The organism is Parafrankia sp. BMG5.11 (genome assembly GCF_004337455.1).
Map to the genome: position 1 here is coordinate 1 of NZ_SJXI01000002.1, position 57671 is coordinate 57671.

Annotated in this window: 53 protein-coding genes and 1 pseudogene (1 of these 54 running past the window's edge); 26 read left to right on the forward strand and 28 right to left on the reverse strand. The window is 63.1% G+C overall.

Annotated elements, in window-relative coordinates:
* Positions 1-221: 221 nt before the first annotated feature.
* Together E0504_RS02530 and E0504_RS02535 are read right to left on the reverse strand one after the other, a co-directional pair.
* Positions 222-908: a DsbA family protein gene (locus tag E0504_RS02530; RefSeq protein ID WP_207912126.1), complete on the reverse strand. Its 687-nt coding sequence runs from the start codon at positions 906-908 to the stop codon at positions 222-224.
* Positions 909-987: 79 nt separating this feature from the next.
* Positions 988-1290 carry a DUF1153 domain-containing protein gene (locus E0504_RS02535; RefSeq protein ID WP_131621665.1) on the reverse strand — a complete coding sequence of 101 codons (303 nt, stop codon included), beginning with the start codon at positions 1288-1290 and terminating at the stop codon, positions 988-990.
* 460 nt (positions 1291-1750) lie between these two features.
* Between E0504_RS02535 and E0504_RS02540 the strand changes: the two genes are divergently transcribed.
* Positions 1751-2035: a hypothetical protein gene (locus tag E0504_RS02540; RefSeq protein WP_131621667.1), complete on the forward strand. Its 285-nt coding sequence runs from the start codon at positions 1751-1753 to the stop codon at positions 2033-2035.
* A 1766-nt stretch (positions 2036-3801) separates the two neighbouring features.
* Positions 3802-5007 (forward strand): site-specific integrase, encoded by a 1206-nt coding sequence (locus E0504_RS02545; protein WP_131621669.1) that lies wholly within the window; start codon positions 3802-3804, stop codon positions 5005-5007.
* Here the strand turns inward: E0504_RS02545 and E0504_RS54015 are convergent.
* Together E0504_RS54015 and E0504_RS02555 are read right to left on the reverse strand one after the other, a co-directional pair.
* On the reverse strand, positions 4957-5154 hold the full coding sequence (locus E0504_RS54015; RefSeq protein ID WP_235510491.1) for a DUF5818 domain-containing protein: 198 nt from the start codon (positions 5152-5154) through the stop codon (positions 4957-4959). The two genes, E0504_RS02545 and E0504_RS54015, sit on opposite strands and share 51 nt — an antisense overlap.
* 5 nt (positions 5155-5159) lie before the next feature.
* The gene (locus tag E0504_RS02555; RefSeq protein ID WP_057883267.1) at positions 5160-5744 is read right to left on the reverse strand and encodes a lytic transglycosylase domain-containing protein; all 585 of its coding nucleotides are present in this window, start codon (positions 5742-5744) and stop codon (positions 5160-5162) included.
* Positions 5745-5875: 131 nt separating this feature from the next.
* Between E0504_RS02555 and E0504_RS02560 the strand changes: the two genes are divergently transcribed.
* From E0504_RS02560 to E0504_RS02570, 3 genes are all read left to right on the forward strand, one after another.
* Positions 5876-6787 (forward strand): toprim domain-containing protein, encoded by a 912-nt coding sequence (locus E0504_RS02560; protein WP_083495282.1) that lies wholly within the window; start codon positions 5876-5878, stop codon positions 6785-6787.
* A gap of 71 nt (positions 6788-6858) precedes the next feature.
* Complete coding sequence (locus tag E0504_RS02565) at positions 6859-11091, forward strand: strawberry notch family protein (protein WP_131621671.1); 4233 nt, start codon at positions 6859-6861, stop codon at positions 11089-11091.
* A 104-nt stretch (positions 11092-11195) separates the two neighbouring features.
* Entirely contained in the window at positions 11196-13169 is a 1974-nt protein-coding gene (locus tag E0504_RS02570; protein ID WP_131621673.1) for a ParB/RepB/Spo0J family partition protein, read from the forward strand.
* 250 nt (positions 13170-13419) lie between these two features.
* On the opposite strand, the gene E0504_RS02575 is transcribed toward E0504_RS02570, so the two are convergent.
* Both E0504_RS02575 and E0504_RS02580 read right to left on the reverse strand, forming a co-directional pair.
* On the reverse strand, positions 13420-14181 hold the full coding sequence (locus tag E0504_RS02575) for an MBL fold metallo-hydrolase (protein ID WP_131621675.1): 762 nt from the start codon (positions 14179-14181) through the stop codon (positions 13420-13422).
* On the reverse strand, positions 14178-14621 hold the full coding sequence (locus tag E0504_RS02580) for a beta-lactamase hydrolase domain-containing protein (protein WP_131621677.1): 444 nt from the start codon (positions 14619-14621) through the stop codon (positions 14178-14180). Before E0504_RS02580 ends, E0504_RS02575 begins: the two co-directional genes overlap by 4 nt.
* Before the next feature lie 501 nt (positions 14622-15122).
* On the opposite strand from E0504_RS02580, the gene E0504_RS02585 reads away from it, so the two are divergent.
* A complete protein-coding gene (locus E0504_RS02585) occupies positions 15123-17627 on the forward strand; it encodes a heavy metal translocating P-type ATPase (protein WP_131621679.1) in 2505 nt (834 codons plus the stop codon).
* On the opposite strand, the gene E0504_RS02590 is transcribed toward E0504_RS02585, so the two are convergent.
* Positions 17619-18161, reverse strand: a complete 543-nt coding sequence (locus E0504_RS02590; RefSeq protein WP_131621681.1) for an MAPEG family protein — start codon at positions 18159-18161, stop codon at positions 17619-17621. The genes E0504_RS02585 and E0504_RS02590 overlap by 9 nt on opposite strands.
* A gap of 77 nt (positions 18162-18238) precedes the next feature.
* On the opposite strand from E0504_RS02590, the gene E0504_RS02595 reads away from it, so the two are divergent.
* From E0504_RS02595 to E0504_RS02605, 3 genes are all read left to right on the forward strand, one after another.
* Positions 18239-19060: a universal stress protein gene (locus E0504_RS02595; RefSeq protein ID WP_131621683.1), complete on the forward strand. Its 822-nt coding sequence runs from the start codon at positions 18239-18241 to the stop codon at positions 19058-19060.
* A gap of 940 nt (positions 19061-20000) precedes the next feature.
* On the forward strand, positions 20001-20357 hold the full coding sequence (locus E0504_RS51165; protein ID WP_057883271.1) for a bleomycin resistance protein: 357 nt from the start codon (positions 20001-20003) through the stop codon (positions 20355-20357).
* A 142-nt stretch (positions 20358-20499) separates the two neighbouring features.
* The gene (locus E0504_RS02605) at positions 20500-21840 is read left to right on the forward strand and encodes an NAD(P)/FAD-dependent oxidoreductase (RefSeq protein WP_131621685.1); all 1341 of its coding nucleotides are present in this window, start codon (positions 20500-20502) and stop codon (positions 21838-21840) included.
* Here E0504_RS02605 and E0504_RS02610 read toward each other — a convergent pair.
* Complete coding sequence (locus E0504_RS02610; RefSeq protein WP_131621687.1) at positions 21837-22241, reverse strand: helix-turn-helix domain-containing protein; 405 nt, start codon at positions 22239-22241, stop codon at positions 21837-21839. The two genes, E0504_RS02605 and E0504_RS02610, sit on opposite strands and share 4 nt — an antisense overlap.
* 149 nt (positions 22242-22390) lie before the next feature.
* Between E0504_RS02610 and E0504_RS02615 the strand changes: the two genes are divergently transcribed.
* From E0504_RS02615 to E0504_RS54020, 10 genes and pseudogenes are all read left to right on the forward strand, one after another.
* Positions 22391-22708: a hypothetical protein gene (locus E0504_RS02615; protein ID WP_131621689.1), complete on the forward strand. Its 318-nt coding sequence runs from the start codon at positions 22391-22393 to the stop codon at positions 22706-22708.
* Positions 22708-22935: a GDCCVxC domain-containing (seleno)protein gene (locus E0504_RS53370; protein ID WP_131621933.1), complete on the forward strand. Its 228-nt coding sequence runs from the start codon at positions 22708-22710 to the stop codon at positions 22933-22935. Before E0504_RS02615 ends, E0504_RS53370 begins: the two co-directional genes overlap by 1 nt.
* Positions 22936-23128: 193 nt before the next feature.
* The gene (locus tag E0504_RS02625) at positions 23129-24064 is read left to right on the forward strand and encodes an ArdC family protein (RefSeq protein ID WP_131621691.1); all 936 of its coding nucleotides are present in this window, start codon (positions 23129-23131) and stop codon (positions 24062-24064) included.
* Between the two features lie 12 nt (positions 24065-24076).
* Positions 24077-24487: pseudogene (locus E0504_RS02630) on the forward strand (hypothetical protein); the annotation flags it as partial.
* 56 nt (positions 24488-24543) lie between these two features.
* Positions 24544-24921 (forward strand): antitoxin Xre/MbcA/ParS toxin-binding domain-containing protein, encoded by a 378-nt coding sequence (locus E0504_RS02635; RefSeq protein WP_131621693.1) that lies wholly within the window; start codon positions 24544-24546, stop codon positions 24919-24921.
* Positions 24893-25621, forward strand: a complete 729-nt coding sequence (locus tag E0504_RS02640) for an RES family NAD+ phosphorylase (RefSeq protein WP_057883277.1) — start codon at positions 24893-24895, stop codon at positions 25619-25621. Before E0504_RS02635 ends, E0504_RS02640 begins: the two co-directional genes overlap by 29 nt.
* A 271-nt stretch (positions 25622-25892) precedes the next feature.
* Positions 25893-26831 carry a DUF2493 domain-containing protein gene (locus E0504_RS02645; protein WP_131621695.1) on the forward strand — a complete coding sequence of 313 codons (939 nt, stop codon included), beginning with the start codon at positions 25893-25895 and terminating at the stop codon, positions 26829-26831.
* A gap of 227 nt (positions 26832-27058) precedes the next feature.
* Positions 27059-27655, forward strand: coding sequence for a hypothetical protein (locus E0504_RS02650; protein WP_131621697.1), 597 nt, complete (start codon positions 27059-27061; stop codon positions 27653-27655).
* A 137-nt stretch (positions 27656-27792) separates the two neighbouring features.
* On the forward strand, positions 27793-28065 hold the full coding sequence (locus tag E0504_RS02655) for a hypothetical protein (protein WP_131621699.1): 273 nt from the start codon (positions 27793-27795) through the stop codon (positions 28063-28065).
* A 269-nt stretch (positions 28066-28334) separates the two neighbouring features.
* Positions 28335-28733, forward strand: a complete 399-nt coding sequence (locus E0504_RS54020; RefSeq protein ID WP_057883283.1) for a single-stranded DNA-binding protein — start codon at positions 28335-28337, stop codon at positions 28731-28733.
* Positions 28734-28802: 69 nt separating this feature from the next.
* On the opposite strand, the gene E0504_RS02665 is transcribed toward E0504_RS54020, so the two are convergent.
* Entirely contained in the window at positions 28803-29069 is a 267-nt protein-coding gene (locus E0504_RS02665; RefSeq protein ID WP_131621701.1) for a DUF6437 family protein, read from the reverse strand.
* Positions 29070-29337: 268 nt separating this feature from the next.
* Here E0504_RS02665 and E0504_RS02670 point away from each other — a divergent pair, with 268 nt between their 5' ends.
* The 6 genes from E0504_RS02670 to lpdA are packed head-to-tail and all read left to right on the forward strand — an operon-like array spanning position 29338 to position 35447.
* Positions 29338-29526 carry a hypothetical protein gene (locus tag E0504_RS02670; protein ID WP_131621703.1) on the forward strand — a complete coding sequence of 63 codons (189 nt, stop codon included), beginning with the start codon at positions 29338-29340 and terminating at the stop codon, positions 29524-29526.
* Between the two features lie 60 nt (positions 29527-29586).
* Positions 29587-30222, forward strand: coding sequence for a cation transporter (locus tag E0504_RS02675; protein ID WP_131621705.1), 636 nt, complete (start codon positions 29587-29589; stop codon positions 30220-30222).
* Entirely contained in the window at positions 30219-32174 is a 1956-nt protein-coding gene (locus E0504_RS02680) for a cytochrome c/FTR1 family iron permease (RefSeq protein ID WP_131621707.1), read from the forward strand. Before E0504_RS02675 ends, E0504_RS02680 begins: the two co-directional genes overlap by 4 nt.
* Before the next feature lie 46 nt (positions 32175-32220).
* A complete protein-coding gene (lspA, locus tag E0504_RS02685) occupies positions 32221-32787 on the forward strand; it encodes a signal peptidase II (RefSeq protein WP_131621708.1) in 567 nt (188 codons plus the stop codon).
* The gene (locus E0504_RS02690; protein ID WP_131621710.1) at positions 32784-34028 is read left to right on the forward strand and encodes a cytochrome P450; all 1245 of its coding nucleotides are present in this window, start codon (positions 32784-32786) and stop codon (positions 34026-34028) included. Before lspA ends, E0504_RS02690 begins: the two co-directional genes overlap by 4 nt.
* Positions 34029-34037: 9 nt before the next feature.
* Positions 34038-35447, forward strand: a complete 1410-nt coding sequence (lpdA, locus tag E0504_RS02695; RefSeq protein ID WP_131621712.1) for a dihydrolipoyl dehydrogenase — start codon at positions 34038-34040, stop codon at positions 35445-35447.
* A gap of 117 nt (positions 35448-35564) precedes the next feature.
* Here lpdA and E0504_RS02700 read toward each other — a convergent pair whose 3' ends face one another.
* From E0504_RS02700 to E0504_RS02735, 8 genes are all read right to left on the reverse strand, one after another.
* Entirely contained in the window at positions 35565-36158 is a 594-nt protein-coding gene (locus E0504_RS02700) for a cation diffusion facilitator family transporter (RefSeq protein WP_131621714.1), read from the reverse strand.
* Positions 36155-38725 (reverse strand): heavy metal translocating P-type ATPase, encoded by a 2571-nt coding sequence (locus tag E0504_RS02705; RefSeq protein WP_131621716.1) that lies wholly within the window; start codon positions 38723-38725, stop codon positions 36155-36157. Before E0504_RS02705 ends, E0504_RS02700 begins: the two co-directional genes overlap by 4 nt.
* 34 nt (positions 38726-38759) lie before the next feature.
* Positions 38760-42011, reverse strand: coding sequence for an efflux RND transporter permease subunit (locus E0504_RS02710; protein WP_131621718.1), 3252 nt, complete (start codon positions 42009-42011; stop codon positions 38760-38762).
* 106 nt (positions 42012-42117) lie between these two features.
* A complete protein-coding gene (locus tag E0504_RS02715; protein WP_131621720.1) occupies positions 42118-43314 on the reverse strand; it encodes an efflux RND transporter periplasmic adaptor subunit in 1197 nt (398 codons plus the stop codon).
* A 10-nt stretch (positions 43315-43324) separates the two neighbouring features.
* Positions 43325-44503: a TolC family protein gene (locus E0504_RS02720; protein ID WP_165938386.1), complete on the reverse strand. Its 1179-nt coding sequence runs from the start codon at positions 44501-44503 to the stop codon at positions 43325-43327.
* Positions 44504-44787: 284 nt separating this feature from the next.
* Positions 44788-45177, reverse strand: a complete 390-nt coding sequence (locus tag E0504_RS02725) for a hypothetical protein (protein WP_207912129.1) — start codon at positions 45175-45177, stop codon at positions 44788-44790.
* Positions 45178-45342: 165 nt separating this feature from the next.
* The gene (locus tag E0504_RS02730) at positions 45343-46752 is read right to left on the reverse strand and encodes an aldehyde dehydrogenase family protein (RefSeq protein ID WP_373693859.1); all 1410 of its coding nucleotides are present in this window, start codon (positions 46750-46752) and stop codon (positions 45343-45345) included.
* A complete protein-coding gene (locus E0504_RS02735) occupies positions 46740-48380 on the reverse strand; it encodes an acetolactate synthase large subunit (protein WP_131621728.1) in 1641 nt (546 codons plus the stop codon). The genes E0504_RS02730 and E0504_RS02735 overlap by 13 nt, the downstream gene beginning before the upstream one ends.
* A 486-nt stretch (positions 48381-48866) precedes the next feature.
* On the opposite strand from E0504_RS02735, the gene E0504_RS02740 reads away from it, so the two are divergent.
* Positions 48867-49286 carry a CBS domain-containing protein gene (locus tag E0504_RS02740; RefSeq protein ID WP_131621730.1) on the forward strand — a complete coding sequence of 140 codons (420 nt, stop codon included), beginning with the start codon at positions 48867-48869 and terminating at the stop codon, positions 49284-49286.
* Between the two features lie 175 nt (positions 49287-49461).
* Here the strand turns inward: E0504_RS02740 and E0504_RS02745 are convergent, their stop codons facing one another.
* The 11 genes from E0504_RS02745 to cueR all read right to left on the reverse strand — a co-directional run.
* Complete coding sequence (locus tag E0504_RS02745) at positions 49462-50187, reverse strand: PepSY domain-containing protein (protein WP_131621732.1); 726 nt, start codon at positions 50185-50187, stop codon at positions 49462-49464.
* Positions 50184-50888, reverse strand: a complete 705-nt coding sequence (locus E0504_RS02750; protein WP_131621733.1) for a PepSY domain-containing protein — start codon at positions 50886-50888, stop codon at positions 50184-50186. The genes E0504_RS02745 and E0504_RS02750 overlap by 4 nt, the downstream gene beginning before the upstream one ends.
* 72 nt (positions 50889-50960) lie before the next feature.
* A complete protein-coding gene (locus E0504_RS02755) occupies positions 50961-51761 on the reverse strand; it encodes a DUF305 domain-containing protein (protein WP_131621735.1) in 801 nt (266 codons plus the stop codon).
* Positions 51762-51793: 32 nt separating this feature from the next.
* The gene (locus tag E0504_RS02760) at positions 51794-52273 is read right to left on the reverse strand and encodes a DUF305 domain-containing protein (RefSeq protein WP_131621737.1); all 480 of its coding nucleotides are present in this window, start codon (positions 52271-52273) and stop codon (positions 51794-51796) included.
* Positions 52274-52285: 12 nt separating this feature from the next.
* Entirely contained in the window at positions 52286-52975 is a 690-nt protein-coding gene (locus tag E0504_RS02765; RefSeq protein ID WP_131621739.1) for a DUF2231 domain-containing protein, read from the reverse strand.
* Positions 52976-53470 (reverse strand): nuclear transport factor 2 family protein, encoded by a 495-nt coding sequence (locus E0504_RS02770; RefSeq protein WP_207912130.1) that lies wholly within the window; start codon positions 53468-53470, stop codon positions 52976-52978.
* 13 nt (positions 53471-53483) lie between these two features.
* Positions 53484-54200 (reverse strand): copper resistance protein B, encoded by a 717-nt coding sequence (locus E0504_RS51170; protein ID WP_207912131.1) that lies wholly within the window; start codon positions 54198-54200, stop codon positions 53484-53486.
* A 568-nt stretch (positions 54201-54768) separates the two neighbouring features.
* The gene (locus E0504_RS02780) at positions 54769-56751 is read right to left on the reverse strand and encodes a copper resistance system multicopper oxidase (protein ID WP_131621743.1); all 1983 of its coding nucleotides are present in this window, start codon (positions 56749-56751) and stop codon (positions 54769-54771) included.
* 77 nt (positions 56752-56828) lie between these two features.
* Positions 56829-57068, reverse strand: coding sequence for a hypothetical protein (locus E0504_RS02785; RefSeq protein WP_131621745.1), 240 nt, complete (start codon positions 57066-57068; stop codon positions 56829-56831).
* A 34-nt stretch (positions 57069-57102) separates the two neighbouring features.
* Positions 57103-57432: a hypothetical protein gene (locus tag E0504_RS02790; RefSeq protein WP_131621747.1), complete on the reverse strand. Its 330-nt coding sequence runs from the start codon at positions 57430-57432 to the stop codon at positions 57103-57105.
* 97 nt (positions 57433-57529) lie between these two features.
* Positions 57530-57671, reverse strand: the end of a protein-coding gene (gene cueR, locus E0504_RS02795) for a Cu(I)-responsive transcriptional regulator (protein ID WP_131621749.1). Its footprint extends 251 nt past the window's final position; 142 of the gene's 393 nt are visible here — the last part of the coding sequence; the start codon falls outside the window, past its right edge; its stop codon occupies positions 57530-57532.

Genomic DNA, 57671 nt, shown 5'->3' on the forward strand with positions numbered 1-57671 from the left:
AGCGTCTCGTGCTGCCTAGCGGCTGATCGTTTTCCCAAGGTGAACGGCGACAAGAAATCTTCCCCCGAAGCGGGAGAAGTAGGTCAATCGGAACAGGCGGTGCTCAAGGAGTCAGATTGGGAATAAAACGGCATCGCTCTTATGAAGCCATTTATAGCCCCCGGGAAATGATCGCTGGTTAACCTCGCGGGTTCTGGTGGCGAGCAGCCGCTAGCGCTTCTCTAAAGACGATTGGCGCGCGCCTGAGCGAAGGCCCGAAGAAACTCGCGCTTTGTAAGCGCTCCCTCGATGAGGAAAGGGCCAATGAGATAACCGGGGGTGCCCTGCAAGCCGAGGCTGAAAGCCTCCTGCCGGTTCTGAGCTAACCGGGTAGCGATCGAGTGTTTGTGGCGAGCTAGGTCCACCTGGAGCTGCCGCCAACTGCCGCCTTCACGTTCGACCACCTGACGCAGGGCAGCCTCATCGAAGCTGCGCGAGCTCATCAATGAATGATGGACGGAAGCGTAAATACCTTGGTGCTGCGATGCCAAAGCGACTTCCGCGGCCCGCTCCGAGCGCGCGCCAAAGATCGGCCAGTCCTTGTAGACGATCCGAACATTGCCGTCCTGAGCGACTGCGGCCTGCATGGCTGGGTTCGACTTACGACAGGCAGGACACTGGTAATCCGTGAACACCACCAGCGTCACATCGGCAGCGCCTTTGAGAGCATGAAGTGACCCCTTTCCGCGCAAGATCTGACCTGCGGCAGCGGTATCGCTGACGTCATGGCCAATCGGACGGGCGCTCTGAAGCAAATGTGACGCCGCCGCCCCCGCAACGACGAGCACTAACAAACTAAGCAGCTGCTTCCAGGTCATTGGAACACTCTGCAGGCGCAGAAGTGATGAGCCAAGCTGGATGTCCTTCACGTCTGTCTGCTGACCGTCAGCTTCGGGACGCGCTCACGACGATCTTGAGGGACAGGAAGGGCTCACTCCGGAGAACATATCAACCATACCTGAGTCGTCGCTCGTAGAGGTCGCGATAGTGTTGGGTTCGGGTGACCCGGAGCCCTTGCATGCCCGAGCGGTCAACAGCGCGCTGCCATGAGTTGAACTCCTCAAGGCTGAGGTGGTAGCGTTCAATCACGTCATCGATCGTCAGCAGACCGCCGTTCACCGCCGCCACGACCTCGGCCTTGCGTCGTATGACCCATCGCTTGGTGTCGCGGGGAGGCAGATCATCCATGCCCAAAGGCTCGCCCAGCGGGCCAATCACCTGAGCTGCACGAATTTTCTGATTCTCGATCATGGGTCCTCGCTGCCTCCTGGCGCCGAGTTCTTCCCTTAGAAGCCGCTACTTTGCTCATGCTGAAACACTGAGGTTAATCCCGAGTGTCCAGTCGAACAGGCAAGATGGTCGCGGACTGAATATCTCTAGCGCGGCCAAAGTAAGAACGAAGCCGGCCGTTAAAGCGATCGCTCCACCAGAATGCAGACGCGCTCCCTAGAGCGGCCGCTTTGAGCTCGTTTGCAGACCATCCGCTGACGGCGGCGCACGCACAAGCTGCCCGATAAGCAACCATTTGATACGGTCTCGGCTCGTCGGTGTGCAGCGGTTTCTACCGACCCAGTTGAGGCGAAATTGGCTGTCGTGTTGAAGCAGCTGACCCGGCCGCAGGTTTAGGGGGCACCCTTCGGTAGAATCATTTGTACCAATAAGGACTCAGTTAGTCTCGTTAGTCATCATGAGCTAACCCGTTACTGGAACAATGCTTGTACTTTTGCAGTTTATGTACAATCATCCGCACAAAGAGCAGGAGAAAACAATGAGCGTTCGTGAATTGGTTTTGCTTGGAGCCGCAGCATCCTTGGCAGCTACTCCGGTCGCGGCTCAATCCATCAATAGTCCTGTCGAGCGTGCAAGCGCCCAAGCGAGCGACGAGAGCGAGCTTGCAGGCCGCATCGGCCCGGCCCTGATCATCGTCGCTCTCGCGGCTGCCGGCATGCTCTTTCTACTCCTCACCGATGATGATGACGATGCAGTCAGCGCTTGAGGTTCATTAGGTTTCGTCCGGGGGAGGAGGGCCTCGCTTCGGCGAGGCCCTTTTCGTTTTGATCTAATGGCTCTCAGCGAACGCCGCAAATATCTTCGGTCGCCCGCGGTTAGATCACTGGTGCCTCACTCGTCGAGGTAAATGCGACCAAAGAAATCCCCCGCCGAAGCGGGGGCTAGTTGATCGGGTCTTGGCGCACCGGACGGGAGGGGGGGTGTGGGGTGCGCCCTTGTGCAACCCTAATGCGCGGGCCGCTCCAACAGTTCCCGACTATCACAAGCGATTGATCGGGATCCGGCGAGGTATCCGAAAGCTCGCCGCAACTTGGGTCCGCGGATCCTACAACTGGTGAAGAAGCGGGATCGGCGCGTCCGTCGTCTGCAATGGGTCGCTTGCTGCCGGTCCGCTCTCAGGCACCAGCAGCAAAGGCGTCAACGTCGGGCAGTGGGTGGAGAGCGGTAGCAAACTCTGCTGTCGCTTCTCGAAGAGCTCTTCTGACTGCTGTCAAACTAGCTTGTCCGGCGGGAGAATTTCCGAAGAACTTGCGAAGCCATGTCGAGCGTCTGCAGTTTCGTCCCGAACCGCGCTACAGTCGCGGGATCATCTGCGAGTGCGTCTGCAAGAGCATCCACCGCTTGGGCTAGCCGCTCCAAGTCTGACGAGCCTAGTCCTTGTGAGATGGAGCGCTCATCTGCGCCTAAGGGCACAGCACCAGCCTTGACCTGCTGCACTACCCGATCGACGCGTTGCTGCCCAGTGTTCCCGCCGGGCGTCCAGTCGCCTACCTCAACGCGGCCGTCGAACCGCACTCCTGCCTTGCCAGCGAAGCACCACGCTATTTGTCCTCGGACCGAAGACGCACCACGCGAGAGGTGCAACTGCTCTCCGACTGCTGGCAGCACGGGACCTTCGATCAGTGCGCCGCTAGGAGACATGTTGCGGATCTTTACCTGGCCGGAGGCGCTCGCCGAGGAGAGCACCGCCAACACAAACATGTTGGTGCGCTGCTCAACCCGGCTATTCTCGTCTCTTTGATCCATAACTTCCGCTGAAAGCATGGCCTACCTTGCCGAAGTATGGTTTTCATTCCGTGTTCTCGATGTGCGTATATTCCCGTAGTAGCGGCGTTCAGAACACGCGTGAGGTCGCCTGATGCTCTCCGCTTCTAATAGCGCTGCCTGAAGGCGGATGTGGCATAGAATGGGGCCCCAGAGAATGTCCGCTATGGTTCGTTTGCGGAATCGCAGCTTACGGCGCTGCGTTACCAATAGCGTCCAGTCCGCTGTCGGCCCAGTAGCGGACAAGCCCCTCAACGTCGTTGGCGTTCACACCGACCAGCGTTCGATCATCACAATCGGAGCTACTGACGAGAATGAGTTTGAAATTTTCTCGGGCCGGTAATTGACGGTAAAACTGAAGGCCGGGGGTATACCGTACAAGGTACCGTGCAGTGAACGGCATGCTCAGCCGCTCTCAGTGAGTTATTCGTCTGACACACTAGCCCTAACGTGCGCTTCCTTAGGGGCAGTCTTAGCGTTCCCATCAATAGTAAGGCTTAATCCTCTCGAATTTAATGAGATTACGCGCAGGTTCGAATCCCACCCTCTCCGCCAATTACCAATTCCCTATACTTCCCGGATTGTCTCTAAAAGCGGCGGATTTCCGCCATTTTCTGGCTTGCTGTCATCTCAGTTGTTCTCTATATGTTTCACGACATCTCCCGCATGGTGTGGGGAAGAATGTGGGGAAAGGAGTGTGGCGGACGCATGGGAGGCCTAACCGCAATCAAGGTTAGAAACCTCAAGGATGCCGGACGCTATTCCGACGGCAGCGGGTTGATCCTTGTCCTCAACCAGTCGGGCAAGGCTAGCTGGATCGTGCGTGTGCAGAATGCCGGACGCCGAAGGGATATAGGAATCGGCTCCTATCCTGAAATTTCATTGGGCGAGGCGCGCGAGACCGCTGCGGATGTGCGCCGACAGGCCAAGGCCGGGATCGACGTGATCGCCGAGCGCAAGAAGGAAAAGAACGTCATTCCCACCTTCCGCGGCGCCGCCGTGAGAGTCCACGAAGAGCACAAGGCCAGTTGGAAGAACGGCAAGCATCAGGCCCAATGGTTGGCGACGTTGCAGACCTATGTATTTCCTCACATTGGCGAGCGGCTCGTCTCGGAGATCGAAGGCCCGGCAATTCGTGATGCCCTAGCACCAATCTGGCTCGCTAAGCCGGAAACCGCCCGCCGGGTTCGGCAGCGAATAGGCACGATCCTCGACTGGTCCTATGCGAAGGGTTATCGGACTACCGAAGCACCAATGCGCTCAATCGCGAAGGGATTGCCAAGGCAGCCCAGGAAGTCGGGCCATTTTGCGGCGATGCCTTTTGAAGAGGTCCCTGCGTTTCTCGCGAAGTTGCGTAGCCGCACCTCAATCGGCCGCTTGGCCTTGGAGTACCTGATCCTCAACGCTTCGCGCTCGGGCGAGGTGCGGGGGGCATGTTGGTCGGAGATCGATCTCAAGGCAGCGGTTTGGACGATTCCTGCCGAGCGCATGAAAATTAACCGCGAGCATCATGTTCCACTTACGCCCCAAGCCCTGGATGTCCTTGAAAGAGCCCAGGTATTCCGCTGTGAGGCGAGCGACCTTGTCTTCCCTGGGCAACGACCGAAGCTTCCGATGTCCGACATGACATTGCTGAAGATCGTGCGTGACATGGATCTCGATTGCACCGTCCACGGCTTTCGCTCCTCGTTTCGCGATTGGGTCGCCGAGGAAACTGATTATCAGGGAGAAGTGGCAGAGGCGGCTCTCGCCCACACAATTTCGAACAAGGTTGAAGCCGCGTATCGGCGAACCGATTTCTTCGCGAAGCGCAAGAACCTGATGCGGGATTGGGCGGATTTCTGTTTAAGCAGGGAGCAAAGGTCAATGGGCCGGAGAACCGATCCAGGCGGCCCGCAGCCGATCGAGTCCTGAAACTACGCCTTCGGCAATGATGTCGTTACCCACAAGAGCGCTATCGGGTGCGCAATCTTCGAGGATCCAACGTTCACCTGCATCGGTAATGACCGCGAATCCGCGGGGAGTGTGTTCAAGGCGTCCGGTGATGCGTTTGCGATTCATGTCGATTAATTTGTGTATGCCATCCAACGACCGAGAACGTTGCGCACATAACCCGGCGTCTCGCGATTCCTTGGAATCCCGCCTGCCTTCCTCACGGCGCCGGGTCCAGCGTTGTATGCGGCAAGGGCGAGATGTACCGATCCGAACCGATCTAGCATCTGCCTGAGGTAGCGCGCACCACCCTCGATATTCTCCCTCGGATCATGCCGGTTTGCGACGCCGAGTTCGCGGGCGGTGGCCGGCATCAGTTGGGCCAGACCTGCCGCCCCTGCGGGACTGACCGCAAGCGGGTTGAACCGGGACTCCGCCCAGATCAGAGCCTGAAGAAGCCGCGGCGGTAGCCGATACCTTAACTCGGCGTCGCGGATGAGCGGCAGGTAGATCGCTTCCCGATAGCCGGAAACGACTGCGCGAAACGCAAGTGTACTTTCCGTCGAGCGCGGACTGCTTTCGCTGCCCAAGCTTTCCGCACTGGGCCCAACCGACGCTCCATAGTCGTGATCGAAAATTCGAAATTCCTGAGCGATTGCTCCTTCGGCAGCCGTCAGGCTCGCTGCACAGATCAAGCCTGCAATGAACCGGCTTACCATTTCGCGTTCTCCTCGATTACTCCGAATCACAAGAGAACATAAAAAGAACATCAACCTGTAGGAAAGCGATTAAACACCGCAAAGAGGAGAGGCAGCGCTGGGGACGCGAGCAGACGATACGGAGTCTTCCGATGCAGGTCCGAAGTGAAGGTCAGAACACACAATCCCTCGAAGCAACTGCTCGCCAGCTCTGCAAAAGCCGCGGCGGGCGCTGGTCCGGTTCCAAGGGCATGGCCCGGTGCCCGGCTCACGATGATCGCACTCCCTCGCTCGGCGTCACGCTGGGCCGACGTGCTATCCTGTTCCATTGCTTTGCCGGGTGCGACCAAGCGAGCGTGATTGACGCTTTCAGAAGGGAGGGGCTTTCGCCCGCGCAGCTGTTCGGCGGCCTTCCGCCGAATGCCGGAGAATCGACGGTTGAGCGGTTGCCCTCGCGGGGTGCGCTCCGGACATGGCATGGCGCCTCGCCCCTGAACGACAGCCCGGCCAAAGCTTATCTCGAAGCGCGGGGTATCACGGCTGTCTCGCCCGCGCTGCGCTTCAACTCCCGAACGCCTCTAGGGCCCAAAGGCCGCGCGCAATTCATTCCAGCAATGATTGCAGCCGTCAGCCTCGACGAAGGGCCAATCGCTATTCACCGAACATTTCTCGATGCGGAGGCGCCCAGCCTCGCTGCATTCGACGGCCCGAAGCGTGCACTCGGTGCGCTCCGATCAGCCGCCGTGCGACTGTTCCCTGCGATCGATGGAGTGCTGGGCATCGCCGAAGGTGTTGAAAGCGCGCTCTCAGCTCGCGCACTCACCGGCGTCCCGTGCTGGGCAACGCTTGGTAATGAGCGCTTTGCGCTCGTCTCGATCCCCGAGAGTGTCACCGAGCTCCATCTCTTTGTCGATTACGATGCAGGCGGCCAAGTGGCGGTGGAACGCGCGCTCCAGAGCCATGCGCTCGAAGGCCGGACCATCCATGTCCGGCGTCCTTCAAGGCGCGACACCGACTGGAACGACGAACTGGTGAACTGGCTCGCCCGCAAGCGGGCTTCGTAGAGAAGAGAAAGCTTTGGCCTCGTGATCGGCAGAAGGCTTCGTGCCCGATGCCTCCATCAGGAGGACCAACAATGCTTCAGTTCGAACTTTTAGAACCCGATGCTGAACCTCGTGCCCAGCCCTTGGCGGTGACGATCGGCGAACGGATAGCCTCTCGTCTGGCCGACGGCTGCCATCTTACGCGTAGCTCCATTTCTGCGCTCTTTGCCGAAGAGACCGGGATCCAGACCTGGGGGACGGGTTGGTCCATCGACGACTACAACGATGCGATCGAGATCGGCGCGCTCGTGTGGCTGAAGTCTCACGGCTGGATTACGCTCGGTACCGCGATTCATGAAGCGGACGCGCGCTTTGAATGGCTCGAAACCGCCTTGCCTCCCCGCCATGTGCGTAGCGAAGGTCAGATCGAGCTGCAGCAGTTCTCGACCCCGCCCATGCTGTCCTGGCTCATGGCGCGAGCGGCTCAGCTTCGCTCATCCGATCATGCCCTCGAGCCTTCGGCCGGCAACGGCGCACTTGCCCTATGGCCGGCCATTCAAGGCTCCGACCTCACGCTCAACGAGATCGATCCTGCTCGCCGACAGTCACTTGCCCATCTGTTTTCCGACGCAGCAGTGACCGCTCACGACGGTGAGGTCATCGAACATCTCCTGACCCACAGGCCGCCAACCGTCGTCCTCATGAATCCGCCGTTTGCGCGCAGTCGCGAACGCGGGGCCAGTGCGGCAACGGCGTTGCGCCATCTTCGCAGCGCGCTCCGACTCTCGAAGAGAGGCGCACGGCTCGTCGCGATCATGCCGGAAGGATTCGATGCTTCTCGCTTCGCCAGCTCGTTGAGCGATGCCAGCCTGCGGCTCGATGTGCGCATCACCGGCGCGTTTCGCAGGAACGGCACAGGCATTCCCGTGCGCATGGTGGTGTTCGACAAAACCGTCGTCGACCAGCCGGTGGTCACTGCGGAAGCGGACGATTTGTCCGATCTGGCAACGCTGATCGGCCAACTCCCGCCGCGCACTCGCGATACTCCGGAAATTCCCGTGCTGACCGCGCGGCCCGCGACCGGCACTTTGAGAAAGCCAGCGAACGCCCGGCCCGCGGCTCCGTTTGGAACTCGCCCTGCACCTGGCGAGCCGTTCGAAGAGCTCGGCTATGTGACGCTCGATGAGCCCGCGCCCGTCCCGGAGCAGACAGGGATCTATCTTCCCTATCGCCCGAGCCGGGTTCAGATCGGAGGCGCGCCCGTCCATCCGACGCCGCTTGTGGAATCCATCGCGATGGGGTCGGTCGCGGCTCCGAAACCCACCGTGCGCCCAAAGATGCCCGCCGACTGGCGAACACGCGAACTGCTTTCCGAAGCCCAACTCGAAACGCTCGTCTATGCCTGCGAGGCGTTTTCGCACGATCTGCCAGGGCGCTTCCGAGCCACTCAGGAAGGAACCACGCTCGAGCAGGCGGATGATGGAGCCCGTTATCGCCAGGGCTTTTTTCTCGGCGACGGCACCGGAGCGGGAAAGGGGCGGCAGATTGCGTCGGTGATCATGGATCGCTGGCTTGACGGCGAACGCCGACACATCTGGATTACCAAGAATGAGGCGCTGCTCGAGGATGCCCGCCGCGACTGGGAAGCACTCGGCGGCATGCGCCTCGACATTCAGCCACTCTCCAGTTGGAAGCTGGGAGTACCGGTTTGTTGGTCCCAGGGCATCCTCTTCATTACCTATCCGACGCTTCGCTCGGGTCGCGCAGACGATACGCGGCTTGACCAGATCCTCGCTTGGACTGGCGATGATTTCGACGGCGTGATCGCGTTCGATGAGGCCCACGCGATGGCCAACGCCATAGGCAGCCGTAATGCGCGCGGCGCTTCCAAAGGCTCCGAACAGGGCATGGCTGGACTAAGACTGCAGAACCGGCTTCCTCGCGCCCGGATCCTCTACGCCTCGGCTACCGGCGCTTCGGACATTTCCAACCTCGGATATGCGACCCGCCTCGGCTTGTGGGGGGCCGAAACCGCTTTCCCGACACATGAGGCGTTCACGACCGAAATCCGGGCAGGCGGTGTCGCGGCGATGGAGCTCGTCGCCAGGGATCTAAAGGCTCAGGGCCTCTACCTTTCCCGCGCTTTGTCATTCGCGGGAGTCGAGTACGAAATCCTCGAGCACCGTCTGACCGATGCGCAGATCGCCATCTACGATGCTTATGCCGAAGCCTGGGCAATCATTCATCGCAATCTCGACGAGGCGCTTCAGGCGACGCGGATAGTCGATGAGGACAGCGGCGACACACTCAACCGCAACGCTAAGGCTGCTGCGCTGTCCATTTTCGAAGGCACCAAGCAGCGGTTCTTTGCGCAGCTCCTGCTCTCAATGAAACTCCCGAGCCTAGTTCCCGCGATGGAGGAGTCGCTCGCGACCGGCCACTCGGTCGTCGTGCAGCTGGTCTCGACCGCCGAGGCGATGCTCGACCGCCGCTTGGCCGATCTCACTCCCGAGGAACGCGAAGCGCTCGATATCGACCTCTCGCCGCGCGAGTATGTCATCGACTATCTCGCAAAGAGCTTCCCCACTCGCCTGATGCAGATCTTCACCGACGAAGACGGCAATCTGCGCTCCGAACCGATGAGCAACGACGATGGCAATCCGGTCATGTGTCCACGCGCCGTCGCCGCGCGCGATGCGCTGATCGAACAGCTCTGCGCCCTGCCGCCGATCGCAACCGCGCTCGATGCGATCATCGAACACTTCGGAACCAGCATCGTCGCCGAAGTTACGGGCAGGACGAGACGGCTGGTCCTGGGGCGGGACGGACAGCAGCGGCTCGAACGCCGCGGCGGGTCTGCCAATGTTGCCGAGGCTCAGGCCTTCATGGATGGCGCCAAGCGCATCCTTGTCTTTTCCGACGCCGGCGGGACGGGCCGGTCCTATCACGCCGACCTCAATTGCCAGAACCGGCAGCGGCGCGTGCATTTCCTGCTTGAGCCGGGGTGGCGCGCCGACAATGCGATCCAGGGCCTGGGGCGGACCAACCGCACCAACCAGGCTTCGGCGCCGCTGTTTCGTCCCGTGACCACCGATGTGAAGGGTGAGCGGAGGTTCATCTCGACGATCGCGCGGCGGCTCGACAGCCTCGGCGCGCTCACCCGCGGACAGCGGCAAACGGGTGGACAGAACCTGTTCGATCCGGCCGATAATCTGGAAAGCGATTACGCCAGAGACGCGCTGACCCGCTGGTTCCACCTGCTATACGACGGCAAGCTCGAGGCGACGAGTTTCGCCCATTTCGTGCGCCAGACCGGCCTACGGCTCGAAGGTCCCGAGGGCGGTCTTACAGACGACCTGCCCTCGATCCAGCGCTGGCTCAACCGCGTGCTCGCGCTGCCGATCGGGATGCAGAATGCGATCTTTGACGAGTACCTTGCCCTCATCGAAGCGCGCATCGAAGCTGCGCGAGAAGCGGGAACACTCGATCTCGGGCTCGAAACGGTCAAGGTCGACAGCTGTCGAGTTATCTCGGATCAGATCCTTCGGACCGACCCGTTGACCGGCGCCGAAACCCGCCTCCTCTCGCTGGAGATCGAGCGGCACTTGCGGCCACTGCGCTTCGGGCGGCTCGCGCGGCTGCATGACATTGACTCGCCTGGTGCCATACCACTCCACAACGCCCGTTCGGGCCGGGTGGCTCTCAGCGTTCCCGCGCGCCGTTTGATTGCCGACGACGGCAGTGTGATCGAGCGGCGGCGTCTGCTGCGACCGCTCAAATCCGACAACTGGACCCGCGAGGCGCTCGCCGAAAGCGCCTGGGAGGCCATCGATTCGGCTTCGTTCGAACGTCTCTGGCGCGCCGAAGAGATCGAAGCCGCCAAGGAGCCGGTCCGCGAACGCGTGCACCTTGCAACCGGGCTGCTACTCCCGGTCTGGAAGCGCCTGCCCGACGATCACGTGCGCGTGACCCGTATCGTCTCGGCCGACGGAACCTCCATCATCGGCCGCGAGGTGGCGGCCGCGGATATCGCCAAGGTGTCGCAGACCTTCGGCCTCGGCAACCCGGTCTTGCCTACTCCCGGCGAACTGGCCGCTCTCGTCCTCTCGAGCGGCACCGCACAGTCCTTGCAGAGCCATGATCCGCTGACGGTCAAGCGCAGTCTCGTCGGCGGCGAGCAGCGCATCGAGCTGACTGGCTTCGCGCCCGACCGGCTCGACTGGTACAAGGCCAAGGGCTGCTTCTCCGAGATCATCCGCTACCGGACGCGCCTGTTCGTGCCTGTGGCCAATGGGCCGGCCATTCTCGAAGCGCTTGTTCCCTGATCAGTGGCAGTACGTCCCACAGCAGAGAGAAGAGAGTGCCTTGGGCTGGCGAACCTTGTGGGATGCACCCGCACCGGTTCGTTCAATCCATCAGGAGACGATCGATGATCCAGTCTATTCCCTTGAAGAAGCTCGTCCCGAGCCCCCGCAACGTCCGGAAAGTAAGCGATGCTACCGCCGATGCCCAGCTCAAGGCCGATATCGCCGCTCGCGGCCTTCTCCAGAATCTGGTCGTGCGCAAGGCGACGCGCGGCAAGTTCGAAGTCGAGGCCGGCGGCCGGCGGCTTGCCGCATTGCATTCGCTTGCCGAGGACGCCGCAATTCCCACAACCCACGAAGTGACCTGCCTCGTCATCGAAGGCGACGAATGCGAAGTGCGCGAAGCAAGCCTGGCCGAGAACTTCCAGCGCCTGGCCATGAATCCCGCTGACGAAGCGCAGGCCTTCGCCGCAATCATCGAAGCGGGCGCCACCACGGAGGACGTCGCCCGGCGCTTCGGCCTGACCGTCCGCTTCGTCGAGGGCCGACTGCGGCTCGCTTCGCTTGCGCCGTGCGTCTTCGAAGCGCTGGTGGAAGGCGCGATCACCCTCGACATGGCCAAGGCCTATGGCGCGGTCTCGGATACCGAGCGGCAAGCTCATGTCTTCGCCGAGCTGCAGGACGCCTGGTATCAGGTCACGCCCGACACGATCCGGCGAATGGTGCTGGACGCGACCGTGCGCGGCAGCGACCCGCGCGCGATCCTGGTTGGCCGCGAGGCCTATCTTCAAGCCGGCGGGCGGATCGAGCGCGAGCTTTTCGACGACGATGCCAGCGAGAGCTGGGTCGATATCGCGCTGCTCGAGGGTCTCGCTCAAAAGAAAATGGAGGAGGCAGCGAGCGTCAAAGCGCGGGAACTCGGCCTAGCGTGGGTCCGTCCGACACTCGGGGCCTATGTCTGCCACGATCTGATCGAGGGGCTCAGCCGCCTTTCCGCCGAGCCGGCCCCGCTGAATGAAGCGGAAGCCGAGGAACTTTCGATACTCGAGGCAGACTACGACCGTGAAGCGGCAGTCCTCGAGGACGAGGACAGCAGCGAGGAGGAGGTCGCCAGAGCCGAGGAGCAACTGGCACGCATCGATCGGGCCATGCGAGCGCTCAACGATCGCCCGCCGGTGCTTGCCGAAGATCTGAAGGAAGAAGCGGGGGCGTTCCTGGTCCTGTCGCGCGGTGGCGAGCCGACCCTTGTTCCGCAGTACTACACCGCAAGCGAGGTAGCACAGTCCGATGAGGGCATCATCGAGGCCGTCGAAGATGGCGGTGATGCGTCGAGTAAGCCTGCAACTTATTCGCAGCGACTGCTCGACGAACTTGCGATGCAGCGCCGTGATGTGCTTGCCGTCCATCTTGCCAACGACCCCGGCCTGGCTCTCGACGTCATGATCTTCACGCTGGCTGATGCCGATGGTCACGACTGGCGCGCCAAAAAGGCGCTCACGATCTCTGGGCCGGCGGCGAGCGGCCCGGTCTCGGGATTTGAAGCCAAGGATGCTCCGGCGAGTGCGGCGCTGGCAGAGTTCACTGGTTCGCTCGACGAAAGCTGGCGCGCCGGCGCCTCGGAAGTTGAGCGCTTCGTAGCGTTCCGAGGACTTCCCGACGAAGCACGGAGCCTCTGGCTCGGCTTCGTGGTCGCGCGTACGCTCATTGCCAGCCTCAATACCGACGGTGAGCGCGGACGCCCGCTCCACGACGCGTTGGGCAGTTTGCTCGAGATCGAGATGGCGCACTGGTGGAGGCCGACAGCTGCAAACTTCTTCGATCGCGTGCCGAAAGCGCGCATCCTCGAAGCCTTCGATGCCGTGGGCGGACCTGAGCTTGTCAGCCGCTACGCTGGTTCGAAGAAAGCCGATCTCGCCTCCGCTGCCGAACGCATCTTTTCGGGCGAGTTCATCGGCGAGGCGGACGTCAAGGCGCAGGCTCTGGCCTGGGTTCCGGCAGTCATGCGTTTCGGCACTCTCAAGGGAGAAGCCGCCGAAAACGAGGAAACGTCTGGTCAGCCCGAAGACGCCAGCGACCAGTTGACCGAGAAAGCCGCCTGACCCTCCTGACAGGTCGGCTTGCACGGTTGGCGGCCCGTCCATTCCGGACGGGCCGCCTTGAGTTGTTTTGGCTGGAATTGGGCCTCGGGTTGCATGACAGGTCTCGGTGACCGCCGTCGCCTCCTTGCGCGCAAGGTCCAGCAGTTGGGAGATTCGCCGCTTCTTGGAGGCGAAGTTGTACTCGACGGCGGACTGGCTGCTGTTTGCCCATCAACGCAGTCAGCAGCGAAACTCGCAGAGTCGTGGGCTCTTAGCTCGGCCAACCCTGTGGAGACTTGCCGCCGATCCGATGAAGCTGTTCCACGGCATCTTCGGGGCAGTCGCCGCATTTGCGATTGGCTGGGACCGCCACGTCGATTTTCTTCGGGTACGGGAGGTCGAGATTGGTCATGATTTCCTCGAACTCTTCGAAGGGAATCGCGTCGTTCAGCCGCGGATTGCGTTCGCGCTCCTGAGCCACGGTGGACACGTGTCGGTGCTGATAATCGTGCGCGGGATAGACAAGAGTGTCCGGAGGCAAGGTAAAGATTTTCTCGTGAACCGAGCGGAAGAGCGCAGCCGTGTCACCGTTTTGAAAGTCCGTTCGGCCGCAGCCATCGATTAGCAACGCATCCCCGGTAAATACCCTAGGCTGTCCGCCATGATCCAGAAGATAGCAATGATGCGTCTCCGTGTGCCCCGGAGTGAAGAGGGGACGAAAGCTCAAGTCGCCGAGATTTAGCGGCCGATCCTCCGCAACGCCGATATCCGCGCAAGGGAGATCGTCCTGCGCAGGGTAAGCGACCTTGCAGCCTGTGAGCGCTCGCAACCGGCAAGCAGAGGTGATGTGGTCGGCATGGATGTGGGTGTCGAGCGTGTAGGCAAGCCTTAAGCCGAGGTCCTTTATAGTTTGAAGATCGCGATCGACCGTCTCCATCACCGGATCGAGCAACAGGGCCTCGCCGGTGTCCTGCCAGCCGAATAGGTAAGTGTAGGTCGAGGATTCCGGCTCGAACAGTTGTCGGAAGATCATGACCGCGCTCCACGTTCGATCAGGGGCTGGAGATCGGCCTCGCTGAATTTGAGCCCAGCGGCTTGCGCCTTCGCGGCAGCTTTGCTTGCGCTTGCATCATGCCGATAGGCCCAATCGGCTAGCGCCATGAGGCTCGCGCGCTTGCCACTGGCGCAATGAATGGCGATGGGCGCCGGCAGTTGTTCCAGTTCGGCGCTGATGATCGAGGCGGTTCCTGCGTTAAGGTCCGAGGGCGTCACTGGGAAACTCCGGTAGGCAAGTCCGCTCCTGTTCGCCTCCTCACCTTCGGTGTCCGGAGCCAAGACTTCGCCGGCTTCTCCGGGTGCGCGCAGGTTCACAACGGACCGCATGCCGGCGCGTGAGAGATCTCTCACATCCGCTTCGTTCGGTGGCCGTGTGAAAATGTGGAGCCTTTCGTCGAGTTCGATCAGGCCATCCATTTATCTGCTCCTCCAATCGCGTGCCCCGAGACGAGTTGTCAGCGGCGAAGAACATGGCGTCGCCTTCGGGCATGGTCTCTGGTTTGAATCGGATAGACGCGTTCGAGGTTCCCTCGACAGCGTATCCCCTCCGATTGAACATCAGACCATGTCCCGGCCGAGCAAGGCAGCCGAAACATCTTCAGGCTCAGGACTTATTGATGGGTCCAGAAAATGGTCGCAGTTCTCGACGAGGCGGAGTTGTCGATAGAGGTACCGTTGCACGGGAGGACGCTTTGCGGTTCGACTTTCATGCGGTGCAGCGTGCGACCAACGCCAAGCCCAACCAGTCTCCGTCGCAGCCGTAAGGCGCTCACCCCTGCAGCGCGTCGAACATCGACGCGGCAACTGCTGGCTACTCGTCGTCTCGGTAGCTAACGACTGGTGGTTTCGCATTTCGATGCAAACTGTCGCGCTCCGCACGTTGTGCGCCTTTTCTGAAACAGCCAAAGGGGAACGACCATGGCGGAAAAAACCAAGCTCGACCTCCCTGTCCTTCTTCCTGACATCCCCGATGCCGCCGACGCTTGCGTCGTGCGCCTCCTGGCCCGCCTTAAGGAACGCGACGGTATCAGCGATGCGCACGTCGCGCCTGCACAGGATGGCCAGCCTGCCAATTTGTGCATCCACTACGATCCCGAGGTTCTGCCGCTCTCGCGCATTACGGAGCTCGCGACGAGCGCCGGCGCGCGCATCACTTCCCGCTTCGGCCACGCTCTGCTCGATCTTCCCGGCCCGACGCATCAGCGCCACGCACGTCTTCTCGGCGACCGGCTACGCAGCCTGCCCGGTGTCATCGAAGCGGAAGTCAGCGCGGCCGGCAAGGCACGCGTCGAGTTCGATCACGACAGCATCACCCTCGAGCAGATCCAGGCCGCGCTCGCCGACAGGGCTGTTCCACCTCCGGCAACTGGTGCGGGCGACCATGCCGGCCACGATCACGCGCCCGGAGAGCGTGATCATGGCGAGGAGGGCCACCAACATGACCATGGCGGCATCTTCGGCGCCAATACGGAGTTGGTCTTCGCGCTCGTTTGCGGAGCCTTGCTCGGCCTTGGCTTCGCCGCCGAGAAGCTGATTGCGGGCGCGCCGGATTGGTTGCCGCTTGCCTGCTATCTCGCCGCCTATGCTTTCGGCGGCGTGTTCACGGTGCGCGAGGCAGTCGAGAACCTGAGGCGCAAGCGTTTCGAGATCGATACGCTGATGCTGGTCGCCGCCGCGGGTGCCGCGGCGCTGGGTGCCTGGGCCGAGGGCGCGTTGCTCCTGTTCCTGTTCAGCCTGGGCCACGCGCTCGAACATTATGCGATGGGCCGCGCCAAGCGGGCGATCGAGGCGCTCGCCGAGCTCGCCCCGAAGACCGCCGTCGTGCGACGTGGCGGCGGGACCGAGGAGGTCCCGGTGGACGCACTGGTCGTCGGCGATGTCGTCCTGGCCAAGCCCAATGAGCGGCTACCTGCCGACGGCTTCGTGACGAAGGGCGACAGCAGCATCAACCAGGCGCCGGTCACCGGCGAGAGCATGCCCGTCGACAAGCGCGCCGTTGCCGACCGCGAGGCGGCGCGTACGAACCCGGAAGGGATCGATGCGGCGCATCGGGTCTTCGCCGGAACGATCAACGGCAGCGGCGCTATCGAGGTCGAGGTCACTCGCCTGGCGAGCGACAGCGCGCTGGCCAAGGTGGTCAAGCTGGTGAGCGAGGCGGAGACGCAGAAGTCGCCGACCCAGCGCTTCACCGACCGGTTCGAGAGGATCTTCGTGCCGGCAGTGCTGGTTCTCGCGGTGCTGCTGCTGTTCGCCGGGGTCGTGATTGACGAACCCTTCCGCGACAGCTTCTACCGCACCATGGCAGTGCTGGTGGCGGCGAGCCCCTGTGCGCTTGCCATCGCCACGCCCAGCGCGGTCCTGTCGGGCGTCGCGCGCGCGGCGCGCGGCGGCGTGCTCGTCAAGGGCGGCGGGCCGCTTGAGAATCTCGGCTCTCTGACCGCGATCGCGTTCGACAAGACCGGAACTCTCACCATGGGCGAGCCGCGCATCACGGATCTCGTGCCGATGCCCGGCGCGTCGGAAAGCGAACTTCTGACCACCGCCGTCGCGGTCGAGGCGCTGAGCGATCATCCGCTCGCCGCGGCAATTGTCAAGGACGGCACAGCGCGGCTCGGCGATACGACGGTGGCCCCCGCATCGGACCTCGAGAGCCTGACCGGGCGGGGCGTGCGCGCGACCCTCGACGGCGATACAGTGCTGATCGGCAAGGCCGAGATGTTCGGCAGCGATGGGGTGGCGCCACTTTCCCCCGAGGCGGCGGCGGCGATCGAGCAACTGCGCAACAACGGACGCACCACAATGGTCGTGCGACGCGGCGCTCGTGATCTCGGTGTCATTGGGCTGCTCGACACGCCGCGCGAGGCGGCGCGGCAGACCTTGGTGGTCTTGCGGTCGCTCGGGATGACGCGGATGATCATGATCTCCGGCGACAACCAGAGAGTTGCCGAGGCGATCGCGCGTGAGGTCGGGCTCGATGAGGCTTGGGGCGACCTGATGCCGGAGGACAAGGTCGAGGCGATCAAGAAGCTCAGCGCCGAGGGCAAAGTCGCAATGGTCGGCGACGGCGTCAACGATGCCCCGGCGATGGCGCGCGCAACCGTCGGGATAGCGATGGGCGCAGCGGGCTCGGATGTCGCGCTCGAGACAGCCGACGTTGCCCTGATGGCGGACGACCTATCGCACCTTCCATTCGCCGTGGGGCTCAGCAGGCGCACCCGCTCGATCATCCGCCAGAACGTGTTCGTCAGCCTGGGGGTGGTAGCTATTCTCGTGCCCGCAACGATCTTCGGGCTTGGCATCGGACCCGCGGTCGCGATGCACGAAGGCTCCACTCTTCTCGTGGTGACCAATGCGCTCCGGCTGCTCGCTTATCGAGACCCGAGATCGCGCGGCGAGCCAGTTCCCACCTCAGTGTCAGGTTGACGCAAGGAGCCAGACGCTAAGCCCATAGAGGAACAAGGTTGGAATGACGGTGGTCACGACCCCGAAAGCTCGTCCGCCTGCGCCGTGCGGATAGCCGATCATGAACGTGACGCGGCCGACGGCGAACAGGACCACACTCGCCGGGAGAAACGCGAGCGCGGGACCGGTTGCCAGCGTTGCAAACGCCAGATGGCTTCCTACCGCGACAAACGCCTGCTCGAGCGTGTTCTGCAGAAACGCTACCTTGACGGCGATGGCCGGGCTCGGCGGGCCGAACGCAGAGCCGCGATTGTCCGCGGCGGAACGAAAGCGCCCGCTCGATACCCGCTGCACGCCGATCAAGACCCACAGGAATACGAAGATGTCGGCCTGAATGGCGAACGCAAGACGTTGCGCCAACCCCTCGGGGAAGCGCATCACCAACGGGAGCAGCTGATAGGCGGCCGCCAAGCTGCCTGAGCAGAAGGCCATCGCCAGCGCAGCGCGGGCCATCACCTTTCGCTGCTCCGACTTCAATTCGACTGCGCCGATCATGCCGTCCGATTGTTTTGCAGGATTGTCCGTACATTGCAATTTGGCCGAACGGCATCGGGAGTGCTACCGTACCCGCCATGAAGAACAAGGAACCCGGGAGCTTCCGCGAGATCGTCGTCGATGCCTGTCCGAGTGGCGACGTGCATCGAACGCTGGAGCACGCCTGCGAAATGGCCGTCGAGTTCGGCGCCAGCCTGTCCGTCGTCTCCTTCGCCTGGCCGCGCAGTTCCATCGTGGGCGACGTACTGGCCGCGAGCGCTCTTTCCGCGCACGAGCAAACGCGCGCGATGGAAGAGGCTCTTCGAGGCACGCGCAGTGCTTTCGACGCGGTGCTTTCCGGAACAGCAGTGGAAGCAGAGTGGTGTTCCGCCATAATCGAGCCATCCGCGGCGTTGCGAGAGCATCTTCTTACCGCCGATCTGCTTATCACCAGCGCCGATGACGAAGGAGCCTGTGTGTCGCCGGATCCGGCCGAACTCATTCTAGCATCGGGAACGCCCGTCCTTCGTCTTGGCAAAGGGATCACAACCCACCGCTTCCCGAAAATTATCGTCGCGTGGAAGGATTCCTCGCAAGCTCGCCGGGCCGCTCATGACGCCTTGCCCTTCCTGCAGCGCGCGGACAGTGTAACTGTGGTTGGCGTAGGGGACGAAGTGTCCAGCGACCGACTGGCAGCCGTCTCAAGGCATTTGCGCCGCCATGAGGTTGCGGCCAAACACGTTCATGTTTCGCGCCGAGGAAACGCTGCAATTGATTTGCTCGACCAAGCGGAACGTGAGGAGGCAACCCTAATCGTTGCTGGCGTTTATAGCCGCACTCCATTCGCAGAGCGCATGCTCGGCGGCGTAACTGCCGAATTGATAAAGAATACCGAAACATCCTGGTTCATGGGTCACTAAGCGATCTTCGGAATCGGCACATACCTGCCTTGGGAATTACCTCGCACCAAGTGTTGCCTGAGGAATCCTCCACGCCGAAAGACCTAAGGGCCCCGTGGTACACGGATCGGCGCATTCGCGATTCGCGTGGCAGTGGCCAGATGCCTGCCCTGAATGTGGAGCGAAGTACTTGAAGCGGCCGCCGTATGAGTCCCCTTGGCCACGGACCACCCGACCCACCACGCCGGAGTAGTCAGAGCGGCTGAGGACGGAAAGCGGCGGCGAACGTCGGTATTTGACGCACCGCGCTGACAAACATAACATATGCGTGTCGCCGTTCGCGCTACCTTAGTAAGGCTTTAGGCCGCCGCTCACTGCTACTGACCGCCGCATCTGTGGGTAGACGCTGTTGCTTACGGCGCGAGGTGGCCGTTAACGGACCGCTCGCTCCGGGTCTTCTGTAAACGGGAGCGGACCATCCGCTTCGGACGATTCGCTTCCGCGGACTGAAGCTCAGCGCTAGCTCACGGTGCAATCGGCTCAACTAATCGCGGCCACATTGGCGAAGAAGAAGCAAATTGCGAACCCAGGCGGCTCCCGTGTGCGTGGCTTCGCGCCAATCGCCATTGTCGGAGGTGAAGCAGCAGGCGTTGGCCTGGGTTCCGGCCGTCATGCGTTTCGGCACTCCAAGGGAAGAACCCATCGACAACGATGAAACGTCTGCTGGGTCGGAGGACGCTGGCAACGAACTGACCGAGCAAGCTGCCTGAACCTCCTGACAGGTGGTTTTGCGCGGTTGGCGGCCCGTCCATTCCGGACGGGCCGCCTTTAGTCGTTTTGACCAAGTCTGAACCGTCAGTCGTTCTACCTAGTGGATGAGACGTCTTCGCTAGATATTCAGCAGGAACGCCGTTGCGAACGTCTGCCTGGAGCTCCATGATGAGCAGCGAGGGGATGCGAGATCGATCACGCTACAGCCAACCTGCCGTCGAGGGATTTTGAGGTCACCTCAAAATTTTTCGCCAAGTTGGGGTTCGGGCAGGACTGGCGGGATGACGGCTGGATGATCTTGAAGCGTGACAGCATGATACTGGAGTTCTTCCCACATCCAGACCTGAACCCAGCCGAAAGCTGGTTCAGTTGCTGTCTTCGGCTTGATGACGTGGCCGCGTTTTACTCGGTTTGTTTAGACGCTGGAGTGCCAGAGCAATGTTGGGGTCACCCCCGGGCTCAGCCCCCGCAGCAGGAAGATGGCGGTCTCCTGATCGGAGCCCTGATCGATCCGGACGGAACCCTCATTCGCCTTATCCAAAACTGATTGCCGCGCCGGCCTTCGAGCTCACCCGCAATCAACGAGCGCAATGAATGTCAACGGGGTCGACACCGCAGCGCACGGCCGTTGATCCCCTTGGGGAACCTGTATCAGCTACAGCATCGTTCTCCTCTTGAGGAGCGCGCAAATGGACTACGATTTGATAATCATCGGCACGGGCACGGCGGCAATGGTCGCAGCGATGCGGGTCCGCGATGCAGGTTGGACGGTTGCTGTCATCGACGAGAAGCCGTTTGGCGGCACCTGCGCCTTGCGCGGTTGCGACCCCAAGAAGATGCTCGTCTCGGGCGCGGAGGTCATCGATGCGGAGCGCCGGATGAGCGGACACGGCGTCGACGGTGATTTGCGGATCGACTGGCCGGAATTGATCGGTTTCAAGCGCACCTTTACCGATCCCGTGCCGGAGAAGCACGAGCACCGCTACCGCGATAAGGGCATCGACACTTTTCACGGTGCGGCCAAGTTCACCGGCCCGAACTCACTCAAGGTCGATGCAGCAGAGTTAAGCGGCCGTCATGTTCTGATCGCCTCGGGCGCCGCTCCCGTGCCGCTCGGGATCGCAGGTGAGGATCATCTGGTCGACAACGAGTTCTTCCTGGCCATGGAGCAACTGCCACGGCGGATCGTCCTGGTCGGCGGCGGCTACATTGCAGCGGAGTTTTCCAACATTGCGGCACGCGCTGGCGCTAAGGTGACGGTGATCCAGCGCGGTTCGCGCATGCTGACGCATTTCGAGCCGGAGCTCGTCGGCTGGTTGACGGAGTCGTTCGACAGTATCGGGGTGCAAGTCCTGACCGATACGACTGTCGTTGCGATCGAGCGCAAAGACAGCGGATTTGTCGTGCATGGCGAAAGGGGCGACGACAGGATCGCTGTGGAGGCCGACCTGGTCGTTCACGCCGCCGGCCGTACCCCTGCACTCGACCGTCTGAACCTCGTAGCCGCCGACGTTGCTGTCGCTCAAGGTCGGCTCAAACTCAACGAGTACCTGCAAAGCGTGACAAACCCGGCAGTATATGCGGCCGGCGATGCTGCCCAGCAGGGACCGCCGCTGACGCCTGTTTCGAGCCATGATGCGAAGGTCGTCGCGGGCAACCTGCTCGAAGGCAACCAGCGAACGCTGGACTATCGGGGCGTGCCGAGTGTCGCCTTTACGCTTCCGCCGATTGCAGCTGTGGGCATGGGCGAGGACGAGGCGCGCAGATCGGGAGCGCAATTCCGGTTGAAATGCGAGCGCGCTTCGCGCTGGTACACGGCGCGGCGGCTTGCCGAGCCGGTCTACGGATACAAGACGCTGGTCGAGGAAGGCACGGGTCGAATTCTGGGTGCGCACCTCGTCGGTCCTCACGCGGACGAGGTCATCAACATCTTCGCCCTGGCTATCCGGCACAACCTCACCGCCAATGATCTGAAGAGCACCATGTTTGCTTATCCTACCGGGGCATCGGACGTAGGCTACATGCTCTAGGGGGAAACGCCATCCAGCATGTCGATGACCGGACAGTCGGGCACGTGCCCACCCGAACAGCGCTCGACCGTCGAGGCGAGCAGCCGCTCCAGTCGCTCGAGGTCCGCCATTTTGCGCCTGACCTGGTCCAGATGATGAACCGCGATTTCGCGAACTTCGTCGCAGCACGCCTCTTCGGGGCCGCCCAGTTCAAGGATGGCGCGCACTTCGCCAGGCGTGAAGCCAAGCTCCCTCGCCCGCTTTATAAAGCTCAGGGCCCTGACATGCTGGTCGGTAAAGACCCTGTGGCCGCCTTCGGTTCGGTCGGGCTCGGTGAGGAGGCCAACTCTTTCGAAGTAGCGAATTGTCTCGATATGCACGCCTGTGCGGCGGGCGAGTTGGCCTATCGAAAGACCGCCCACGCAGAAACTCCTTGATCCTGTAGCGACTACAGGTGGCACATAGCGCCGAATCGCGCTGGAGACGAGACCTGACTGATCGAAGTGCCCCTTCCGTTATCCGACTGCAGAGACCCGAGCGAGGCGTCGCTGCCGTGGGAACGGCGGCCAGCTTGACCGCCCTGTTCTCTGCTGCTGCGTGCTGCGTGCTTCCTCTTGCGCTCGCCGGACTAGGGATCGGAGCAGCCGGTTTCGCTGTATTCGTCCCTTACCACTGGCCGATGACAATTATCGCCTCGGTTCTGATCATTGCGGGGTGGATGCTCTACCTGCGCAAGCATCGCGCTTGCTCTGCTGATGCGGACTGCGCTGTGCCGGCGCCAAGTCGAGCCACGCTGGCGATGCTCGTGGGTGCGACGGTGATCGTCGGTATCAGCGCGTTGTGGGGTTTCATCGAGCAGCCGCTGATGCGCGTGCTGAGCGGCGCGTGATGCAGACCACCTCTACCATCACATGTCCCAAGTGCGCGGGTACCTCAGTCGAAACAATGCCGACCGATGCCTGCTGGTTTTTCTACGACTGCCGCCATTGCGGCGTGAAGCTCAGACCGCTTTCGGGCGATTGCTGCGTCTTCTGCTCCTTCGCAGATGTTCCGTGTCCGCCGATCCAGGAAGCTCAACAGTCTGGTTCGCCGTCCGGATGCTGCGGAGCTGGATAGCAGATATTCCCCGCGCCGCTCCGCTCGAGACGGAGGACGCCGGCCGCACCTATGCGACTCATGGGCGAGATCTACGGTCTCTCCGCACTATTCGTCGCAGAGCGCAAAGCTGACACGACGTCCAGATGAGAGGAAAGAAGGCTTCTTCTGATTGCCACGGGACAACCTCGTTCCGGCAATCGGGAGACACCTCATGTCCAAGTTCAAACGCCGCAGCGGCGGGCAATCCCCTGCTGCGCAAATCACCTCTGTGATTATCGAGAAACTCGAGCTGGGAACCACACCATGGGTAAAGCCATGGCGCGGGGTTCCGGTATCACGACCCCTGCGCAGTTGCGGCACGCCCTACCGGGGCATGAACACCTTCTGGCTCTGGATGATCGCCGATGCTGCCGGGTTCCTGTCGCCCTACTGGATGACGTACCAGCAGTGCCAGAAGCTCGGTGGGCAGGTTCGCAAGGGCGAGAAATCGACGATCGCGATCTTCTACAAGAGCTACGACAAGCAGGTGGAGCGCGAAGATGGCGAAGATGGCACCGAGAAGCGGCGTGTCCTGAAGGCCTATGCGGTCTTCAACGCCGACCAGTGCAATGACTTGCCCGAAATGTATCGTGCCAAGCATGAACTCGAACCAGTCGAACCTGCCGGGCGGGAAGAGCGGCTCGACACCTTCTTTTCAGATGTGGGCGCCGACCTTCGGCATCAGGGGGCCGAAGCCTACTACGAGCCTGTCCTGGACAGGATTACGATGCCGCCGGCGACGCTGTTCGATGGCTACGATCACTACTACGCAACGCTGGCGCACGAACTCTCGCACTGGACCGGGCATGGCTCTCGCCTCAGCCGGAATCTCAAGAATCGCTTTGGAAGCGAGTCCTACGCGGCCGAGGAACTGGTGGCGGAGTTGTCTGCCGCGATCCTGGGCGCCGAACTCGGCCTGCCGGTCGCGCATCTCGATCATCATGCAAGCTACATCGCGCATTGGCTCGAGCTTCTAAAATCCGACGATCGCGCCATCCTGACCGCGGCTGCCAAAGCAGAAGAGGCTGCGAGCCTCATCCTGAGACTGGGAGGGCGTTCGGGTGCGGGGAGCGAGGCTGCGACAGCCGATCCCGCCGAAGCGGCCTGAAGGGCGTGCATGATGGGACGCTCTGTCAGCTATCCGCCCGGCGCGATCGTCGCCTTCCGCACTCTGGAGATCGAACGCGAGGATGATTGGGAATGGGAATACGAGTGTCTGGTCGAGGAAATCATCGAGACTGCGCGCAGCACCTTTCCTTCTCTTGAACCCTCCGACGGGTGGCGCGGCCGCGAAGACCGCATCCTGCTGCGCAACGCCTTTGCCGATTGCGGGATCTCTACCTATTGCGGCCTTGTCGCCATCTGGCTCGTCGAGCGCGACGACGGTGGGTACTGGGATGCCGATGCCTATCACCCGCGATCCGGGCGGGCACAGCGCTGGCTTTCACAGGTAGCGAGCCGCTTTGAAGCGATATTCGGTGAGCTACGCATAATTGGGCGGTTTTCGAATGGCGAGGCCATCTTTGAGCGCAGGACTGTTCAAATGAGTAGTTTGGTGCTATATCATGCACATGAAAGGATGCGCCGATGGCAACGAGAGCCGCTGAAGTCGAGGAGGGAGATGGCAAGACCCTGACCACCGCAATCGCCAGAATTGCGGAGTTCTGGGGCCTGACCAATGCCAAGCTTGGTGCGGTTCTCGGGCTGTCTCAGGCCACCATCTCGCGCTTGCGCGCGGGCAAATCCGAGCTCGATCCGGCCAGCAAGTCGTTCGAAGCCGGCCAGTTTCTGTTGCGCCTGTTCCGCTCGCTCGACGCGCTGCTCGGGAGCGACGATCTGGCTGCGCGAGCCTGGCTCGCGACCCCAAATCTTGACCTCGAGGCGCGGCCCCTTGAGCTGATCGACAGCTTCAAGGGTCTCATGACGGTTTGCGACTATGTGGACGCCCACCGCGCTCGCGTCTGAGCTGCGCCGCTACCGCAGGACCGTCTGGCGCGTGGTCGAAGCGCAGCACCGAATCTCGACCAACCGGCTCGCCGCCAATCTCGCTGGCCAGAAGCGGCTCGAGGAGCTCGCCGATGCAGCCAAGCCGGATCTGCCCAAGTCAGCGCGCGGTCTTCATTACCTGCTCGCCTCGCCCTTTCGCTATGGCCACGGCGTGGCCAGCCGCTTTCGGCGTGCGAACGAGCGGCCCGGCATCTTCTATTCCAGCGAAAGCGAGCAGACCGCGATCACCGAGACCGCCTACTGGCGGCTCCGTTTCATCAGCCGCTCACCGGGCTTTCTTCCGGGCAACCGGACGAGCGAACACCTGAGCTTCTCCGTTCCTGTCTCGATTGCCCGGCTGCTCGATACCACGCGGCCGCCGCTGTCGCGCGAAAGCGAACGCTGGATCGACCCGGCCGACTATTCGGCGTGTCAGGATCTCGCCGAAGCTGCTCGTGCCGCGGGTGGACAGGCGATCCGCTCGCCTTCGGCGCGCGACCCGCAGGGGATCAATCTCGCGTTGTTCGATCCCGCGTGCTTTGCCAGGGCCGAGCCCGATCACGGACGCGGCTGGCACCTGCGCCTCGAAGGCCGGCGACTCATTGCACTGGCTGCGTTTCCTTCCGGCGAGGTGCTGGAATTCACGGCCGAGCGGTTCGGACTGCCTTCGCTCGGCTGAAGCTCGACTCGCGTAGTCCCTCTTTGCGCGGCCTGCCGGAGTCTGATTTCCTGCCTGTCCTGTTCGCTCGCGCGGGCCCTGGACCGGTCCGGTTCCGCCGCAACCCGCGCAAGGCTGCGGCCCGTGTGGCCCGCGCCAGCCTTGCCTTGCGGGGTTTCCCGCTGCGCGGTGCGGCGGCCCCCTCGACCCGGTCCCTTTTGGGCCCGGCGAACAGGCCGCAGGAAACTTCTCTTCCCCTGCGGCTGTCGCCTTCGCTCAGGAGGAATGACCCATGTACGACAGCTTCACCGCCCAGCTTGCCGGACTCGATCTGACCGGCTTTTCGGTTCAACCCGCACCTTTCAACGAAACAGATTTTCCCGCCGAAGAGGCGAGCGAGCAGACCCTCTCGGCCGTCTGGTCGGACTTGTTCGCCCTGTTCGCCGACACCGCGCTCGAGGCCGACGCCGAGGACATCGCCTGGGGCTTCGTCAATCTCTTCCACCGCACGGCGACCCGCAAGTCTGCGCAGGTCGATCGCGCGAGCGACGAGATCCGTGCGCTGCTTTCGGCGGCTGATGGCTCGGAAGTCCACTCGAGCAACCTCGAAGAGCAAGTGGAGCGCGCGCAGGCTTCCGAAGCCAGCATGCTCGCTTTCGAGCACATGCGCGAGGTCGCGGCGATGCTCTACCGCGAAGAGACCGGGGCATCCTGGAAGCCGATGACGGGGTCGCGCGTAGCGCACGGAAAGAACCTCACCTCTGCGGTCATCGATGCGCGCGATTTCCTAAAGGTCCGCTCAGAACGTCGGCGCGCCGCGCTCACGCCCGAAGGCACCGCCGTGGTCTTCGCCGGAGGCCGCGCCAGCTTCGCCACGACCGACGAAGCGACGAGCTATGCGAACAACATCTGGGCCACGCTCGACCGAGTGCGCGAGCAGGTGCCTGATATGCTCCTCGTCCATGGCGGCGACGGCAAGGGCGCCGATCGGCTTGCAGCCGCCTGGGCCGAACGCCACGAGGTACAGCAACTGACCTTCGGTCTCGATCGCAGGTTGGGTGCCCGGGCCGGGTTCAAGCGCAACGAGCAGATGCTGGCGATGGCCCCGCGCTACGTGATCGCCTTTCCCGGCAATGGCGTCACCGAGCGTCTCGTCATCGAAGCCAAGGCACGCCGCATTACGGTGGTCGATCGCCGCGGTTCGCTGGGCACTAAGCCTGGCGCTGGCTGAGGCCACGCCCTTCGAATGCGCTGCGGCGGCTAGGAGACCGCTGCCTGAGTGTCCCGCATCTTTGGAGTGGCCTCGGCGTGCAAGAGTCCCTTGTGCGCACCGGAAGACTGGAGGCGAGGCAATTCACCCGCTGTTGCGCCATTTCGGAAACCCGATCGCAATCCGCCGTCCTCATTTCCTCTTTCGCAGCGCCAACCACAGGAGCGCCGGAAACAGGAGCAAACTGAATGAATATGCATGCAACAATCGCCGCGGTTCGCGGCCCGACCGCCACTAGCCTTTGGGATGACGCGATGTCGGCCTACCAATCGGCACGATCCGATTTCGAGCGCTTCGATACAGTCGTCTGGCAGCCGCTTGCGGATGAACTGGACCGGATCTCTCCTCGGCCTGACCTTTGGTTCGAGGTCGTGGCGCAGAGCGGGCAGAAGGCCCGTTATCAGGTCCCCGCCAACGATCTGCATGCATGGGACGATCACATATCCGCTGTGTTCCGCACCAAAGCCGCCGAAGTCCGGCAGGCATGGCTCGACCACAAGGGCGCGCAGGAGCGGCTCGGGTACGACGCGGCTAGCGATGAGGTCGAGCGACTTTGCAACGTGATGTGCGATCGGGAGCGCGACCTGCTTCTCATGCCCGCGACGGATCGCTCCGCACTCCTATGGAAGCTGGAGCGCCTGTTCGGGTCCGAGGTACGCAGTGAGAAGGAGTTCTGCGACAGCTGGTGCCCGGAATGGATCAACGCTGTGATGCACGATGCCGGGCGACTGCTGCACGATGATGAGGCCGGGCACATAGTTCCGGCGCAGGCTCTCGCCGCTTAGAGACTGGTTGGTCTTGGCGAAGCCGCGCATCCAGCGACCACGGCCGCGCCGGCCATACCGCGACTCTATCGTGCACTTCACGCGGCTGTCCCGAATGCCCGGGTTCAGACTCCGCGAAATGACGCTATGTCTTCGTCATGGACCTCGACGATCTGCTTCGACGCTACTTCTCATCCACCGATCTTGCAGCGGTAAGCCCCGACGTGCTGGCGACGGGTTTGGAGCGCTGCCAGGTCGATCTCGGCCTCGAAAAGGACCGCGGCAAGCGCTTTGCCCTGTGGGCGCTGCTTCACATGCTTGGCTCCGCGCCTGACCTTGAGGCGGCGTTCAAAGATGCTGACGACCGCGAGGCGGCCCGCAATTTCATGGACCTGCTGGCGGCTAGTGAGGGCGAGGGACCGGGCGGATAGGAGAGCGGCGTTCGGTGCGCCTTCGCCAGGCCACCCGAACCCAATCCGGCTTCTTCGCGAACAGTCCTGAATCAGGCCAGCTGAGGCCGGCAACGCCTTTGCCTTCGGGCCGTGTTGGCAGCTGCGCTGCCTGCCCGCACCACCCCTTGCAAAAGCGTTTCCCTTGGGCGCGGGCGCGCCCTGCGGTGCAGTCCTCCCATGCCCTGCTTCTTCTGGATGTTCGCAAGCCGGAAATGGTTTCCGGTTTGGCACACCGAAGGACCAGTCACATGACCAATCTCGTAATCCTGACCGGCCGTCTCGCCCGCGATCCCGAATCCCGCGAGACCAAGGGCGGAACTTCCGTCACCGGCATCACCGTCGTCACCGACCGCCCCGCGCGCGACAAGGACGGCAAGACCTACAAGGATGAAAACGGCTACACCGCCAAGGACAGCGAATTCCACCGCGTGACCTGCTTCAACGGCCTCTCCAAGACCGTCGGACAGTTCTGCACCAAGGGCCAGCTGGTCTCGGTTCAGGGCCGGCTTCATTACACCCAGTGGGAAGACCAGGAAGGCGTCAAGCGCTACGGCTGCGAGATCCTGGCAGACAAGGTCGACTTCCTCTCGCGCGGCAACGCCAGGGATGGCGACGGAGACAACCGCGACGCGCCCGAGATCGACTGACGTCATCAGTCAACCGGCGACCAGGAAGGGGCTCTGCCGCAAGCGCGGCAGGGCTCCTTCTCGTGTTGTTCAGGAACCAGCGGGCGTTCCGCTGCGACCGGATGCAGCCGGTTCGCTTCCCAGCCGCCGGAGCGCTTCGGCTTCACCGAGCTTGCCGAGCATCTCGCTGGCCTGTCTGAGGCCTTTCCTCGAGAAGGCCTCGACACCTGATCCAAGGATCAGCTGCCCCAGCTCGAGAGCGGCTTTCTCTTCCAGTTCGCGTTGCCGCTCGTCGAGAGCTTGCCTGTCGGCTTCGAGCTTCCTGAGCGCATCAATGGCGCTTCGTTTCGTCGGCATTAGCGGGGTCCTTTCGCGTCCCTCCCTGATGCCTCCGTGCTCCACTCTGCTGTGCCTGCAGGGGTGTAGGAAAGCACTTTTTGCGAAGCTCGTTTGCGGGCGCTTCATCCGAGAGGTTGGGAATGGTCCTGGCTCACGGATCGTCTAGGGTGATGGCCTTGCGGCTCCCGCGTCAAGGACGGCGGGGCCCCACCATTTTGCCTCCCCTTCGCTTCGCTGCGGTCCGACAAAATCGTTGCCCCCACCGCCGCTGACGCGGTCGCCCAAAATGCGCGCGCTGTTTCGCCTGACGGTCCAGACGCTCGATGGGAGGGCGGACACGCAGCCGAATGCGGACGGAGTGCTGGAACGCATTCTTTCCGACTATGGCGAGGCAGTCATTGCGCCTCGGGCCATCGTGCCCACCGCCACTGGCGCCATCAGCCTCTTCAAGTCGACAAGACCTTCGTCGACATGATGCGAAACATTCGCAGAAACACCTTGATCCTCCAGTGGCTGGAGGTTGTAGGGGTCAGGAATGACTGACGACGAATCAGATGGCTGCGACTGCACCGGAGACACCAAAAGAGCGGAAACGGATCCTGCGTACCGCCGCGCGCTGTGGTGGGTGGTCATCCTCAATGTCGGCTTCGGTATCGTCGAACTCGCCGGCGGCTTTCTCGCGAACAGCCAAGCCTTGAAGGCCGATGCGCTCGACTTTCTAGGTGACGGCTCCATAACCTTCGTGGGTCTGTTAGCTCTAGGGTGGGCGGCGTCCACGCGCGCGCGCGTGGCCATGACACAAGGGCTCTTTCTCGGAATTCTTGGCCTCGCGGTCATCGCCATGGCGATCTGGCGCGCTTTGAACGCCATCCCGCCGGACCCGGAGCTGATGGGGGGCATCGGCATCGCCGCGCTGATCGTAAACGTGACCGCGGCCTTGATCCTGGCCCGCTTCCGCGAGGGCGGCGATGCGCAAGCACGAGCGATCTGGCTGTTCTCGCGTAACGACGCCATCAACAACGTGTCAGTGATCGCGGCCGCGGGGCTGGTCTTCTGGCTCGATAGCGCCTGGCCGGACATCATCGTCGCGGCGGTGATCGCCGTGATCTTTCTGCAGTCGGCGTGGGAGATCATCCGAGAGGCTCGCGGCGAGTTGCGAGCAACGGCATGACGACCTTCCGTTACTTCCGGGCGCTGGTCCTGGCGCTTCTGGTCGGCTGCGCCCTCGCCGCTCCCGCTCGCGCGCAGACGGCGCCTGCGCAGACCATATGGCGCCTCCTCGATTACATCGCAGTCGATTACGCAGGCGCGGTCTCCGACGGACAAGTGGTGAATGAGGCCGAATACGTCGAGATGGTGGAGTTCTCCGCGAGCGTGCGTCAGCGGCTCGGCGAGCTTCCGCAATCCGAGGCGCGGGCGAGTCTTCTCCAGGGGGCGACCCGCCTTGAAGCAGCTATCGCGGCGAAGGCGGCTCCGGAAAGCATCGCCACGTCGGCCCGGCAGCTGGGACGAGTCCTGTTGGCTGCTTACCCGGTCCCGCTCGCCCCATCAAACCTGCCTGACTTGAACCGAGGCGCAGCGCTCTATGCTCAGAACTGCGCCAGCTGCCATGGATCGACGGGCGATGGGCGAGGCGCGGCGGCAAGCGGCATGGACCCGCCACCGATCGACTTCACTGACGAGGCGCGCGCGCGTGAGCGGAGCCTTTTCGGCCTCTATCAGGTAATCGAGCAGGGCCTCGAGGGCACCGCCATGCCGTCCTTCGCGCAGCTCAGCCCAGATGATCGATGGGCGCTGGCGTTCCACGTCGGCCGCTACGCATATCCAGAGGAGCTCGCTCGAACGGGGGAGGCGGCATGGTCGAGCGAGGATGCACCGCGCCGCTTCGTCCCGAACATGACTGCCCTGGCCGGCATGACGCCGGCGCAGCTCGAGCAGGAGTTGGGGGCTGAGAGGGCGCGGGCTGTCACGGCTTACTTGCGCGGCAATCCAGAGGCTCTTTCCGGGGCGGAAGGCTTGCTCAGTCTGGCCAAGGAACGGCTCCAGGAAGCGCTCGCCGCTTACGAAGCCGGCAGGCGGGCCAGAGCAACCGATCTGGCGCTTTCGGCCTACCTCGACGGCTTCGAGCCGGTTGAGCCGCTTCTGACCGCGCGTAATGCTTCGCTGATGAGGCGTATCGAAGGGGCGATGGCCGAGCTGCGCGCCCGCATCGGTCGCGGCGCGTCGGTGGACGAGGTGCGCGCGCAGGTCGCGGTAGTACAGGAGCTTTTTACCGACGCCGAGGTTCAGCTCAGCCCCGATAAGGCCAGCACTGCATCAAGCTTCTTGGGTGCCTTCACCATTCTCCTTCGCGAAGGATTGGAGGCGCTCCTTCTCGTCATTGCGATGATCGCGTTCCTCAGGAAGGCCGATCGTGAGGACGTTTTGAGGTATGTTCATGGCGGATGGATCGCAGCGCTGGTGGCTGGCGTAGCAACCTGGGCTGCGGCGACCTATCTGATCAGCGTAAGCGGGGCGAGCCGCGAGCTGACCGAAGGCTTCGGTTCGATCTTCGCGGCGGTCATACTTCTGTCCGTCGGGATTTGGATGCACGGGAAAGCCCAGGCCGGGGCATGGCAGCGCTACATCAACGAGCGGCTCAGCAAGGCGTTGTCCAAGCAGTCTGCCTGGTTCCTCTTTGGGCTGACCTTCCTCGTCGTCTATCGCGAAGTATTCGAAACAGTTCTCTTCTACACGACGCTGTGGAGCCAGGGAAATTCGGGCGCTGTCGCAGCGGGAGCGCTCGCGGCCATCGTTCTGCTTGCAGTGATCGCTGTGGCCATGCTTCGTTACAGCCAGAAAATTCCGATTGCGAAGTTCTTCACCTACAGCTCCGCGCTCATCGCCGTCCTGGCCGTGATCCTCGCAGGCAAGGGCGTATCGGCCCTTCAGGAAGCGGGGCTGATAGACGTGCGGCCGCTCGCAGTTGTCCCTCGGATCGACCTGCTTGGTCTCACGCCCACTGTTCAGTCGGTGCTCGCGCAGCTGTTCATGCTGGCCGCAGTGCTGTTCGGCTTCTGGTACAATCGGCGAGTGGCTCAACAGCGCTCCGCCCAGGTGGTTTCAATCGGCCGGCCGGCATGATCCGGAGGCAAGATCGAGGAGGGGTGCGGGGGGGAGCCGGTCCGCGATGACGTGGCCAGATCTGCCCACGGCCCCGCGCGGCGCTGAGGAGCCCTTGCAACCGCCGTCCTCTCCACGGCGCGCTTCTGCAGCGTTCGCGGCGGCAATTGCGGCTGTTGCGGCCGACCAACTGACGAAGACGCAAGCCTTCGCTTATGTGGCGTACAATGGCGATCTCGAGCTGAACCCGTTTCTCGGGATCACCGCCGGCACCAACTCTGGCATCGCCTTCGGGCTGGCAACAGCGCTGCATCCCTTGCTGTTGGTCGGAATTGCCGTCGCAATCTGTGTGTGGATCCTGATCCTCATACGAGCGTCGCACGGCTTGCTGCGACAGGCCGCGCTCGGCACCATACTCGGCGGTGCGCTCGGCAACATTATCGACCGAGCGAGGCTGGGCGCGGTACGTGACATCATCGACCTTCACTGGGAAGGTTGGCACTGGCCCACCTTCAACCTTGCCGATGCGTTCATCCTTACCGGCTTGCTGTTGCTCGTCTTTCTTCCCGATCCAGCCCGATCCGAAATCGGCGACACCCCGGGCAGTGCCACGGCGGCCGAGCCAGGGAAATGAAGGCGCCACGCGGACCAAACTCAGATATCACCGCGGCGCTGCTCAAAGCTCCCTACGACTATGTCCGCCGCACCTGCGACGGTCTCGGTTGCGATTTCTTCGAGGCGCGGCTCCTGCTCCGCCGCACCACCTGCATGCGCGGCCCGCGAGCAGCCGCCTTATTCTATGACGAGAGCCGTTTTGTTAGGACGGGCGCCATGCCGGAGCCGGTACAGGCGACGCTGCTCGGCAAAGGTGGCGTCCAGGGTTCTGACGGAGCGACGCATCGCCGACGCAAGGCACTCTTCATGTCGTTCATGACGCCTGGCAATGTTGATGAGTTGGCGCGCCTAGTCGAGCGCCAGTGGTTCGAGGCCATTCCCGCTTGGAGCGCCGCCGGCCCCGTCCCGCTCTACGGCGCGATCCAGCCCATACTGATGCGGGCGGTGTGCAGCTGGGCCGGCGTGCCGTTGTCCGAGCCATTGGTTGAGGCGCGCACTCGCGACACAGTAGCGCTGTTCGACAAGGCGGCTGCGCTTGGCGTCGGGCATTTGCGGGCACGCTTCGCGCGCAGACGATTGGAACATTGGCTTACGAGCCTCATAAAGGAGGTGCGCCGAGAGCGACCCTTCACGCAGAGAACCGCTCTCGACGCGATCGCGCACCATCGGGACGGATCGGGCCGGCTGCTTCGGCCTCGCATCGCGGCGGTCGAGCTCCTGAACTTGATACGGCCGACAGTGGCGGTTTCAGTCTATATCGCGCTTCTCGCCCACGCCGTCAAAACCTACCCGGCCACCGTTCCCGCAGCGGATGATGCCGAAGGCTATGCGCATTTCACCCAGGAGGTCCGGCGGTTCTATCCCTTCTTCCCGGCGCTGATGGCGCGGGTCCGGCAGGAATTCCAATGGGAAGGCGTGGCCTTCCCGCTTGGGCGACGCGTCCTCCTCGATCTACACGGTACCAACATGGCGCAGGAATGGGGGAATCCCGAAGCGTTCCGGCCGGATCGGTTTGCCGAAGACCGGTACGATCCATTTCTGCTCGTGCCCCAAGGCGGGGGCAATCATTATGAGCATCATCGCTGCCCAGGCGAGGCGATCACCCTTGCGCTGATGAAGCTCGCGCTGCGCATGCTGACGGCATGCCTCGCTTTTGATGTGCCGGAGCAGAAGCTGGAGATTGATCGGAGCCGGATGCCCGCGCTGCCTGCGGACCGGTTCGTGCTTACTAGGGTTCAGGTCAGTGACCGGATTAGCTAGGACAACCCAATGAGCGACAGCTTCGACATCATCGTAATCGGCGGTGGCACCGCGGGCTACCCAGCAGCCATCCGCGCAGCTCAGCTAGGGATGAGCGTCGCCTGCATTGAACGTCGGCCCACGCTGGGCGGCACCTGTCTCAACGTCGGCTGCATTCCCTCCAAGGCCCTTCTCCATTCCACGGAATTGTTCGCTGAAGTGAGCGAAGGGCTGGAGCAGCACGGTATCGGTATCGGCGGCGTTGCCTTGAACTTGGCCCAGTTGATCGGGCGCAAGGACGAGGTCGTCGCCGGGCTTACCAAGGGCGTCGAGCACCTGTTGAAGAAAAACGGCGTCGAATGGGTGAGAGGAAGCGCCCGGTTCGAGGCTGCCGACCGGCTCACCGTTGACTTGGTCGAAGGCGGTGCCCGATCGCTGACCGCGAGCAAAGGCATACTCGTCGCGACTGGGTCCGACGTGGCGCGCCTGCCGGGGATCGATATCGACGAGATGAGCATCGTCTCCAACACCGGCGCACTCTCCTTGACGAGGGTGCCAGAGCATCTGGTCGTGATCGGCGGCGGCTATATCGGCCTCGAGCTTGGCTGCGTCTGGCGGCGTCTAGGGGCCAAGGTCACGGTGATCGAGTTCCTCGAAGGTATCGTCCCCAGCATGGATCGCGAAATTGCGCGGCATCTGCTCAAGGCACTGAAGCAGCAGGGCCTGGAATTTCATTTCGAAACCAAGGTGACCGGTGTCGAGAAGCGCCCTGACGACCTGCTCGTATCGGTCGAACCGGCTCAAGGCGGCGAAACCGGGACGCTCACCGCCGATGTCGTACTCGTCGCGGTGGGGCGCAGGCCGTACACCGACGGCCTGGAACTGGAGCGGGTGGGAATCACGCTGGATCCCAAGGGGCGCATTCCGGTCGAGCTTGGTTTCAAGACTCAGGTTTCAGGGATTTACGCGATTGGCGATGTGATAGCGGGACCGATGCTCGCGCATAAGACGACCTTGGATGGGGTGAGGTGCGTGGAAGGGATCGCCGGACGTTACGCTGGGGTAGACTACAACACCGTGCCGGCCGTCATCTACACCTCGCCCGAAGTCGCGAGCGTTGGACAAACCGAGGAGCAACTGAAGGCTGCTGGTGTGGAATACAAGTCTGGCACATTTCCATTTTTGGCGAACAGCCGCGCGCGCTGCAATGGCGACACCCGTGGAGTCACCAAGCTGCTGGCGGATGCGAATACCGATCGTCTGCTCGGCGCCCATATTATTGGCCCTGACGCGGGAACGATGATCCCCGAAGCGGTGCTGTTGATGGAATATGGCGGAACGACCGAAGACCTCGCGCTGACGACCCATGCACATCCCACCTTGCCGGAGTCGCTGAAGGAAGCGGCTCTCGTCTTGCTTGGGCAAGGTATGCACATATGACCCGGCGCGGGACTGGCCTTTAACGACGCGATCAAAATCTCTCGAACGCTCGCATTTGTCCTCACGCAGGGGGCGGGGGATGGCCCAGCTTTTCTGCACGAGCAGAGCGGTTGAGAGTTACTGGGGGGTGTCCTTGTGAGCATCACGCAAGATTTCGATCCCGCCATAAACCGCGATGCAGGCGACAGCGATTCCAACAATCAAATCGGGCCAGTTCGCCCCCGTCAGCATGACCGCGATTCCCGCAAGGACGATGCCGCCGTTCGAGACGAAGTCATTGAAGCTGAACGTCGTTGCCGCGCGCAAATTCACGTCCTTGTTCTTCAACTTGTTCAGCAAGCGCAGGCACCACAGATTTACGACAGCGGCTACGATCGCCATGCCGATCATAAGCGCGCCGCCGGGGGTTGAGCCATTGAGATAACGCTGCACAGCATCGGCCATTACACCGGCGGCAAAAATGAGCAGCATCACGCCTGAGAAACGCGCAGCGCCTCGTTTCCAGCGAGCCGACCGAGTGAGAGCCAGCAAGCTCAGAGCATAAACAAGCGCGTCCGAAGAGTTGTCGACGCCGTTGGCCAGAAGCGCGTTCGAATCTCCCAGGTACGCAGTTACGAAGAAGCCGGCCGCGATGGCGACGTTGAGCGCCAGGACAAGCCACAGGGTCTTTCGTTTGTCGGTCGAGCCCAGGTCGAGATCGGCTTCGCTCATGCCGTGCGCTCCTCAGCTATCCGTTCTTGCCTGATGAAGGGCACCTCTCGAAAGGCCAGAAGCCGCAGTGCGTTGAACACCACGATCAGGGTCGACCCCTCATGGGCTATTACAGCAGGTCCGATCCCAAGCCCGAGGATCGTGGCGGGCAGCAGCACCGCCACCACGCCCATGCTGACGAATACATTCTGGCGGATGATCCGCCGCGTCCGCCGGCTGAGGTCAACCGCAAACGGCAATTTGGCAAGGTCGTCGGCCATCAGCGCGACATCGGCAGTTTCGAGCGCAACATCGGAGCCCGCCGCTCCCATGGCGATCCCGACCGTGGCCGTGGCTAGTGCGGGGGCATCGTTGACGCCGTCGCCGACCATCGCGACCTTGCCTTCTTCCGTTCTGAGCTTCTTGATTGCCTCGACCTTGTCTTCGGGCATGAGATCGCCCCAGGCATCCTCGATGCCGACGCTTGCCGCGACGGCCTTTGCAACAGGTGTCGCATCTCCCGAGAGCATGATCATCCGGGTGATACCGAGCTCGCGGAGGCGCGCGGTCGTCGCGGGGGCCGTTTCGCGTGGGGTATCCATCAGCCCGATCACGCCAAGGTAGCGTGCGCCCTGGCGAATGATCATGATCGTCCGGCCCTGCGCGCGCAGTTCGTCCGCAGAGGCTTTCACTTCCTGTGGCAGCGGCGTGCCGCCCGCCTCGGCAAAGAGCTCGTCGCGTCCAATGTGAACGAGTTGACCATCGACCACGGCTTCGACACCGCGTCCCGTAATCGATTTAAGGTCGGTCGCTTTCTGAGGGAGCCCGTTCAGCCGTTCGGTCCCGTCTCGCACAATCGCCGCGGCAAGCGGATGATCACTATGTGCTTCAACCGCGACCGCCGTCTGCAGCAGTTCCTGCTCCGTCGCACCGGCCGCCACCACTACGTCCGTGACGCGCGGGCGCCCTTCGGTCAGCGTTCCCGTCTTGTCGAAGGCAATCGCACTCAGGCCGCCCAAATTCTCAAGCGGGCCCCCGCCCTTTACCAGCACCCCGCCGCGGGCTGCCCGCGCAACGCCAGACAGCACTGCGCTCGGCGTTGCAATGGCAAGGGCACAGGGGCTGGCAGCGACCAGAACCGCCATCGCGCGATAGAAGGTGGCGCTGAACGGCTCGTCGATCACGGCCCCTGCGAACAACAGGATCACCACCAGCCCCAGGACGAGCGGCACGAAGATTCGCTCGAACCGGTCAGTGAAGCGCTGAGTGGGCGACTTCTGAGTCTCCGCTTCGCTGACCATCTTGACGACTTTGGCCAATGTGGTTTCCGAGGCGAGACGCGTAACCTGGATGGCCAACGCACCCGACCCATTGATCGTCCCCGCGAATATCCTGGACGTGGCAGCAACGCTGTCCGCTGCGGCCGCCGCAGCCGCAGCGTCTGGGACCGGCTGCTTGTCGACCGGAACGCTTTCACCTGTCACCGGCGCCTGGTTTACGCTGCTGGTGCCCTCGATCACGAACCCGTCCGCGGGCAGGCGCTCGTTGGGTTTGACGACGACGATCTCGCCGATCACCAGTGCCTCGACAGGAATTTCCTCAGTGGTGCTGCCGCGCCGCACGACCGCCGTTTGAGGCGCGAGCTCCGCCAGTGCTTCGATCGCCTTCTTGGCGCGGCCCATGGCGTAATGCTCGAGCGCGTGGCCAAGGCTGAAAAGGAACAGGAGCAAGGCCCCCTCGGCGAATTCCCCCAATGCGGCCGCACCGGCAGCCGCGACGAGCATCAGCGTGTCGATTTCGAACCGGCGCAGCTTCAGGGAATCGATGGCTTCGCGCACGGTAAAGAACCCGCCGAAGAAATAGGCGGCGAGGTAGAGCGCGGTGGAAATGGCCTCGGGCGCGGCCCCGGTCCAGGACAGGGCGAAGCCGACGGCGAGGGTGACGCCGGAGATGAGCGCGAAGTACAGTTCGGTGTTCGATCCGAATATGCCGCCGTGGGCGTGGCCCGCGCCCTCTCCGCCTTCATGCGAGTGATCGGCATCCTCGCCATGATCGGGCGCCTGCTTGTCAGCCAGGACGGGGTGCGGGGCCGCAGCGGGGACATCCGAGGCGGCCAAATCCGCTGTGGCGGACATGTCCGAATCACGGCGACCGACGCCGAGCGACGCGAGCGCCGAACTTACTCTCGCTTCATCGATGAGGCTCCGGTCGAACTCTACCCGAAGGGCTCCACTCGCCGTCGCTTGCGCTTCGAACACTCCCTCGAGACGGCTGAGCGTTTCCCCCACGGTGCGCGCGCGCCGCTCCTGCTCGATCCCCTCGACCTGCCACACGAGGTGTCCGAAACGAGCGGTCAGGGCGGCCCCGGCCGCGCGTGCGGCTTTGCGTATCTGTGCCAGACCAACCTTTTCCGGATCGTAGTGAACACAGAGCTTTGCCGGCTCGTCCCCAAGTGCGGCGATCACATGCGCTTCGGCTACGCCGTCTCGCTCGGTCAGCTCGGCCAGCAGTCTTTCGACACAGCGATCCGCCTCATTCGGAATTGTCGGCAGCAGGAGCGGAAGATCGAGACGAATGTGCTCGGTCAAAGGGTGTTCTCCTCAAGGATAGCTCGTGGACGGGTCAGGCCGGAAGCGGTTCCGGTCCAGGGGTCTCATCCTCGAAATCGCCCGGACGATGCGCCTCCCCGCGCTTCCTCAGAATGAGGTGGGATATCGCGGGAAGGACGTAGAGGGTCATGATCGTGGCGACGATCAGGCCGCCGATGACCACGATCGCGAGCGGCTTCTGGACCTCGGCGCCGCGGCCCGTGGCGAGAGCCATCGGCACGAAGCCGATCGCCGGAACGATGCCGGTCATCAGGACCGCGCGAACCCGCTCCAGGGTGCCTTCGACGATCGCTTCATCGACCGGTCGACCGGCGTCAATCCGCTGGCGCACGCTGGTCATCACCACCAGACCGTTGAGGACGGTAACGCCCGACAGCACGATAAATCCGACGGCCGCCGAAATCGAGAACGGCAACCCTGCCAGGAGCAAACCGAACGCGCCTCCGGCCAGGCCAAGGGGCACGGCCGAATAGACGGCCAGCGAAGAGCGGAGGTTGCGCACTGCCAGGAACAAGATGCCGAAGATCAGCAGGAATACGACTGGCACGATCAGCGTGATGCGCTGCGAGGCCGCCTGCAGGTTCTCGAACTGTCCTCCCCAGGTTATGGTGACGCCGGGCGGTAGCTTTATCTGCGCGACCCGTTCCTGCGCCTCCTCCACGTATGAACCGAGGTCGCGGCCCCTGACATTGGCCTGTACGACGACGCGCCGCTGCCCATTTTCGCGGCTGACCTGGTTCAACCCTTCCGATGTTCGAAAGGTGACCAGTTCGCGCAGCGGAACGGAGGTCCCGGCGCCGGAAGCGCCTTCCGGAAGCTGCACGGGAAGCGATCCGACCACGTCGAGATTGTCGCGGTTGAGATTGTCGAGGCGGACGACGATGTCGAAGCGCCGGTCGCCCTCGAACACCAGTCCGGCTTCGCGACCACCGAGGGCCGCGGCGACCGTGTCGGTCACGTCCTCCATTGCCAGGCCGTAACGAGCGATCGCTTCACGGTCGAACTGCACCTCGAGCGTGGGGAAGCCCTCGGTCTGCTCGACCTTGAGATCCGCGCTGCCCTCGACACCGTTCATCGCGGCCGCGACCTCGCCGGCAACGCGGTTGAGAACGTCCATGTCGTCGCCGAAGACCTTGACCGCGATGTCCCCGCGCACGCCGGCGATGAGCTCGTTGAAGCGCAGCTCGATTGGCTGGCTCGTTTCGTAGGCATTGCCAACGAGACCCGCCAGCTTTTCGCCGATCCGCTCGATAACGTCCTCACGGGTTTCGACGCCATCTGGCCATTCGTCGCGCGGCTTCATGATGATGAAGGCATCGGAGGCGTTCTGCGGCATCGGATCGGAAGCGACTTCGGCCGTACCGGTCTTCGAATACACGTAGGCCACCTCGGGTAGCGTCGAAACGGCACGCTCGACCGCGAGTTGCATCTTGGTCGACTGCTCGAGCGAGGTCGAGGGCACACGCAGCGACTGCATGGCGAGATCGCCCTCGTCGAGCGTGGGAATGAACTCGCGCCCCAAGGTCGTAAAAACAAGGAATGCCGCCGCCAGCGTCGCCAGCCCGCCACCGATCCACGGCCACGGGCGCTGGACGACACGGCGAAGCACGGGCTCGTAGCGCTCCTTGTACCAGGCGACCGCCTTGACCTCTTTCTCTGCGACTTTGCCCCGGATCAGGACGGCAACCATGGCTGGTACGAAAGTCAGCGACAGGATGAAGGCGCCCACCAGCGCCAGCATGACCGTGATCGCCATCGGCGAGAACGTCTTGCCCTCGACCCCGGTAAAGGTGAGCAGCGGCGCGAAGGTGAGCAGAATGATTGCCTGGCCGTAGATGGTCGGGCGAAGCATTTCCTTGGATGCTTCGAACACTTCGTGAAGCCGCTCCGACAGGCTCAGCAAGCGTCCTTCATGATGCTGACGCTCTGCCAGCCGGCGCAGGCAATTCTCGATAATGATGATCGAACCATCGACGATCAGACCGAAATCGAGCGCGCCCAGGCTCATCAGATTTCCGGACACGCCGAAGCGGTTCATGCCGATGGCCATGAACAGAAACGACAGCGGGATCACGAGCGTGGCGATGATCGCTGCGCGAATGTTGCCGAGCAGCCAGAACAGCACCGCTGCCACGAGCAGGGCGCCTTCGAGCAAATTCTTCTCGACAGTACCGATTGTGGCATCGACCAGCGCACCGCGGTCATACACAACCTTGACCTCGACCCCGGGCGGCATCGACCTTGCGACCTCCTCCAAGCGCTCGCGCACGTCTTCTGCCACGATCCGGCTGTTGCCGCCGAGCAGCATGAGGGCGGTCCCCACGACCACCTCCTGTCCGTTCATCGAGGCGGAGCCGGTTCTCAGATCGCCACCGCTTTGCACGGTGGCAACATCGCGGACGAGCACTGGCACGCCGCCGCGTGTGCCTATGGCGGTGCGGCCGATCTCGTCTTCGGTACGAATTCGCGCATCGGCGCGCACCAGAAATGCCTCGCCGGCACGCTGCACGAAGTTGGCGCCGATGGAGACGTTCCCGCGCTCGAGAGCCTCGGCGAGCTCGGTAAAGGAGACGCCGTAGGCCGACATGCGGCTCGGATCGGGCTGGACCACCAGCTGTTTTTCATAACCGCCGATCGAGTCGATGCCGGCGACGCCCTCGACGCTGCGGAGCTGCGGCCGGACCACCCAATCCTGGATCGTCCTCAGATATGCGGCCTTCTGCACATCCGTCGTCAACCGTTCCCCATCCGGGGTGAGGAACGCGCCGTCGGGCTGAAAACCGGGCTGCCCGGCGATCATCCGCGATTCTTTGGACAACGGCCGTTTGTAGTCGACCGTCCACATGAGGATTTCGCCAAGCCCGGTCGAAAGCGGCCCCATCTGCGGCTCAACGGCTTCGGGGAGGCTCTCCCGGGCCTGGTTAAGGCGCTCGGCCACCTGCTGCCGCGCGAAGAAGATATCGACGCTGTCCTCGAAGATCACCGTTACCTGGCTGAAGCCGTTGCGCGATATCGAGCGCGTGCTTTCAAGGCCGGGAATTCCGGCCATCGCCGTCTCCACCGGAAAGGTGACCAGCCGCTCCATGTCGAGCGGCCCCAGTGCGGGTGCCTGGGTGTTGATCTGCACCTGCTTGTTGGTGATGTCCGGTACCGCGTCGATTGGCAGGCGGAACAGCTGGTAGGCACCATACGCCGCAACGAGCAGGGTAAGCGCGATGACCACCCAGCGAAATCGGACCGAAGCGTCGAGAAGACGATCTAACATGGACATGTTCCTGGAAGGCATGGGCCCTCGGCGACTGCGCAGTCGGCAATGCCGGGATCAGCATTGCGCGCGCGACCGAAGCCTCGAAAAAGGGGGTGTGCCTGTATCAATGCTCGGCTTCGCTGGCGCCAAGCTGCGACTTGAGGACGAATGCGCCTTCGGTGGCGATGACCGTGCCCGGCTTAATGCCTCCTAGGATCTCGATGCGTCCACCGCTGCGTTCACCCACGGTCACGGGAGTAGCCTGGAAGCCGCCGTTCACCTGAACGAACACGACATCGCGGCCTTCCACCGATTGGACGGCACCCTCCGGGATGACGATGCGATTTCCAGTCGCGCCACCACGCGGCGTGATCCGGACCCGGAATGCCTGGCCCTGGGTCAGTCCGGCAGGAATGCCCGACGGAGACAGCACCACGGTTGCGGCGCGGCTCTCGGTGTCGAGCGAGGGTGTGGTCGATCGGACCACCGCATCCAGGGTCGCCCCATCGCCCAGCTCGATCACGGCCCGATCGCCTGGGCGGATGCGCTGAGCGTCTGACCACGGCACCGCCGCCTCGATCTGGACGCTGCGCGGGTTGGCGACCTCGAACAGCTCGGTCCCGGCCGATACGAAGGCACCCAGTTCGGCATCCATCTTGGTGATGCGGCCGCCGATGAGGCTGCGGACGGCAATGTGCCGTCCGTCGGATGTCACCCCGGCTGCGGTCACCGCGGCTTGGGTCCGGCGCAACTCCGCCTGAGCCTGGGCCGCCTCCGCCTGCGCGGCCTCGAGATCCTGCCGCGCGGTAATCTTGGCATCGAAAAGACGCCGCTCGCGGTTCAGGGCGGCGGTCGTCGCCTGCGCGCGCGCCGCAGCCGAAGCACGCTCGGCCATGATCGCTCCGGCTTCGCGGCTCTCGAGCAGGGCAACCGTCTCGCCTGTCCCCACGCCATCACCGAGACGCTTGTAGATCCTCGTGATCGCGCCGTCTGCTCGGGCTGTCAGCGACGATCGGCCGGTCGGGGGAGCAGTCGCAGTGGCCTGGGCAAGGATTTCGGATCCAAGCGAGCCCGCGGTAATACGCTCGGTCCGAATTCCGACCGCTTCCAGATTTGCAGGCGGCACGGCCACAAACCCTTCCGGTCCGTGCTCCTCCTCGCCTTCTTCCTCGCCCGCCTCGGCTTCTTCGGCAGTCGCACCGGCTGCGGTCGGCTGGTCCGTAGCTCGGCCGACGAGTATGCCGCCAACGCCCGCCAACAGGGCGATGCCTCCGGCGATGGCGATGAGCTTTTTGCGATCATCAGTTGGATTGAGGTCCATGGTCATGTCCTTACTGCGCCGTCGCGCGCGCGAGTTCCGCGGTGGCTTCGGCCTGCGCCAGGCGAGCTTCGATCAGTTGGGTTTCGGCACTTGTCAGCGCGGCCTGCGCATCGAGCAGCTCGATCAGCTCGATCTTGCCAGCCTCGTACGATAGCTGCGCAAGCCGCAGTGCTTCGCGCCCTTCGGGAATGGCAGCGCGTTCCAGCGCATCGACACGAGCGTTCGCCGCGCTGAGATTGGCCGTCGCGTTGGCGATCCGGGTGCTGGCCCCCACACGCGCACTGGCCCGCTCAGCCTCCGCGGCGCGGATTTCGGCTCGAGCTGCCTCGATATTCCCGCTGTTGCGGTCCCTGATCGGCAGCGGCATCGAAAACCCCGCGACAAGCGCCTGATCGCCAAGCTCCTGGACATGGCGGATGCCAAGTCCAACCGCGGGATCGAGCCGTCGCTCCGCAAGCTGTTGCTGGAGACTCGCCTCGGCCAGAGCGAGCTGGGCATTGGCGAGCCGTACGTCCAAGGATTCGACCGGTAAGTTTGTGTTTGGGATCGGCTCGCCGAGGTCGCCCGCAATCGAACTGGGAGCTGTGTCTGCACCGAACAAAGCCGCAAGGGTGCGGCGTGACGCGGCTTCTTCGGCTTGCGCGCCGCGAAGCTCTGCCGCGGCCTGGCTGGCTGCGGCCTGCGCGCGAAGCGCACGCAGTGGCGGCTCCCGGCCAACTTCGACCAGAATGTTGGCGATCCGTGCGAGCTCGCGCGACCTCTGCTCGTTCTCGGCCGCGATACGCAGCCTCTCGCGCGCCGCGACCGCTGTCGCAAACTGTTGCCTCACCGATCGGGCCAGTTCCGCGCGCGTGACGAGCAAGCGTAGCTCGCTCACGGCGAGCTCGGCGCGTCCGACGGCCTGGCGCGCGGATCTCCGGCCTCCCAAGTCGAGCCGCTGATTGACCGCTACGGTCACCTCAGTGCTTTGCAGCCCGCTCAGTTCCCCGGTGCCCAGAAAGTTCTCAACCTCGACGCTGAGTTCGGGGTTGTCTCTGAAACCCGCCTGACGGAGCCTGCCCTGCGCCGCCGCGACGGATGCGCGCGCCGATGCGATTGCCGGCGACCGTGCCTCCGCCGCGCCCAGTGCCCCTTCGAGGGTAAGGTTATCGGGCAAGGGCTCGTCGCTCGGCACCAGTATGGGCAGCACCCCGCCGTCTCCGGCGCGTTCGATCGGTGCCGGTGGTCCCATAGTCGGCGAACCGACTTGTGGCGTCGCCGGAGAACTCACTTGGGCCAGTGCCACTGCGGGGCTGCAACCTAGAAGTGCAGCCGCGATGGCAAGCTGAGCAAATTGGCTCGAGCGACCACTCGCACTCAATCGCGGGTCAGGAATCCGTCGCCACAGGGCGCGGACTCGCGTTCGGAAAACCATTATCGAAGAGCTCCTCTGCTGACACAAAAACACGTGCTGCTACGGCAGCACGGTCGGCGTCAGGCCCGGGGCGGCTCTTTGTCTAAGGCGATTTCAACTGCGCTGAGCGCAACCATCGGCAGGGCAAAGTGCAGCGTGGTCGCCGCCAATTGCTCCGCCACGTAAGCCTCTCCACGATCCAGCGGAGCCACATTGTGACAATGGCCGTGCGCGCACAGTGCGTTCTGTTGCGCGTCGTCGCCGGACTCTTCGGGTGCTGGCGAAGTATCGACCGACTGGATAGCCTGTTCCACCGAGGTTCCCACTTCATCGCACGCAACCGCATCGGACGCGCCGCCGAAAACTACGGCGAACAACAGCAGCAGAGCCGCGAGTGCCCGAAAAGGCGAGGTTGAGCGGAGCGTCATGGACCGCGCGCCATTGCCACTGAAAGCGAACTGAGACAACACCAAAACACCGTCTCGACTCAGATTAACAGTGGAGAGTGGGGAACGAAGAAATAGGCGCATGGGGTCACTTTTCGCTGCATGCTCGGCGCGTGGATCGTTGGAGGAGCGCGGGAGCGTGACCGGTCCATTGCCTCGATGTTAAGTTAGTGACGCCATGAGCAGCGCCTACGGTAGATTACAATTATGCGGTCTGTTCAGAACCACCATCTTCTCGTCGCTCATATCCGCCATCGTGTAGCCGATGCCCCCCGTCCCCAGTCCCGATTGTCGGCGACCTGCGAACGGCATCCAGTCGACGCGGAATGCGGTGTGGTCGTTGATCAACACTGTGGAGCCCGATAGGCGCTCGACACAATGATCGGCGATGTCCAGTCGCTGGGTAAATACAGCGGCCTGAAAGGAATAAGGCAGCTCGTTCGCCTGGGCAATTGCTGCGTCGATACTGTCGTATCCGTAGACACACACCACGGGTCCGAACACCTCCTCTCGCGAAACCTTGGCGTCGCGGGGCGGATCGACCAGAACGGTGGGATGATAGAGCGTCGGGCCGATGCGCTTCCCGCCTGCGGCCAGTCTGGCACCATTCTCGACGGCGGCAGCGACCCAGGCTTCGACCCGGTCGACCTCGGCAGGGCGGATGAGAGGACCGCACTGCGTTTCCTCTTCAGTCGGATCTCCCACCCTCAGTGCCTCTGCGCCCGCGGCCAGCTCGGCAGCGAAATCCGGCAGTTCGGCGCGCGGAACGAACACCCGCTGGACCGAAACGCAGACCTGGCCAGAATGATAAAAGCCCCCTTTCAGGAGCGACGGAATGACGTTCTCGTGCGAAACACCTTCATCGACGATGACCGGTGCCGCGCCCCCATGTTCCAGCGCCACGCGCGTACCGGGTGCGAGCCTGGAACGAAGCATCCAGCCTACTCTCGCTGACCCGATGAATGAGAAGAACGCTGTTCGCGGATCCGTGACCATTTGCTCGGCGACATCGTTCGTGCAGGGTACGAAGCGGCACCATTGTTCGTCGAGACCTGCCTCGTAAAGGATTTCTACGAAGCTCTTGCAGGACAGGGGCGTATCCTTGGCCGGCTTCACCAGAACGGGGCACCCGGTCGCCACCGCGGGGCCCACCTGATGGGCGATCAGATTTAGCGGATGATTGAATGCCGAAATCGCGACCACAGGTCCGATCGGCTCCCTGAAGGTGTAGGCTCTGCGGCCTGCGCCTGCCTCGGTCAGGTCCATCGGGATCTGGCGCCCGCCGCTCGCGAACAGTTCATGCACGCAGAGTTCGACGCTCTGAATGGCGCGGCTGGTTTCGGCACGGGCGTCGACAAGCGGTTTCCCGCCCTCGCGTGCGATCTGCATCGCAAGCGTCTCGGCACGCTCGCGCATGAGCGCGCCGGCGCGTTGCAAAATGGCAATCCGCTCATGAACCGGAATCCACGCCCGCCGGTCTTCGTGCAACGCGCGCGCCTCGTCGAGCCAGCGGTCGATCAGCGGCCACTCGACCAGGTCCACGCTGCCGATGCATTCCTGGTCGTAAGGATTGAGGACCTGCCAGGTCATTGGGGGCATTCCATCGCGCTCAGTTCATCGATCAAAACTTTGCGGTTCTCGGAGTAATCTACCGGCAGGTCCACGAGGTGAACGCCGCCGCTCTCGAACGCGCCGTTCAAGGTCGGAACCAGTGCTTGGCTGCTGTCGATCCGGTGGCCCGTCGCGCCGTAACTTTTCGCGTAAGTGACAAAATCAGGGTTGGCGAAGCTCAGGCCGTATTCGGGAAACCCAAGTTGCTCCTGCTTCCACCGGATCATCCCGTAGGCGGCATCATTCAGGATGAGCACAACCAGGTTGAGGCCAAGCCGGACCGCGGTTTCTACTTCCTGCGAATTCATCATGAACCCGCCATCGCCGCAAACCGCCAGCACGCGGCGCTCTGGCCAGAGCATCGCCGCCATCATGGCCGAAGACAGCCCGGCTCCCATCGTTGCCAGTGCGTTGTCGAGCAGAATGGTATTGGGCTCATGCGCGATGTAATTGCGGGCGAACCAAATCTTGTAGATGCCATTGTCGAGAGCGACGATGTCGTCCCGCCCCATGACCCGGCGCACATCGGCAACCACGCGCTGCGGTACGATCGGGAACCGTGTATCGTCACTGCCGCGACGGATATGCGCGGCAATTTCTTCGTGCACACCGGCATAAGCGGTCAGGTCGCACGGCTGCTTGCCGCGAAGCCGCTCTCCCAGACGCTCCACCGAACCGGCAATATCGCCGATAACCTCCAGCTGCGGAAAATAGACCTGGTCGACCTCGGCGGCCTTGTAATTGATGTGAATGACGGTTTGGCCGCCGGGCTCCATGAAGAAGGGCGGCTTTTCGACAACGTCATGGCCAATGTTGACGATCAGATCGGCGCGCTCGATGGCGCAATGAACATAGTCGTCCGAAGACAATGCCGCGGTGCCGAGATATAACGGACTCGCTTCATCGAGCACCCCTTTGCCCATCTGGGTGTCGAAGAACGGGAACTGGGTGTCGTCGACGAACTTGCGGAGTGCTTTGCAGGCGCTGCGCCGGTTGGCTCCGGCCCCTATCAGAAGGAGCGGGCGTTCGGCGGCCATTATGCGCTCGGCCGCTTCATCTATCGCGGCATCGCCCGCCACGGCATAGTGTCGCGTGTGAGGCGCAACGACCGCTTCGGAGGTCTCTTCCTTCGCAATATCCTCGGGCAACTCCAGCAGGACCGCACCGGGCCGCTCCTCCTGGGCTCTTCTGAAGCCCTCCCGCACCAGTGACGGGATGCGCTCGCCATTCACGATCTGCTTCGCCATCTTGCATAGAGGGGTGAAGAGCGCGACGACATCCACAATCTGAAACTGGGCCTGTTTCGAGACCTTGATGGGCTTCTGCCCGGTAATGATAACGAGGGGGAAAGCGCCCAGCGCAGCGTATGCGGCCGGGGTTGTAAGGTTGGTCGCCCCCGGTCCCAGCGTCGCCAGGCAGACGCCGGGTTTTCCGGTGAGGCGACCATATGTCGCTGCCATGAAACCGGCTCCCTGTTCATGGCGGGTGACGATCAATCTGATCGAAGATGTGCGAAGCGATTCAAGCAAATCCAAATTCTCCTCACCGGGCACGGCAAAGATATATTCAACTCCTTCGGCTTCCAGGGCGGCGACTAGGAGATCGGATGCTTTCATCAGCAAAGTCTTTCTTGCGTTGTTTGTTCGCAGGCCTGCTGCAGTAGCGTTCCGTTGTCTGGCTTGATGGGACACCAGCCACGAGCACAGGGGTAACCTTAACAGGCTCGTGCACCAATTGCGGAGAAGCCGCCATAAGCCGTGCGAGTAGATAACAACGATGCCGTTGGTTCACTGTTCCGCCAACGTCCGAGGACCGCTGCTTTAGCTCACGACTCGGGACAAACCGCTCTGCTTGCGCCGATCCACGGCAGACGGCCTCTATCTGGTTCTCGACGCAAAGCTCGAGCCGTTGGCCTCCCTTCGATCGCAGCCGAACTCAGGCGCTTCAACGACGCTTATATGGATCTTCGTCCGAATGGCTGCTCGTCGGTCGAAGGCACCATATCATCGGACCGAAAGGAACGAGGGGGCAGGGCCCTGCGTTAAACGAGTGAGCGCGCCATAGCAGCGCAACCATTTGCCAAAAGGCCTAGGAGAGATGACGTGGAAATTCGCGAACTGATGACAAAGGATCCGGCATGCTGCAGCCCGTCAGCCAGTGTGAAGGAAGCGGCTTCGCTGATGGCAAGCAACGACTGCGGTCTAATTCCCGTGACCAACGCGGAAGGCGAGCTGGTCGGCGTCATTACCGATCGCGACATCGCTTGCCGCTGCGTTGCCCAGGGCAAATCTGCCGAAACGAAGGTGGAGGAGATCATGTCACCATCCCCCGTCACCGTGACCATTGATGCGAGCGTGGCTGAATGCTGCAAAAAGATGGAAGAGAACCAAGTCCGTCGTCTCCCCGTCGTCGATGACGCCGGCAAGTGCTGCGGGATCGTGTCCCAAGCTGATATTGCGCGCCATGCTAGTGAGCACGCGACTGGCGATCTCGTACGTGAGGTGTCCGAACCGACGCGTTAGGCTTCAGCTCATCGTCCCTTTTCCCACTCCAGTCGCTCATAGGAACGCGGGCCATCAGCGCGAAATGCGGCACAGAGCGTGGGAGTATCCCGAATCCAGCGGCGAGACGCACGGGCTGATGAACAGCCAGGTCTTGGCCACGCAAGGCAGTGGCGAACGCGTAGATTGCTGCATCTCACCGAGACATGCTTCCCTCGCGCGCGCGGACCCAAGCGAAATCGTGCCGCCACATCGTCCGGAACAGCAGCCAGAACCCGGTCACCGCCAGCCACGCCATCGCGACGCCGGCGGTGATGATCAGCGGATGGTTGAAGCTCATCCTGTCGACGTAATCCATGTTGTGGAGCATCCAGAAGAAATCCCACCAGCGCCAGGTGTCATTCCGCCGCTCGAGCACGGCGCCCGTGGTGGCCGACACGTAATAGGTGCTCGCGTTGTCGTCGGCGAAATCGACCTGCCAGATCGGCGGCTCGTGGTCCCTGACCGGCAGCGATCGCTCGGTAAGAAGCTTCGCCGCGCCGGGACGTGCCCCATTGGGATGGCTTGACTGCGCGATGGCGCGGGCGGCGGCCCCGTCAATCGTCAGTCGGACCCCTGTTTGGGCGTCGAACATCCGGACAAATCGCGCGGTTCGCACTTCGACCACCGGCCGATCAAGCAGAGTCTTCAGCCGCAACCCCTCGATTTTTGCGCTGCCCAATTGGCGGACGATTGCTGGCCACGCGGTCGCTTCGCCAGCGACTGCCGCTTGGGTCGCTTGAGGCCGGGGGCCTCCGGCAACCGCCTCCATGTCTAGCAGCGCCATCGCGGCGCCACTGATTGCCCAGATCACGAACTGCAGGCCGATCGCCAGCCCGACCCACTTGTGGATTTTCCGCAGCCAGATCGACTTGATTGTCATAGGGTGCTGCGCCCCTTCTTCTTGCGCTTGGGAAAGGCATGGAAAAGCAACCAGATGCCCGAGAGCGCCATCAGTACCGCGCCCCACGTGAAGACGCGAAGAAGGGAGTTGTTGACGTTCTCGCGCTCGTCATAATCCATGATGTGGAGCATCCACACGAAGTCGAACACGCGCCACAGTTCGTGCCGGCGCGACAGCAGTTCGCCGGTAACCGGTGAGAGATAGAAGGTCGGACTGTTCCAATGATCGAACTCCACCCGCCAGAGCGGAGGCGTTCGTCCGCGGATTTCCCCGGGCACATCCGTAAAGAGTTCGACCGATGCGATGGACTCGGACCCGGTGTAGTACGACGAAGCCAGGGCTCTGATTGCCTGCTCGTTCGGCGGGTCCAACCGCGTAGCCGAGGTTGCCCCGAAGGCGCGCTCTCCCGAGGGCCCTTCGGTGACATAAATCGGGCGCTCATCAACCCAGGCCAGCCTGATGCTGGACGCTTTCTCCCGGGCGGCAAGCGCGAGCGGATCCCGCAAGGCGTTCGCATGGACGCCCGGACTGGACGCCTCGCGAATGAGATGGTCGCCGTGGATCGTATCGATATGGACGATGGTCATGTAAAGGCCGCTAAGCGACCAGACGACCACCTGTAGGCCGACGAACAGCCCGATCCATTTATGCGTCTTGCGGGCGATTACGTGGGTTCGCATCTGCGGGCGAAAGCTCCGGCCTTGGATGAGAGTGGCCCCGGCGAAGTTCTCGCCGGGGCCATCAAGGGGCGATCAGCAGTGGCCCGCTTCCCGATGTTCGGGAGCGCAGGTAGGCGACGCGTCGGGCTCCGCTGCAGGTTCCGCCGAGGGCTTGGGCGCAGCCGCTTTGGCCGGGGCCGGCTTTGCATCGGCAGCCTTCGGAGCAGCAGGTTTCGCGGTAGCCGCCGGCGCAGAGGTTTCGCTCTTGGCTTGCGTCTGCATCGTCATCGGCTCGCCTCGCAGCATGGCTTCGACCATGGCGACTTCCTTCAGCTGCTCGGCCCGCGTCTCCTCGATTTGTGCGCGCACCGCACCGCTCGCGCCATTTGCGAGTGCGATGTCCGACATCGCGACGGCACCGCGATGGTGCGCCAGCATCTTGGTAAGGTAGGTTTCCGAAGGGGTCGAGCCCGATGCCGCCATCATGTCAGAGTGCATTTCGGTCATCGCGGCTTCGTAAAGCTTGGCGCTGGTGGGATTGGCCGCACCATTGCGGGCCAGCGCCTTGAGCGCTTCGATCTCGGCGCCCTGCTTGTCGATCGTCATCTGCGCCATTTTCGCGACATTGGCCGTGGGCTCCAGGCCCAGCGCGATCCGCGACATGTCGATCGCGCCTTCGTGATGCGCGATCATTTTCTTAACCCAGGTATCGGCAGCATCGACGCCGACGGCATCCTTCATGGCCTTGTCCATCGCCATCTCGGACTCAGCGTAGGGGCCGTCCATCGTCATCGCGGCATCAGGGGCGGTGTCTTCGGCAGGCTGGTCGGCGCTTCCGCAGGCGCCCAGCGATGCGAGCAGCGCAAGTGCGGCAATTCCGGTGAGTTTGGTCATTGTGTATCTCCGTGATTCTAGGGCGTATCGGGTCAGAGGCGGTCCATGATCCGCTTCATCTCGGCAATTTCGTCTCTCTGAGCCTGGATGATCTCGCCGCAGAGCCGGCGTATCTCGGGGTCAGTGAGCTTGGCTTCCTCGCACATCAGGATAGCCCCTGAGTGGTGCGGGATCATCGAACGCAGGAACTGGTCATCGCCGACGAGGCTCTGTTGCCGGATGCCGACAAGCGACAGGACGAGGATCGCCGCAAAGGCTACATAGAGCGCGGCGTTGAGCTTCCGGTTGCGATACATGCCTCCCATTGTCGCAAGCATGATCGCGCCCATCGGCGCCCACATGACCAGCGCCATGTAAAAGAAGTTCACGTTTTGGATGAACTCGCCCCAGCTCCAGATCATGGCGAACATGGCGACATACATCACCAGCAGGCTCAGGCCGAGATTGACGGCCAGCATCATGTAGGGCTTTGAGCCCACCTCGTGATGCGCGGACTTTGCGCGGTCTTCCATCGGTCGTTCTCCTTACCAGTTCAGGTGATCGACGCCGTGCACGAGCGCACCGCCGAACCACCCCTGCACGAGGATCGCCGCTGTCAGGATCGACAGACCGACGATCATGCCGGAGCCGCGGTCTTGCTCGGGGCGCCTGAGCGCGAACACACCCAAGGCGAACGCCCCGATCCCGATGCCGGTCCCGAGCCAGCGGTGGCTCTGCATCATCCAGTCGTCGAGGCCGAGTTCGAACCCGCCGCTCAGCCAACCAGAGATCATGGCGAACGGTGCTGTCACCCCCGCGGTCACCACGAGGAACTGGACGGGCTTGGCGAACCCCGGCCGCTTGCGCCCGACGATCGCGGTGAAAAGCGCCGCAGGGATGAAAGCGATCGGAAAATGCACCAGCATCGGATGGAAGCGGCCGAGCCAGTCGAGCAGCCGCGCCGCGAAGCTCTTCGGCGGATCGTCTATCTCGTCCATGGCGGCCATGGCCGTGGCATGACCCGGCATCGCCATGTCGTGCGCCATGGGAGCACTTTGCGCCGATCCACTCGCAGCCGCGCGCTGTGCTTCGAGTTGCGCTGCCTCCTGCTTCGCCTTGTGATCCTTGTGCGCCGAGACGGGCGCAGCTGGCATCGACAGCACGGCAATGCCTGCCAGTATCGCCAGCACCGACCGCGCCAGCCATGCTTGAGAACGTCGAGTGAACGAGGCCATCTAGGCCCCCTTCGGCTTGCGCGCCGAATTGTGCATGACCAGTATCTTCCAGCCATCCGCAGTCCGGATGAGAACGCTCGTTGCAACGCCCTTTCGCATCGCGATCTCCCCGCTCTTGGTCTCGATCCGGTAATTGTAGGTCTCGGTCGCGAGCGCGAGATCGCCTTCCATGCGGACCGCGACCGTGTAGTCTGAGAACGCGAATGAACGGAACGCCGCGAGTTCCGGCCCCAGATGGTGCGCGAGATACTCCTTGTATGACCCTTCGACCCCGCCGGTCTCGAACACTGCAGAATCGTCGGTGAAGAGCGCTTCGGTTCCGGACGCATCCAGCCGCTCGATCGCAGACTTATAGCGCGCCAGCACCGCGCGAACGGCGCTCTCGTCCGCGCTCAGCGAAGCGGGCTGCGCCGCTACCGGCGCGGCGTGCGAGCCATGAGCCTCGGGTGCCGCCTGGGCGGACAGCGCGGCAGCGATCATGGTTGTTATCAGCATTGTTCTTCTCCCCTCAGAACCAGAAGCGAATGCCCGCCAGGAAGCTGAAGCCTCCGGGCGATTCGCCTTCGTCCCGCAGGAAATCACGCGTCCTGCCGAACGCCCGCTCGTATTGGACGCCCACGTAAGGAGCGAATTCGCGCGCGATGTCGTAGCGCAGCCGGACGCCGATCTCTGCATCGGTCAGGCCCGCGCCGACACCAATGTCCTGGCTGCTCTGAGCCGCGAAATTGAGCTCGGCCCGTGGCTGCAGGATCAACTTCTGGGTGATGCGCTGGTCGTAATAGCCCTCCAGCCGTCCCATCAGCTCGCCCCGGTCCGACAGGAACAGTGCGCCCTCGACATCGAAGAAGCCCGGTGCGAGCCCCTCGAACCCGACCGCGGCGTAAACGCGCGATGGGTCGGGCTCGAAATCATAGCGGACACCCGCCTGGAGGTCGAAGTAGGGCCCGATGGCGCGGCTGTAGAGTGCCTGGACCTCGGCGGATTCCAGGCCGCCGCCAAACTCGCCTTCGCCCTCCGTTTTGACGACCAGCCGATTGATGTCCCCGCCATACCAGGCCTCGCCGCCCCATTCGTAGGCGTCGCGACCGTTACGAATCTTGGCCTCGGCGATATTCACCATCACCATGGAGAAGTTCTGGCCACCATGATGAAGCGACAGGTGGTGCCGCCCCATCGCCATCGCGGACGGACCGTAGATTGCGTCCGCAGCGTAATCGGCGGGCACGGGCGGGGCTGACCCCGAGCTGGCTGGCAGGTTCGTTCCCTCGGCGGCCATGGTTGCAGCCAGGGTGCAGTGCCCCATAGCTGCATGCTCCGGGAGACACGCGGTCTGCGGGGCGGGCTGCGGTGCCGGAAGCGTACAATGACCCATCGCCGCGTGTTCCGGGAGACAGGCGGGTTGAGGCTGGGGCGCCGTTGCAGCCGGGAGCGTGGTCTGTGCTGTCGGGGCCGTGCAATGCCCCATTGCGGCGTGTTCCGGCAGGCAGTTGTATTGAACTGGCGACCCAGGCTGCAGCTTCGCTGATGGGGAGGTGGCGGGAAGCGTGCAATGTCCCATCGCAGCATGTTCGGGCAGACAGGCCGACTGCGCTTGCGGCACCGGCCGCGGCGTGGCCACAGGCGCTTGGTTTGCCGGTAGCTTGCAATGCCCCATCGCAGCATGCTCTGGTGCACAGGCCGTGCTGGCGGTTGTGGCGGAAGTCTGGGCCGGTTGAGCCTGCCCTTGCGCGACTGCGGGCACGCTGACCAAGGTCGCCACAGCGAGCAGTGAAACGGTGGTGAGCGAGGTCATCTTACGCGTCTCCCTTGTCGGGACGCACGGTGACGACACGCATCATCCCGGCGGTCATGTGGTAGAGGTTGTGACAGTGGAACGCCCAGTCGCCCTGCGCATCGAGGGTGACGTCGAAGGTCGCCGTCCCGCCCGGCTGCACGTTCACCGTGTGCTTGCGCGGCGACCAGGCGCCATGCCCCGTCACCAGCTCAAAGAAGTGGCCGTGCAGATGGATCGGGTGCTGCATCATCGTGTCGTTGACGAGCCGCACTCGCACACGCTCGTTGTGACGGAACGGGATCGGCTCGGCCGGCTCGCTCAGCTTCACCCCGTCGAACGACCACATGTAGCGTTCCATGTTGCCGGTCAGGTGGATGTCGAGTTGACGGGATGGCGCGCGCACGTCGGGATTGCGCTCGAGCGCCATGAGATCGCGGTAATTCAGCACGCGGTGGCCGACGTCTTCCAGACCCGTTCCTGGATCGCCCATGCGGTCGACCGGCATCGGCGAGATCGTCTGCACGCCCGGGTTCTTGTCGACCCCCGGCGCGTTTGCGAAGTCCCGCATGCTCATCGAGCCGTGGTCCATTGGCGCAGCTGCCTGGCCGGCGGCTGCAGGGGCCGTATGTCCCATCGCGGCGTGATCCATGGGTGCTGCCGCCGGAGATGCCGCAGCGGAGCCATGCCCCATCGCTGCGTGATCCATACCCGCCATGCCAGCCGCCGCTGCCGTTGCAACGACGGCGCCTGTCTCTTTCCAGCCGGTCAGCTTCCACAACTCGCCGGAGGCGTTCTGTTGGGCAGTCGGATCGACGCCGCGCGTCTTAGCAGGGTTCGCTGACCCGGACCCCATACCGCCATGCCCCATCCCGGCGTGGTCCATGTCGCCCATGCCCATGTCCTTCATGGTGAGAAGCGGGCGCGGGCGGAGCGGCGGAACCGGCGCGCTCATGCCCTCGCGCGGCGCAAGGGTCGCGCGGCCCAGGCCCGACCGGTCGCTCGCCTCGCTGACGAAACTGTAGGCGCGGTCCCCGGGCGAAACGACGACGTCGTAGGTTTCCGCCGTGCCGATCTGGAATTCGTCGACGGTCACGGGCCGCACATTGAGGCCGTCAGCCTGCACGACCGTCATCGGGAGGCCGGGGATGCGGATGTTGAAGGTCGTCTGCGCCGAGGCGTTGATGACCCGCAGCCGTACCCGCTCACCCGGCGTGAACAGGCCGGTCCAGTTGTCGTAAGGTCCGAACCCGTTGATGGTGAATGCGTAGGTCGAGCCGGTGACGTCCGCGATGTCTGCCGCGTCCATCCGCATTTGCGCCCATTCCCAGCGCTCCCGCGCGGTAAGGTCTTTGCCGGCCATCAGGCCCGACAACGTCATCCGCTGGCGGTTGAAATAGGGCCCGCCCATCTGCTTGAGCTTGCGGTAGATCGTCGCACCGGCGAGCGGGCTGTGGTCCGAGAGAACCAGCACATGCTCGCGGTCGTAGGGGACCGGATCGGGCCCGGCCGGATCGATCACGATCGGGCCGTAGACGCCATCCTCCTCCTGGTAGGCGCTGTGGCTGTGATACCAGTAGGTTCCGGCGTGGCTGAGATCGAACTCGTAGTCGAAGGTCGAGCGCGGCGTGATGCCAGGGAAGCTCACGCCTGGAACGCCGTCCATCTCGAACGGCACGAGGAGTCCGTGCCAGTGGATCGAACTGTCCTCATCGAGCGTGTTCTGCACGCGCAGGCGAACGCGCTGGCCTTCCTTGAGGCGAATCAGTGGGCCGGGCACGGTGCCATTGATGCCGATCGCGCGGCTGACCTTGCCGTCGACCTCGACGCTGACCTGGCCGATGGTGAGCGCAATGTCGTTGCCGCTGACTGTCGGCAGCGGGCGCACCAGGCCTTTCGAGAGTGGCTGAGCCCAGGCGGGCAGAGCCTGCGCGAGGCCGAAACCTGCGCCGGATACGGCGGCGGCGCGCAGCAGCGCACGCCGTCCGAGGACGAGTTCATTCATCGAAGATTCCTTGGCTCACTGGCGTGAAGACGATCGCCTGCCGGCGGGAGCGGGCCCCTGCCGGCAGTCAATCGTGCCTAGTGCTGGGCGTGCCCGTCGGCCGGGGCCGCAGGCGTCATGTCATGGCCTGCATGCGGGTCCGACGAAGGCGCGTCCGTGCCGCTGGCGGGCTTGGCCGCCATCTTGTCGCAGCAAGCGCACTTGTCCTTCATCTTCTCGCAGCATTCCATCTTCGGCTTCTCCGCGGGAGTAGCCTGGGCGTGCGCGACGCCCGGAAGAGCGATCGCCAGCGCGACCGCAGTCATCAATTTGTTCATGATCCTAAACTCCGTAAAATCGAAAAGGGCGATTTCACGCAAGTTTGGGAGGGGGAGTTGGGAGCTTTGCCAGGAACGCGCGGTGTTCGGTTGAAGGCAAACCGAAGAGCAAGGGCGCGTGATACATGACCAGCTCGAGCGAGGCAGCGCCGAGCGGCGCCACGGCCGAGCACATCGCGACACAGCACTGTGTCATCGCGCCGGGCTGGTCTTCGCTGCCGGAATCCTCGTCGCCGCAATGCCCTGACTTCGCCATCTCACGATGATCCATAGGCATCGCCGCCATGGCCATGCCCGACTGCATCGCCAGAGGGGCGACCAGCATGGCCAGCGCTGCCAGGATGAGATGGAGACGACGGAGCATCAGGCATTTGTCCTAGGCTCGGGCGGAGCAGGGGTCAATTTTCTTGTGAGGTCGAAGGTACGCGCGTGCTTCCCGCGTTCGCCCTTATGCGCCCGCATCATCCCACGGACTCAAGGTCATCGAGGATGGGGCAATCGGGCATTTGGTCGCCGTGACACTCGGCGGCGAGGCGCTCGAGCGATCGACGCATCGAATCCAGCTGCCGAGACTTGGCCTTCAATTCGGCCGCACGGGCGAGA

Excerpts from the sequence above, each read along its gene's own strand:
- E0504_RS02710 (WP_131621718.1), bottom strand. The coding sequence starts at position 42,011 with ATGTTAGATCGTCTTCTCGACGCTTCGGTCCGATTTCGCTGGGTGGTC.
- E0504_RS02590 (WP_131621681.1), bottom strand. The coding sequence starts at position 18,161 with ATGATCGGCGCAGTCGAATTGAAGTCGGAGCAGCGAAAGGTGATGGCC.
- E0504_RS02680 (WP_131621707.1), top strand. The coding sequence starts at position 30,219 with ATGACGACCTTCCGTTACTTCCGGGCGCTGGTCCTGGCGCTTCTGGTC.
- E0504_RS02565 (WP_131621671.1), top strand. The coding sequence starts at position 6,859 with ATGCTTCAGTTCGAACTTTTAGAACCCGATGCTGAACCTCGTGCCCAG.
- E0504_RS02635 (WP_131621693.1), top strand. The coding sequence starts at position 24,544 with ATGGCAACGAGAGCCGCTGAAGTCGAGGAGGGAGATGGCAAGACCCTG.
- E0504_RS02655 (WP_131621699.1), top strand. The coding sequence starts at position 27,793 with ATGGACCTCGACGATCTGCTTCGACGCTACTTCTCATCCACCGATCTT.
- E0504_RS54020 (WP_057883283.1), top strand. The coding sequence starts at position 28,335 with ATGACCAATCTCGTAATCCTGACCGGCCGTCTCGCCCGCGATCCCGAA.
- E0504_RS02765 (WP_131621739.1), bottom strand. The coding sequence starts at position 52,975 with ATGGCCTCGTTCACTCGACGTTCTCAAGCATGGCTGGCGCGGTCGGTG.
- E0504_RS02625 (WP_131621691.1), top strand. The coding sequence starts at position 23,129 with ATGTCCAAGTTCAAACGCCGCAGCGGCGGGCAATCCCCTGCTGCGCAA.
- E0504_RS02545 (WP_131621669.1), top strand. The coding sequence starts at position 3,802 with ATGGGAGGCCTAACCGCAATCAAGGTTAGAAACCTCAAGGATGCCGGA.
- E0504_RS02560 (WP_083495282.1), top strand. The coding sequence starts at position 5,876 with ATGCAGGTCCGAAGTGAAGGTCAGAACACACAATCCCTCGAAGCAACT.
- E0504_RS02555 (WP_057883267.1), bottom strand. The coding sequence starts at position 5,744 with ATGGTAAGCCGGTTCATTGCAGGCTTGATCTGTGCAGCGAGCCTGACG.
- E0504_RS02595 (WP_131621683.1), top strand. The coding sequence starts at position 18,239 with ATGAAGAACAAGGAACCCGGGAGCTTCCGCGAGATCGTCGTCGATGCC.
- E0504_RS02540 (WP_131621667.1), top strand. The coding sequence starts at position 1,751 with ATGCTTGTACTTTTGCAGTTTATGTACAATCATCCGCACAAAGAGCAG.
- E0504_RS02770 (WP_207912130.1), bottom strand. The coding sequence starts at position 53,470 with ATGCTGATAACAACCATGATCGCTGCCGCGCTGTCCGCCCAGGCGGCA.
- E0504_RS02640 (WP_057883277.1), top strand. The coding sequence starts at position 24,893 with ATGTGGACGCCCACCGCGCTCGCGTCTGAGCTGCGCCGCTACCGCAGG.
- E0504_RS02785 (WP_131621745.1), bottom strand. The coding sequence starts at position 57,068 with ATGAACAAATTGATGACTGCGGTCGCGCTGGCGATCGCTCTTCCGGGC.
- lspA (WP_131621708.1), top strand. The coding sequence starts at position 32,221 with ATGACGTGGCCAGATCTGCCCACGGCCCCGCGCGGCGCTGAGGAGCCC.
- E0504_RS02665 (WP_131621701.1), bottom strand. The coding sequence starts at position 29,069 with ATGCCGACGAAACGAAGCGCCATTGATGCGCTCAGGAAGCTCGAAGCC.
- E0504_RS02730 (WP_373693859.1), bottom strand. The coding sequence starts at position 46,752 with ATGCCCCCAATGACCTGGCAGGTCCTCAATCCTTACGACCAGGAATGC.
- E0504_RS02575 (WP_131621675.1), bottom strand. The coding sequence starts at position 14,181 with ATGATCTTCCGACAACTGTTCGAGCCGGAATCCTCGACCTACACTTAC.
- E0504_RS02585 (WP_131621679.1), top strand. The coding sequence starts at position 15,123 with ATGGCGGAAAAAACCAAGCTCGACCTCCCTGTCCTTCTTCCTGACATC.
- lpdA (WP_131621712.1), top strand. The coding sequence starts at position 34,038 with ATGAGCGACAGCTTCGACATCATCGTAATCGGCGGTGGCACCGCGGGC.
- E0504_RS02650 (WP_131621697.1), top strand. The coding sequence starts at position 27,059 with ATGAATATGCATGCAACAATCGCCGCGGTTCGCGGCCCGACCGCCACT.
- E0504_RS02535 (WP_131621665.1), bottom strand. The coding sequence starts at position 1,290 with ATGATCGAGAATCAGAAAATTCGTGCAGCTCAGGTGATTGGCCCGCTG.
- E0504_RS02700 (WP_131621714.1), bottom strand. The coding sequence starts at position 36,158 with ATGAGCGAAGCCGATCTCGACCTGGGCTCGACCGACAAACGAAAGACC.
- E0504_RS02780 (WP_131621743.1), bottom strand. The coding sequence starts at position 56,751 with ATGAATGAACTCGTCCTCGGACGGCGTGCGCTGCTGCGCGCCGCCGCC.
- E0504_RS02760 (WP_131621737.1), bottom strand. The coding sequence starts at position 52,273 with ATGGAAGACCGCGCAAAGTCCGCGCATCACGAGGTGGGCTCAAAGCCC.
- E0504_RS02690 (WP_131621710.1), top strand. The coding sequence starts at position 32,784 with ATGAAGGCGCCACGCGGACCAAACTCAGATATCACCGCGGCGCTGCTC.
- E0504_RS02755 (WP_131621735.1), bottom strand. The coding sequence starts at position 51,761 with ATGACCAAACTCACCGGAATTGCCGCACTTGCGCTGCTCGCATCGCTG.
- E0504_RS02745 (WP_131621732.1), bottom strand. The coding sequence starts at position 50,187 with ATGACAATCAAGTCGATCTGGCTGCGGAAAATCCACAAGTGGGTCGGG.
- E0504_RS02675 (WP_131621705.1), top strand. The coding sequence starts at position 29,587 with ATGACTGACGACGAATCAGATGGCTGCGACTGCACCGGAGACACCAAA.
- E0504_RS02570 (WP_131621673.1), top strand. The coding sequence starts at position 11,196 with ATGATCCAGTCTATTCCCTTGAAGAAGCTCGTCCCGAGCCCCCGCAAC.
- E0504_RS02645 (WP_131621695.1), top strand. The coding sequence starts at position 25,893 with ATGTACGACAGCTTCACCGCCCAGCTTGCCGGACTCGATCTGACCGGC.
- E0504_RS02790 (WP_131621747.1), bottom strand. The coding sequence starts at position 57,432 with ATGCTCCGTCGTCTCCATCTCATCCTGGCAGCGCTGGCCATGCTGGTC.
- E0504_RS02715 (WP_131621720.1), bottom strand. The coding sequence starts at position 43,314 with ATGGACCTCAATCCAACTGATGATCGCAAAAAGCTCATCGCCATCGCC.
- E0504_RS02750 (WP_131621733.1), bottom strand. The coding sequence starts at position 50,888 with ATGCGAACCCACGTAATCGCCCGCAAGACGCATAAATGGATCGGGCTG.
- E0504_RS02670 (WP_131621703.1), top strand. The coding sequence starts at position 29,338 with ATGCGCGCGCTGTTTCGCCTGACGGTCCAGACGCTCGATGGGAGGGCG.
- E0504_RS02580 (WP_131621677.1), bottom strand. The coding sequence starts at position 14,621 with ATGGATGGCCTGATCGAACTCGACGAAAGGCTCCACATTTTCACACGG.
- E0504_RS53370 (WP_131621933.1), top strand. The coding sequence starts at position 22,708 with ATGCAGACCACCTCTACCATCACATGTCCCAAGTGCGCGGGTACCTCA.
- E0504_RS54015 (WP_235510491.1), bottom strand. The coding sequence starts at position 5,154 with ATGAATCGCAAACGCATCACCGGACGCCTTGAACACACTCCCCGCGGA.
- E0504_RS02735 (WP_131621728.1), bottom strand. The coding sequence starts at position 48,380 with ATGAAAGCATCCGATCTCCTAGTCGCCGCCCTGGAAGCCGAAGGAGTT.
- E0504_RS02605 (WP_131621685.1), top strand. The coding sequence starts at position 20,500 with ATGGACTACGATTTGATAATCATCGGCACGGGCACGGCGGCAATGGTC.